General features: G+C 41.1%; 49 protein-coding genes and 1 tRNA gene (1 of these 50 running past the window's edge). 26 read left to right on the top strand and 24 right to left on the bottom strand.

Annotation, left to right across the window (positions count from 1 at the left end):
• From B3E00_RS04165 to B3E00_RS04130, 8 genes are all read left to right on the top strand, one after another.
• Nucleotides 1–717 carry the 3' portion of a formylglycine-generating enzyme family protein gene (locus B3E00_RS04165; RefSeq protein ID WP_293884499.1) on the top strand. Its footprint begins 252 nt before the window's first position, so the window shows 717 of its 969 coding nt (coding positions 253–969); its start codon lies beyond the left edge, outside the window; the stop codon is at nt 715–717.
• A gap of 27 nt (nt 718–744) precedes the next feature.
• Nucleotides 745–2,058, top strand: coding sequence for a Gfo/Idh/MocA family oxidoreductase (locus B3E00_RS04160; RefSeq protein ID WP_209581036.1), 1,314 nt, complete (start codon nt 745–747; stop codon nt 2,056–2,058).
• 12 nt (nt 2,059–2,070) lie between these two features.
• Nucleotides 2,071–3,093: an FAD:protein FMN transferase gene (locus tag B3E00_RS04155; RefSeq protein ID WP_293884500.1), complete on the top strand. Its 1,023-nt coding sequence runs from the start codon at nt 2,071–2,073 to the stop codon at nt 3,091–3,093.
• A 16-nt stretch (nt 3,094–3,109) separates the two neighbouring features.
• The gene (locus tag B3E00_RS04150; protein ID WP_209581031.1) at nt 3,110–4,033 is read left to right on the top strand and encodes a hydroxypyruvate isomerase family protein; all 924 of its coding nucleotides are present in this window, start codon (nt 3,110–3,112) and stop codon (nt 4,031–4,033) included.
• A gap of 95 nt (nt 4,034–4,128) precedes the next feature.
• Nucleotides 4,129–5,367, top strand: a complete 1,239-nt coding sequence (locus tag B3E00_RS04145) for a nucleoside permease (protein ID WP_209581274.1) — start codon at nt 4,129–4,131, stop codon at nt 5,365–5,367.
• Nucleotides 5,368–5,409: 42 nt separating this feature from the next.
• Nucleotides 5,410–7,095 carry a GMC oxidoreductase gene (locus tag B3E00_RS04140; RefSeq protein ID WP_293884502.1) on the top strand — a complete coding sequence of 562 codons (1,686 nt, stop codon included), beginning with the start codon at nt 5,410–5,412 and terminating at the stop codon, nt 7,093–7,095.
• 19 nt (nt 7,096–7,114) lie between these two features.
• Nucleotides 7,115–8,548 (top strand): Gfo/Idh/MocA family protein, encoded by a 1,434-nt coding sequence (locus B3E00_RS04135; protein ID WP_293884503.1) that lies wholly within the window; start codon nt 7,115–7,117, stop codon nt 8,546–8,548.
• A gap of 19 nt (nt 8,549–8,567) precedes the next feature.
• Entirely contained in the window at nt 8,568–9,197 is a 630-nt protein-coding gene (locus B3E00_RS04130; protein ID WP_209581024.1) for a gluconate 2-dehydrogenase subunit 3 family protein, read from the top strand.
• 46 nt (nt 9,198–9,243) lie between these two features.
• On the opposite strand, the gene B3E00_RS04125 is transcribed toward B3E00_RS04130, so the two are convergent.
• On the bottom strand, nt 9,244–9,969 hold the full coding sequence (locus tag B3E00_RS04125) for an acyl-[acyl-carrier-protein] thioesterase (RefSeq protein ID WP_293937094.1): 726 nt from the start codon (nt 9,967–9,969) through the stop codon (nt 9,244–9,246).
• A 278-nt stretch (nt 9,970–10,247) separates the two neighbouring features.
• Between B3E00_RS04125 and B3E00_RS04120 the strand changes: the two genes are divergently transcribed.
• The gene (locus B3E00_RS04120; protein ID WP_293884505.1) at nt 10,248–10,514 is read left to right on the top strand and encodes a hypothetical protein; all 267 of its coding nucleotides are present in this window, start codon (nt 10,248–10,250) and stop codon (nt 10,512–10,514) included.
• 123 nt (nt 10,515–10,637) lie between these two features.
• Here the strand turns inward: B3E00_RS04120 and B3E00_RS04115 are convergent, their stop codons facing one another.
• From B3E00_RS04115 to panB, 6 genes are all read right to left on the bottom strand, one after another.
• Complete coding sequence (locus B3E00_RS04115; RefSeq protein ID WP_293884506.1) at nt 10,638–11,939, bottom strand: TolC family protein; 1,302 nt, start codon at nt 11,937–11,939, stop codon at nt 10,638–10,640.
• A 6-nt stretch (nt 11,940–11,945) separates the two neighbouring features.
• Entirely contained in the window at nt 11,946–15,029 is a 3,084-nt protein-coding gene (locus B3E00_RS04110) for an efflux RND transporter permease subunit (RefSeq protein ID WP_293884507.1), read from the bottom strand.
• 6 nt (nt 15,030–15,035) lie between these two features.
• A complete protein-coding gene (locus B3E00_RS04105) occupies nt 15,036–16,097 on the bottom strand; it encodes an efflux RND transporter periplasmic adaptor subunit (RefSeq protein ID WP_293937091.1) in 1,062 nt (353 codons plus the stop codon).
• Between the two features lie 185 nt (nt 16,098–16,282).
• Nucleotides 16,283–16,435: a 30S ribosomal protein THX gene (locus tag B3E00_RS04100; protein WP_209581011.1), complete on the bottom strand. Its 153-nt coding sequence runs from the start codon at nt 16,433–16,435 to the stop codon at nt 16,283–16,285.
• 80 nt (nt 16,436–16,515) lie between these two features.
• Nucleotides 16,516–17,073 (bottom strand): hypothetical protein, encoded by a 558-nt coding sequence (locus B3E00_RS04095; RefSeq protein WP_293884509.1) that lies wholly within the window; start codon nt 17,071–17,073, stop codon nt 16,516–16,518.
• 54 nt (nt 17,074–17,127) lie between these two features.
• Entirely contained in the window at nt 17,128–17,943 is an 816-nt protein-coding gene (panB, locus tag B3E00_RS04090; protein ID WP_293884510.1) for a 3-methyl-2-oxobutanoate hydroxymethyltransferase, read from the bottom strand.
• An 83-nt stretch (nt 17,944–18,026) separates the two neighbouring features.
• Between panB and B3E00_RS04085 the strand changes: the two genes are divergently transcribed.
• Genes B3E00_RS04085 through B3E00_RS04060 form a run of 6 tightly spaced genes read left to right on the top strand, consistent with a single transcriptional unit; the run spans nt 18,027 to nt 24,253 of the window.
• On the top strand, nt 18,027–18,770 hold the full coding sequence (locus B3E00_RS04085; RefSeq protein ID WP_293884511.1) for an RluA family pseudouridine synthase: 744 nt from the start codon (nt 18,027–18,029) through the stop codon (nt 18,768–18,770).
• Between the two features lie 15 nt (nt 18,771–18,785).
• Complete coding sequence (locus B3E00_RS04080; RefSeq protein ID WP_293937088.1) at nt 18,786–19,376, top strand: TlpA family protein disulfide reductase; 591 nt, start codon at nt 18,786–18,788, stop codon at nt 19,374–19,376.
• 24 nt (nt 19,377–19,400) lie between these two features.
• Nucleotides 19,401–20,237, top strand: a complete 837-nt coding sequence (gene pyrF / locus B3E00_RS04075) for an orotidine-5'-phosphate decarboxylase (RefSeq protein WP_293937086.1) — start codon at nt 19,401–19,403, stop codon at nt 20,235–20,237.
• Between the two features lie 42 nt (nt 20,238–20,279).
• On the top strand, nt 20,280–21,830 hold the full coding sequence (gene guaA / locus B3E00_RS04070) for a glutamine-hydrolyzing GMP synthase (RefSeq protein WP_293884514.1): 1,551 nt from the start codon (nt 20,280–20,282) through the stop codon (nt 21,828–21,830).
• Nucleotides 21,787–23,070, top strand: a complete 1,284-nt coding sequence (locus B3E00_RS04065; RefSeq protein WP_293884515.1) for an ABC transporter substrate-binding protein — start codon at nt 21,787–21,789, stop codon at nt 23,068–23,070. The genes guaA and B3E00_RS04065 overlap by 44 nt, the downstream gene beginning before the upstream one ends.
• A gap of 7 nt (nt 23,071–23,077) precedes the next feature.
• Nucleotides 23,078–24,253: an RsmB/NOP family class I SAM-dependent RNA methyltransferase gene (locus tag B3E00_RS04060; protein ID WP_293937085.1), complete on the top strand. Its 1,176-nt coding sequence runs from the start codon at nt 23,078–23,080 to the stop codon at nt 24,251–24,253.
• Nucleotides 24,254–24,342: 89 nt separating this feature from the next.
• Here B3E00_RS04060 and B3E00_RS04055 read toward each other — a convergent pair whose 3' ends face one another.
• Nucleotides 24,343–24,816, bottom strand: coding sequence for a universal stress protein (locus B3E00_RS04055; RefSeq protein ID WP_293888038.1), 474 nt, complete (start codon nt 24,814–24,816; stop codon nt 24,343–24,345).
• A gap of 72 nt (nt 24,817–24,888) precedes the next feature.
• Between B3E00_RS04055 and B3E00_RS04050 the strand changes: the two genes are divergently transcribed.
• Nucleotides 24,889–25,662, top strand: a complete 774-nt coding sequence (locus tag B3E00_RS04050; RefSeq protein WP_293884518.1) for a C40 family peptidase — start codon at nt 24,889–24,891, stop codon at nt 25,660–25,662.
• A 60-nt stretch (nt 25,663–25,722) separates the two neighbouring features.
• Here B3E00_RS04050 and B3E00_RS04045 read toward each other — a convergent pair whose 3' ends face one another.
• The 6 genes from B3E00_RS04045 to B3E00_RS04020 form a co-directional block, all read right to left on the bottom strand.
• Complete coding sequence (locus B3E00_RS04045) at nt 25,723–26,361, bottom strand: outer membrane beta-barrel protein (RefSeq protein ID WP_293884519.1); 639 nt, start codon at nt 26,359–26,361, stop codon at nt 25,723–25,725.
• 309 nt (nt 26,362–26,670) lie between these two features.
• A complete protein-coding gene (gene dnaJ, locus B3E00_RS04040) occupies nt 26,671–27,825 on the bottom strand; it encodes a molecular chaperone DnaJ (protein WP_209580978.1) in 1,155 nt (384 codons plus the stop codon).
• A 10-nt stretch (nt 27,826–27,835) separates the two neighbouring features.
• Entirely contained in the window at nt 27,836–28,387 is a 552-nt protein-coding gene (locus B3E00_RS04035; RefSeq protein WP_209580974.1) for a nucleotide exchange factor GrpE, read from the bottom strand.
• A 152-nt stretch (nt 28,388–28,539) separates the two neighbouring features.
• Nucleotides 28,540–29,220 carry a cell division ATP-binding protein FtsE gene (locus B3E00_RS04030; protein WP_293937082.1) on the bottom strand — a complete coding sequence of 227 codons (681 nt, stop codon included), beginning with the start codon at nt 29,218–29,220 and terminating at the stop codon, nt 28,540–28,542.
• Nucleotides 29,221–29,225: 5 nt separating this feature from the next.
• A complete protein-coding gene (locus B3E00_RS04025) occupies nt 29,226–29,429 on the bottom strand; it encodes a fructose-6-phosphate aldolase (RefSeq protein WP_209580968.1) in 204 nt (67 codons plus the stop codon).
• Between the two features lie 55 nt (nt 29,430–29,484).
• Entirely contained in the window at nt 29,485–30,498 is a 1,014-nt protein-coding gene (locus B3E00_RS04020; protein WP_293937079.1) for an acyl-CoA reductase, read from the bottom strand.
• 156 nt (nt 30,499–30,654) lie between these two features.
• Here B3E00_RS04020 and B3E00_RS04015 point away from each other — a divergent pair, with 156 nt between their 5' ends.
• Nucleotides 30,655–31,005: a 4Fe-4S dicluster domain-containing protein gene (locus B3E00_RS04015; protein WP_209580961.1), complete on the top strand. Its 351-nt coding sequence runs from the start codon at nt 30,655–30,657 to the stop codon at nt 31,003–31,005.
• 176 nt (nt 31,006–31,181) lie between these two features.
• Nucleotides 31,182–32,618 (top strand): dicarboxylate/amino acid:cation symporter, encoded by a 1,437-nt coding sequence (locus B3E00_RS04010; RefSeq protein WP_209580958.1) that lies wholly within the window; start codon nt 31,182–31,184, stop codon nt 32,616–32,618.
• Between the two features lie 78 nt (nt 32,619–32,696).
• On the opposite strand, the gene B3E00_RS04005 is transcribed toward B3E00_RS04010, so the two are convergent.
• The 8 genes from B3E00_RS04005 to B3E00_RS03970 form a co-directional block, all read right to left on the bottom strand.
• Complete coding sequence (locus tag B3E00_RS04005; RefSeq protein ID WP_293888039.1) at nt 32,697–33,083, bottom strand: YchJ family protein; 387 nt, start codon at nt 33,081–33,083, stop codon at nt 32,697–32,699.
• An 11-nt stretch (nt 33,084–33,094) separates the two neighbouring features.
• Nucleotides 33,095–33,907, bottom strand: a complete 813-nt coding sequence (gene metQ, locus B3E00_RS04000; RefSeq protein ID WP_209580954.1) for a methionine ABC transporter substrate-binding lipoprotein MetQ — start codon at nt 33,905–33,907, stop codon at nt 33,095–33,097.
• Nucleotides 33,908–33,922: 15 nt separating this feature from the next.
• Entirely contained in the window at nt 33,923–34,576 is a 654-nt protein-coding gene (metI, locus tag B3E00_RS03995) for a methionine ABC transporter permease MetI (protein ID WP_293888040.1), read from the bottom strand.
• Complete coding sequence (locus tag B3E00_RS03990) at nt 34,569–35,588, bottom strand: methionine ABC transporter ATP-binding protein (RefSeq protein ID WP_293884522.1); 1,020 nt, start codon at nt 35,586–35,588, stop codon at nt 34,569–34,571. Before B3E00_RS03990 ends, metI begins: the two co-directional genes overlap by 8 nt.
• Nucleotides 35,589–35,690: 102 nt before the next feature.
• Nucleotides 35,691–36,551: a fumarylacetoacetate hydrolase family protein gene (locus B3E00_RS03985; RefSeq protein WP_293884523.1), complete on the bottom strand. Its 861-nt coding sequence runs from the start codon at nt 36,549–36,551 to the stop codon at nt 35,691–35,693.
• A 58-nt stretch (nt 36,552–36,609) separates the two neighbouring features.
• On the bottom strand, nt 36,610–37,542 hold the full coding sequence (locus tag B3E00_RS03980; protein ID WP_293884524.1) for a TIGR01777 family oxidoreductase: 933 nt from the start codon (nt 37,540–37,542) through the stop codon (nt 36,610–36,612).
• Nucleotides 37,543–37,763: 221 nt separating this feature from the next.
• A complete protein-coding gene (locus B3E00_RS03975) occupies nt 37,764–38,630 on the bottom strand; it encodes a hypothetical protein (RefSeq protein WP_293937077.1) in 867 nt (288 codons plus the stop codon).
• Between the two features lie 138 nt (nt 38,631–38,768).
• Complete coding sequence (locus tag B3E00_RS03970; RefSeq protein WP_293888044.1) at nt 38,769–39,428, bottom strand: DUF6266 family protein; 660 nt, start codon at nt 39,426–39,428, stop codon at nt 38,769–38,771.
• A gap of 660 nt (nt 39,429–40,088) precedes the next feature.
• Here B3E00_RS03970 and B3E00_RS03965 point away from each other — a divergent pair.
• From B3E00_RS03965 to B3E00_RS03950, 4 genes are all read left to right on the top strand, one after another.
• Nucleotides 40,089–43,142, top strand: coding sequence for a SusC/RagA family TonB-linked outer membrane protein (locus B3E00_RS03965; protein WP_293937074.1), 3,054 nt, complete (start codon nt 40,089–40,091; stop codon nt 43,140–43,142).
• A gap of 69 nt (nt 43,143–43,211) precedes the next feature.
• Nucleotides 43,212–44,681, top strand: coding sequence for a RagB/SusD family nutrient uptake outer membrane protein (locus tag B3E00_RS03960; protein WP_293937071.1), 1,470 nt, complete (start codon nt 43,212–43,214; stop codon nt 44,679–44,681).
• A 23-nt stretch (nt 44,682–44,704) separates the two neighbouring features.
• A complete protein-coding gene (locus tag B3E00_RS03955) occupies nt 44,705–46,297 on the top strand; it encodes an arylsulfatase (protein ID WP_293937068.1) in 1,593 nt (530 codons plus the stop codon).
• A 17-nt stretch (nt 46,298–46,314) separates the two neighbouring features.
• On the top strand, nt 46,315–47,931 hold the full coding sequence (locus B3E00_RS03950) for an arylsulfatase (RefSeq protein WP_293884530.1): 1,617 nt from the start codon (nt 46,315–46,317) through the stop codon (nt 47,929–47,931).
• Nucleotides 47,932–47,986: 55 nt separating this feature from the next.
• Here the strand turns inward: B3E00_RS03950 and B3E00_RS03945 are convergent.
• Nucleotides 47,987–48,073 (bottom strand) — tRNA-Ser (locus B3E00_RS03945).
• Nucleotides 48,074–48,200: 127 nt separating this feature from the next.
• Entirely contained in the window at nt 48,201–50,318 is a 2,118-nt protein-coding gene (locus B3E00_RS03940) for an HD family phosphohydrolase (RefSeq protein WP_293884531.1), read from the bottom strand.
• A gap of 150 nt (nt 50,319–50,468) precedes the next feature.
• Between B3E00_RS03940 and rpe the strand changes: the two genes are divergently transcribed.
• The 4 genes from rpe (at nt 50,469) to B3E00_RS03920 (ending at nt 57,623) form a co-directional block, all read left to right on the top strand.
• A complete protein-coding gene (gene rpe / locus B3E00_RS03935) occupies nt 50,469–51,149 on the top strand; it encodes a ribulose-phosphate 3-epimerase (RefSeq protein ID WP_209579149.1) in 681 nt (226 codons plus the stop codon).
• Nucleotides 51,150–51,506: 357 nt separating this feature from the next.
• Nucleotides 51,507–54,269, top strand: a complete 2,763-nt coding sequence (locus B3E00_RS03930) for a bifunctional aconitate hydratase 2/2-methylisocitrate dehydratase (protein WP_293888050.1) — start codon at nt 51,507–51,509, stop codon at nt 54,267–54,269.
• Nucleotides 54,270–54,317: 48 nt separating this feature from the next.
• Entirely contained in the window at nt 54,318–56,585 is a 2,268-nt protein-coding gene (locus B3E00_RS03925; RefSeq protein ID WP_293888051.1) for an aconitate hydratase, read from the top strand.
• A gap of 165 nt (nt 56,586–56,750) precedes the next feature.
• Nucleotides 56,751–57,623, top strand: coding sequence for a hypothetical protein (locus B3E00_RS03920; RefSeq protein ID WP_293884532.1), 873 nt, complete (start codon nt 56,751–56,753; stop codon nt 57,621–57,623).
• The last annotated feature ends 48 nt before the right edge of the window (nt 57,624–57,671 follow it).

Genomic DNA, 57,671 nt, shown 5'->3' with positions numbered 1-57,671 from the left:
TTTCTCTATAAAGACTATGAGATTGCAAAGAGCAAGGACGGACAAGTAACCAAAGAAATCGATGCTGTTACCCGACCGACCAAACCGTATTTGGATATGACTTTTGGTTTTGGGAAAGAAGGACATCCAGCCTTGGCAATGACCCATTACAATGCTATCCAATTCTGTAAATGGCTATATGTGCGCACCGGGGTGTTTTATCGTTTGCCCACAGAGGCGGAGTGGGAGTATGCTGCCAGAGCAGGTTCCAAGACAGCGTATTTTTTCGGTGATCAAGCAACACAACTAGCAGATTACGCTTGGTTTAAAGAAAATGCGGAAGAGAAAACGCATGTTGTCGGACAAAAGAAGCCGAACCCCTGGGGTCTTTATGATATTTATGGCAATGTAGCCGAGTGGACTTACGACCAATATAAAGCCGATAGCTACAGCGAAGGTACGGGAAAGGTGTTGACCAACCCGGTAGTGGTACCAACTACCCTCTATCCACACGTTGTCCGTGGTGGTGCATTCGATAGCGCGGCTGATGACCTTCGTTCGGCGGCTCGGGGAGCATCAGATCCAGTATGGAAGCAACTGGACCCGCAAGTACCAAAAAGTAACTGGTGGTTTCCAGAAGCACCTTTCGTCGGACTAAGATTGGTAAGACCAGCTACTCCGCCTAGCCATGAAGAGATTATGGCGTATTATGATAAAAAACCAATTAAAGATTTTTAAAAATAAAATAATCAATATAAAACTGTTATGGAGAATCTAGAAAGAAGAGATTTTATTAAAACTTCTGCTGTAGTAGCCGGTGGCGCAATGTTGAGCTCGTTACCGCTATCGGGCGCATATGCTGCAGGTTCAGATGTCATTAAAGTTGCCTTAGTCGGCTGTGGGGGCCGGGGAACAGGAGCTACTTTCGATGCACTGAGCTCGGGAATGAACATTAAGGTTGTAGCTTTGGCCGATGCCTTTAAAGATAATTTAGATAGTACATATAATACTCTCAAAGAAAAATGGCAAGATAAGATCGATGTGAGCGACAACCATAAATTTGTCGGATTCGACGCTTATAAAGATGCGATTCAATTGGCAGATGTTGTTATCTTAGCCACGCCGCCAGGATTTAGACCGGCACATTTCGAAGAGGCAATCCGCCAGGGTAAGCATGTTTTCATGGAAAAGCCCGTCGCCGTTGACATCCCGGGAGTGCAACAGGTGTTGCGGGCAGCGGCAGAAGCGAAGCGCAAAAAACTGAATGTTGTTGTGGGGTTGCAACGCCGTTATCAAACAAATTACCGGGAGGCTATCAAACGTATCCAAGAAGGTGCCATCGGTGATGTTACATCGGGACAAGTGTATTGGAACTCGGGTGGTGTATGGGTGCGTCCACGCAAACCGGAACAGACAGAAATGGAATATCAAATGCGTAACTGGTATTATTTCAACTGGTTGTGCGGTGACCATATTGTTGAACAGCATGTGCACAATATTGATATTGCCAACTGGGTAAAAGGAGCTTATCCGGTATCGATTCAAGGCACAGGAAGTAGGGCCCATCGTACCGGTAAAGAGTATGGCGAAATATACGACAATTTTGCATTAGAGTTGACCTATGCGGATAACAGTGTTGTCTACAGCCAGTGTAGACACTTTGAAGGAATTCATAACCGGGTTGACGAACAATTCCAGGCAACCAAAGGACGGGCTTATCTCTCTGCAGGTGGACAGGCTGTATTGTACGACTGGAAAGGAAAAGAAATCTATCGGCATGATGCTAAAGGGAATCCAAACCCCTACCAACAAGAACATAAAGAACTTTTTGCGGCCATTTCTAAAGGCGAATATAAATTTGATAATGCTGAATACGGTGCTTACAGTACATTGACAGGTATTATCGGACGTATTGCTTGTTATACAGGTAAAGTAATCAAGTGGGACGAAGCATTGAAATCGACCATTAAATTGGGCCCGGATGTACTCGCATGGGATGCAAAACCAAAATTGCTGCCAGATGCAGAAGGCTTTTATCCGGTAGCAGTGCCTGGCCAAAATACAAACCTCTATATTTAAGCTTTTGGGCTGATGAGATTAAAGTGGTATGTGTGTCTCCTATTTTTTAGTATCGTTTGTCGCATGCATGTACAGGCGCAAACCCCATTGCCTGAATTACACAAAATTAGGCTGGAAGGTCCCGCGCAGGGGACACAATACCATATCACTTATTTTGCTTCCGACAGTCTTTTGAGACGGTCGGAAGTTGATAGTATATTGACGGCGATCGATTTGTCGATGTCAATATATCGCAAGGACTCGAAAATATCCCAGTTCAATACCGATTCGGTGAGGTCTATTGTCATGGATAACCACATGGCCAAGGTGATAAAAGCTTCCTTTAAGTATCATAAATTATCACATGGTCAATTTGATATTACGATTGCCCCTTTGGTCAACCTTTGGGGTTTTGGTGCCTATAAGAGTCCGGCAGCTCCAGATTCGGCGACGGTATTGAAAGTGAAGGAATTTGTTGGCATGCAGTATCTAAAGGTCCGTGGCAGCCATCTGATAAAAAAGAAAGAAGGAATTAAAATTGATGTCAATGGTATTGCACAGGGCTATACGGTAGATGTTTTGGCGGACTATCTTGAGCGAAAGGGAATTGTGAATTATATCGTTGAGGTCGGTGGTGAAATCAGGACTTCGGGTACGCCGCCTGGGGGGCAGGGGTTTTCCATTGGCATTGTCCAGCCAGATGATGATGGTGGTGAAGAATTGATTACTGCTGTGGCGCAGCTAAAAAAAGGAGCGCTGACCACAGCTGGTAGTTTCGAAAAGTATATCCAATATAAAGGGAAAAAATTGGGACACCATATCGATCCCGTTTCAGGTTTTCCATATCAGAGCGATATCCTAAGTGTCAGCGTCTATGCAAAAACTGCTATGGAAGCAGATGCACTGGATAATTATTTTATGGGCATGGAACCCGATAAAGTGATGACAGAAGCCAAAAAAATGAAAGGTGTGGCAGTATTTGTCATTTTTAAAAATAAAAATCAATCCATTCAAGCGATTTATTCGGAGGGATTTGGTAAATTATTTAAAAATTAATCAATTATAAAATAAAATGAAGAGATCGGATTTTATTAAAGGTAGTCTTTTGGCCGCTGGAGCCGGACTAGCTGGTCAGACTTTTGCGTCAACAAATCAACATACAGCTAATATGATGGATAAAGGTAAGACATTCAACCTAAATTACGCGCCCCACCAAGGGATGTTCAAAAATTATGCAGGTGATAATTTTCTGGATGAAATTCGTTATATGTATGATTTGGGCTTTCGTGGTATAGAAGATAATGGCTTTTTAGGGAGAACTTTGGATGAGCAGAAAAAGATCGGTGATCTTTTGGCTAAGTTAGGCATGACCATGGGGGTATTTGTGGTGGACGGCGGACAAAACTGGATGCCATCATTGGCGACCGGCAAACAAGAGTATTTGGACAAGTTCGTCGAAACATGCAAGAAATCTGTGGAAGCTGCCAAGCGTTGCAATGCAAAATGGCTAACGGTAGTGCCAGGATTTTATGAACGTAGACTTCCCTGGGGCAATCAGTTTAGCAATATCCTAACAGCGATGCGAAAAGGCGCCGAGATCTTTGAGCCGCATGGTTTGGTGATGGTATTGGAAACATTAAGTGATACACCAGATTTGTTTTTGCAGCAAACACATGAGACGTACGCCTTATGTAAGGCCGTGAACAGCCCATCCTGTAAAATTTTATATGATATCTATCATATGCAGCGTACCGAAGGGGATTTAATTGCCAACATGAATCGTTGTTGGGACGAAATTGCCTACATTCAGATCGGCGATAACCCTGGAAGAAAAGAGCCAACTACAGGTGAAATTAATTACAAGAACGTATTCAAACATATTCACGGTAAGGGATATAAGGGAATTATGGGGATGGAACATGGTATCTCCAAACCGGGTAAAGAAGGCGAGGATCGCTTGGTGGCAGCGTATCGCGAGGTGGATAGCTTTTTGTAATATTTTAATAGTGTACTATTGACAATTAGATTTAATTTCTTAAATTGAGCTGGTAAAACCAATTAGTAGTATTGTAAAACACCATTTTTTTTATGATTTCATCAACAATTAAATTTAAACTATCTTTTATGATGTTCCTCGAATTTTTTATTTGGGGGGGATGGTTTGTCACATTAGGTACTTTCTTGAGCAAGAATTTGAACGCTACAGAATTTGAAAAAGCTAATGTATTTTCAACGCAATCATTGGGTGCGATTATCGCTCCTTTTATTGTCGGAATGATTGCCGACCGCTATTTTAATGCGGAGCGTATTTTGGGTGTTTTGCACTTGGTTGGTGCCGTATTGATGTATCAGATGTATGGTGCTGCAGATATGTCAACATTTTATCCGTATGTATTGGCTTATATGATTCTTTATATGCCAACATTAGCATTGACAAGTTCAGTTTCGTTTAGGCAACTGACCAATCCAGAAAAACAATTTTCAGGTATACGCATCTGGGGCACAATTGGCTGGATCGTTGCAGGTTTAGTTATCAGTTATTTTTGGGATGCAAAAGCTTCTGAAGGGGCATTGAAAAACACCTTTTTATTATCTGGTGTTGCTTCTTTAGTTCTTGGTGTATTCTCGTTTGCTCTGCCTAAGACTCCGCCAGTTAAATTGGATGAGGGCGAAAAACCTTCGTTTGCATCAATCATTGGCCTGGATGCGATTAAATTGTTGAAAGACAAGAACTTTTTGATCTTTTTCGTTTCTTCGGTATTGATCTGTATTCCATTGGCATTTTATTACTCCAATGCTAACCCTTTTCTTTCTGAGATCGGGTTAGAAAATGCAACTGGTAAAATGACTATTGGTCAAGCATCGGAAGTATTGTTCTTATTGGCCTTACCAATCTTCTTTACAAGATTTGGCTTTAAGAAAACAATCCTGGTAGGGATGCTGGCTTGGGTAATTCGCTACCTTTTATTTGCTTATGGCAATGCGGGCGAGTTATCGTTCATGTTGTTGATCGGTATCGCACTACACGGTATCTGTTATGACTTTTTCTTTGTTTCAGGACAGATTTATACAGATAGCAAAGCTGGTGTTAAATACAAATCGGCTGCTCAGGGCTTAATTACTTTGGCAACTTACGGTGTTGGACAGTTGATCGGTTTCTGGGTTGCGGGCTATGTCGGAGACAAGTACAAAGATTTGAAGGCAACAGACCTGGCGGCATTCTGGAATCATACCTGGGTCGTACCAGCAATTATCGCAGCGGTGGTATTCTTTATCTTTCTAGCCCTTTTCAAGGACGAAAAGATCGATAGTACAAATGCTGCACACTAAACAGAAAAATAACTATTTAAAAAACAAATAATTAGAAGAGAGATGGCAACAAATACTTATGACGCAATTGTAATCGGTTCGGGGATAAGTGGTGGATGGGCTGCGAAAGAATTGACAGAGAAAGGGCTGAAAACAATTATGCTTGAGCGTGGTCGTAACATCGAACACATCAAAGATTATACTGCGCCAAATAAAAATCCATGGGAATGGCCTCATGCTGGCGGTCGTACGCAAAAAATGATCGAAGAGTATCCAGTTTTGCGTAGAGATTATCCATTGAACGAGAAAAACCTGGATTTTTGGGTAAATGAAAAGGAAAGCCCTTATACAGAAGTCAAACGTTTTGATTGGTACCGTGGGTATCATGTCGGCGGTAGATCGCTTATGTGGGGAAGACAATCTTATCGTTTAGGCGATTTGGATTTCGAAGCTAACTTAAAAGATGGTCACGGTGTGGACTGGCCGATTCGTTATAATGAAATTGCCCCTTGGTATAGTTATGCTGAAAAATTTGCCGGTATCTCGGGTAATCGTGACGGTGTGCCGTCTTTGCCAGATGGAGATTATATGCCTGCAATGGCGATGAATATTGTTGAAAAAGACTTGGCGGAGCGTTTGAAAAAACAATACGGTGGTCAACGTCATTTCATCATGGGTAGAACGGCCAATATTACCGTTCCGCATCACGACCGTGTAAATTGTCAATATCAGAACCAATGCTGGTTGGGTTGTAATTTTGGTGCTTATTTCAGTACACAATCCGCAACTTTACCCGCAGCGAAAAAAACAAATAACCTGACATTACGTCCTTTTTCCATCGTAACCAAAATTATCTACGATAAAAATACGAAAAAGGCAAAAGGTGTAGAAATTGTCGATGCTGAAACAAATCAAACCTATGAATTTTTCGCAAAGGTCATCTTTGTTTGTGCATCTGCATTGAACTCAACGTGGGTATTGATGAATTCTGCTACGGATGTTTGGGAAGGCGGTCTGGGTAGCAGCAGTGGTGAATTGGGGCACAACCTGATGGATCACCATTTCCGTTGTGGTGCCGGAGGTAAGATTGATGGTTATTTGGATAGCTACGTGTACGGCCGCAGACCAACAGGTTTGTATGTGCCTCGTTTTGTAAACGTAGAAGGTGATACCAAAAAGCGTGATTATGTTCGTGGCTTTGGATACCAGGGTGCCGCAGGTCGCGGACGTTGGTCTGGTGCTGTTGCAGAAATGGAAGTTGGCGGTGCATGGAAAGATGCAATCTGCGAACCAGGTGACTGGACCGTAGGTTTTACCGCTTTCGGAGAAACCTTGCCTTATCACGAAAATAAAGTTACACTTGATAAGACCAAAAAAGATAAATGGGGATTACCTGTATTATCATTTGACGCGGAGATCAAGGATAATGAATTAAAGATGCGTGGTGACATGCAGAATGAAATGAAAGAAATGTTGGAAAACATTGGTGTGAAAGATATCTATACCTACGATAATGTATATGGCTTCGGTCAAGGTATCCACGAAATGGGAACCGCCCGTATGGGACGTGATCCAAAGACTTCGGTCTTAAATGGTAATAACCAGGTGTGGGATGCTTTGAACGTATTTGTGACTGATGGTGCTTGTATGACATCTGCAGGTTGTGTCAATCCTTCATTAACGTACATGGCGCTTACTGCGCGTGCAGTTGACTTTGCAGTGAGCGAATTGAAAAAAGGTAACATCTAATAGCTAAAGATTGATAACAATGGAAAATAACGCAAATAAGACGAGTAGAAGAGGTTTTATAAAGAGCGCAGCAACAGCTGCTGCGGCTTTTATGATCGTCCCTCGCCATGTATTGGGCGGAAATGGCTTTACAGCTCCAAGCGACAAATTACAAGTAGCAGGTATCGGTGTTGGAGGGAAAGGTTTTAGTGACATCAATGCGTTTCATGATTCAGGAAAAGCAGATTTGGCTTTCTTGTGTGATGTGGACGACCGTCGTGCAGCCGGTGCATTAAAACGTTACCCTAAAGCAAAATATTATAAAGACTATCGCGAGATGTTGGATAAGGAGCACAAACGTATTGAAGCTGTTTCTGTTTCGACTCCAGATCATCAACATGCAATTCAGGCGCTTGCCGCTATGCAATTAGGTAAGCACGTGTACGTTCAAAAACCGCTGACACACGATGTTTGGGAAGCCAGAGCATTGACGCATGCCGCTAAGAAATATAAAGTAGTGACCCAAATGGGAAATCAGGGGGCATCGAATGATGGACCACGTTTTGTGCGTGAATGGTACGAAGCTGGTCTTATTGGTGATGTACATACTGTATATTGTTGGACAGACCGTCCGGTATGGCCTTCAGGTATTGCTTGGCCTACAGGTAAAGCTGATATTCCGAAAGAATTGGATTGGGATCTTTGGTTAGGTACTGCACCTTACAAAGAATATGTCGACAAACTGGTGCCTTTCAACTGGCGGGGCTGGTGGGATTATGGTACAGGAGCGTTAGGAGATATGGGCTGTCACTTGTTGGAAGTTCCTTTCAGTACGTTAGGGCTGACATATGTACAAGATGTACAAGCAACTGTAGGTTCTGTATATGTAGACGAATTCAAACGTGGATATTTCCCTGAAAGCTGTCCGCCATCAAGCCACGCGACATTAACATTCCCGAAAACACCGCGTACTAATGGCCCTGTCACGTTACACTGGATGGATGGTGGTATTCAGCCTGCCCGTCCGGATGAATTAGGTCCAAACGAAATTTTTGGTGATGGTGGTAACGGAATCTTACTTGTGGGTACAAAGGGAAAAATCCTTGCTGATACTTATGGACAGAATGCACGTTTATTACCAACTTCAAGAAAAGAGCAAATTGCCCAAAAGTATGCTCGTGTACCGGGACAAGAAAGTGGACACTATGCACAATGGGTAGAAGCTTGTCAGGCTGGATACGGTAAGAAAGAGGTGAGTTCGCCATTTGAAATCGCCGGTCCGTTGACAGAAGCTTTATTGATGGCTAATTTGGCAATTAGAGGAGCTGATTTACGTATCGATGGCAAATATCCTGGACGTAACCTGAAATTGTTGTGGGATAACAATAATATGCGCGTTACAAACTTTGATCATGTCAATCAGTATGTAAAACGTAATTACAGACAAGGTTGGGAAATGAAATATAATTTCTAAAATTAAGATATTTAGTAGTATGAATAGAAGAGAAGCATTACAACGAGTTGCCTTAATTTTAGGAGGTACCGTTATTGGCGCTAATTTATTTTTGGAAGGTTGTACACGTTCGGCAACGAAAGATGTACAAGCATTATTTGAAGCTAAAACGACCGATTTATTAGGCGACCTAGCTGAAGCAATCTTACCAGCTACCGCTACCCCGGGAGCGAAAGAAGCAGGAGTAGGAAGTTTTATTCCTGTCATGGTACGTGATTGTTATACAGAGAAGCAGCAAAAAGCGTTTTTAGATGGTTTGGGCAGTTTGGACGATAAGTCGAAAGAAGTGAAAGGGAAACCATTCCTGGAACTTTCGGCGGAAGATAGAACGGCGGTTGCGGCGGCTTTGGATAAAGAAGCGAACGAGTTTAACAAAAAACAGGCTGAAGATCAGAAAGATATTCGGGAGAAAAATAGAGAGAAACAGAATGAATTGTACAATTATGTGGATAATGATCCACCTCATTGGTTCACCATGTTTAAACAGCTCACGTTGACTGGTTTCTTTAACTCTGAACTGGGCTGTACGAAGGCACTGCGCTATGTGAAGATTCCCGGAAAATTTGATGGTAACCTTCCCTACAAAAAAGGAGACAAAGCATTTGCTTAACAAAGCTTGCAATAGTAAAGATAAAAAGGAGGCCATGGTCTCCTTTTTATTTTGTCTCGATTGCCAGGGCAAAATGGATCCGCTGCTGTTTAGTAACGGTCATGAAATATCCCTGATCGGTAGAATCACCATTGATTTCTACAGTATCATTATAGCGCAGTTCACGAAGATAGTTCATCTCCAGCGATTTGATCTGATTAGTTAACACGAGCTCCATAGGCAACCTGTCCATACACCAGTCGAGATATTTGACATTGTTGGCGTGGTTGACAATATCCAGATCGGAAAGTTTTACGATATATTCATCCCTATTTTTGACCGTGCTGGAAATATCGAGTTTAGAAAACGGCCGCTGAGTAGCCGGACGGTCTGGGTATGTCGCAAAATCTCCAGTCGAAATTGCGAGCGTTTCGGAACTTCTTTTCACCGTATTGATGACAGCCCAGTAACTGCTTGCTGTCACATAGAGCTGCCCATTCACTGTAATTTCAAAATTTCTGGTCGAGCGCGCGCCTTCTAATTCTTGTACCCAGGTCTTCACCTTGACAATATCCATCCATTTGGGTAATCTCGCAATCTCAATTCGTATACGGCTTAGTACCCACGTTTGGTTATGTTTGGCCATTTCTTTAAATCCAAACCCCGCTACATTGGCATGCTCTCCAGCGGTGAGCTGCAAAATATTAGACAAATCGGAGAAGCGGATGCGACCATTGGAGTAGCACTGCGTGAAATTAATTTCCCACTCTCTTTCGAAAACAGAACGTTCCATATAGCATATATTTTCGGCAAAAATAGATAATATGAATGATTTATGCCATCCTCACACTATGAAATGACACTATATTCAGATAACGCGCACTCGCCCCAAGGTGCAAACGTTTTTTTATTGTAAAATAAATGATAGTTTTCTATTATAGTATTGATTTTTATAAGTGGAATTGGTAGATTTAAATAAGCCAATGGCAGAAAGGAATAAAATAAGATTGGCTTTTGCGCGTTATCAATAGTGAACGCAAAGAATATTTTTACACATTAAATGCTCGTATTATGGTTGGACAACTAATAGCTAAAGAGGAAATTCCTCAGTTTAAATTTATCCCGGCGATTGAAGATAAAACAGCTACCTTTATGGATAAATTGAAAGGCGCACTTCGGTTGGGAAATGAGTTTAAATCCAAAACCGAAATTGCCTTTCAGACAGATTCCGGACCAAAGCGTATCGAAACCACTGTGTGGTCTTTAACCGATAGATATATTCAGATTAAGAGTGGCGTTTTAATACCATTAAAGTCTATTATAGCAATTGATTATTAAGCAATAAAACGAGAGGCTCCTAATTTAAGGAGCCTCTCGTTTTATACGATTACATCTTGCCTGTTGGCAAAAAAAGAGTTTATTGTCTTTTCTTCAAAAGGGAGCTTTTGTAAACCGTAATTTTTAGTACGATTCACCGGTCAATTCTTTTAGTCGTATCTCCGAGACTTTAGCATCGTATTGTGCAGTATAACTCCGCGTCATTGCATTGATGTAATTTAACTGCGCTGTTCTTACTTCCAACGTTGTTATGGTACCGATCCGGAATTTATCCATGGTGATGTTTAAATTTTCTTTTGCCAGTTCCTCATTTTTCCGTTCTACATTGGCCAGTTCGATGTTGGTAATGTAGGTTTGAAACAAAGTCCTTACCTGAGCCTGTATATCTTGTTTTTGCTGTTTTATCTGTATTTCAGAACTTTTGATCTGAAATTTGGCGATACGTTCGTTTCTGTTTTGCAAAAAGCCATTGAAGATGTTAAGGGATGCTGATACACCGTAGGTGAGACCTCTATTTTTGTTTTCTGTAGAGAAACCAAGTGAGGAGTGAGATTCGTTCCAATTATACCCACTATTTAAACCAATTTTAGGGTAACGTTCGGCTTTCACTGCCTTTAGGTTGAGTTCGGCGACACGATTGTTGATGATGGCAAGCTGAATTTGAGGATTTTGTTGATCAGCAATTTCGATGAGATTACCCAGTTTAAGATCCGTATCCAGTTTCATTTCATCTTCAACTTCAAAGTCTAGGCTCAAATCTCTAGTCATCAATTGGTTGAGGTAAGTTTTGGTGTTTTTAAAGCTTTCGAGTTGCCTGAGTAGGTTTGTCTGATCGGTATTCAGGTCGACTTTGGCATTCAGCAGATCGAGCTTGGAACCTTTTCCGATCTGTAGGCGATTTTCGGCCAGAGTAACCCGATATTGAGAAAGTGTAATGGTTGTATCTAAAGCGTCAATCAATCGTTTTTGCTGTACAAGATTATAATAGGTGGCCATGACTTCACTGAGTTGTGTAATGACCTCATATCTAATCTCCGCCTCACCCTGACGCTGTATCTCTTTAAATCGATCCCTACGCGCAAACATACCCAATCCGTCAAATATCGTCCAGTTTAAGTTAACGCCATACGACATATTGTCATTTTTAGCATTGGAAACCTGCTGTACTTGTCCATCGGCCCTAACCTGTCGTGAATTCTGAACCGAATTGCTTCTGTTAAATGTGCCGGTTACTGCGGGAAGCATACCAGCGCTTCCCAAACTGGTATTCTCGATATCAATGTTGTTGTCATTTTTAGCCAAAAGAATATTGAAGTTATTGCTCAACGTTGTTTTTAGCGCATCTTCCAAGGTCAATATCTCTTGGGCACGAGCTTGAAACATGATGGAGCAAAGCCATATTAGTAGGGTGAAATTTCTCTTCATGTTTAATTATTCGTAGCTTTTAATGTTATCAAATTCTGGTCTATGCTTTTTTTGTCGTGACCACATATAGTAGATGGCCGGGATGATGAATAAGGTCAGAATAAGCGAAAATATGGTACCCCCGACGATTACTACCCCCATTCCAATTCTGCTGGTCGAAGCAGCACCGAGCGACATCGCAATTGGCAATGCACCGAGTGCGATGGCCAAACTGGTCATTAAAATTGGTCTAAGGCGCGATTCGGCTGCATGCATGATTGCCTCAAATTTTTCCATTCCTTCTTCTCGCATCTGGTTGGCAAATTCGACAATCAGAATACCATTTTTGGTGACGAGGCCGATTAGCATGATTGTCCCAATTTGACTGAATATATTCCAGGTTTGGTCAAATAACCACAAACTGATCAGGGCGCCGGCTACAGCCATCGGTACCGTAAGGATAATGATAAATGGGTCGAGAAAGCTTTCAAATTGAGCCGCTAGGATCAGGTAGATAAGCAACAAAGCAAGGCCGAAGGCAAATAGGGTATTGGAGCTACTCTCAACAAAATCACGCGATTCACCGCTAAGATCGGTCGTAAAGCTCTGATCGAGTACTTTTTCCTTTATACGGTCCATTGCAGCAATGCCGTCGCTCATACTCATACCAGGAGCCAAGCCGGCGGAAACGGTCGCGGACATATAACGGTTGTTATGATAGAGTTGGGGCGGACTGCTTTCTTCTTTCACACTTACAACGTTGTCCAATTGGATGAGCTGCCCCATGTTATTGCGAACATAGATGGAAGAAAGATCCGTTGGAGTCGCCCGACGGTCATTCTCAACCTGGCCAATTACTTGATATTGTTTACCATCGCGCATAAAATAGGCAAATCGTTGACCGCTTAGCAACAGTTGTAAGGATTGAGATACATCCAGTACAGATACGCCAAGGCTCAGCGCTTTTAGACGGTCAATTTCGACATGAAGTTCTGGTTTGTTGAACTTTAGGTTGATATCCGTTGTCGAGAATGTTGGATCACTGTTCACCTCAGTCATAAATTGAGGTATTTTTTCCTGCAGCTTTTCGAAATTCTGCGCCTGAATAATATACTGAACGGGTAATCCGCCTCTTCGGTTCATGGATATCGTTGGCGTCTGTGAAACATTGACGCGAACGGCATCGTATTGTTTGGTCCACTTGGTCAGTTCTTTAGCGATATCGTCCTGCGATTTCTGACGTTCACTTGGGTCAACCAACGTCATCCGGATACGTCCGGAGTTGACCGATGCGGCGCCAAATCCCGGCGAAGTGATGTTAAGACTGATCTTATTCTCCGGGATCGAATCATACACCAGTTTATCAAGTTCCTGCATATAGCGATCCATATATTCATAGGTGGCACCCTCTGGACCTGTTACATTGACAGAAATATTACTTCGGTCATCATAAGGTGCAGTTTCCTTTTTAATGGACGAAAAAAGGATTCCAATAATCACAAAGCAGATGATCAGGATCGGAAAGCTGATCCATTTAAATTTCATGAATTTGTCAAGGGCATTGGCATACCCCTTGTTCATCTTGACAAACATGGGTTCGGTCCAATTATAAAATTTCGTCTTCTTGTGTCCACCACCCTTGATCAAATAGGCATTGAGCATAGGGGTGAGGGTCAGGGAAACAAATGCAGAAACCAGTACGGCCGAAGCGATAACGACTCCAAATTCACGAAATAAACGCCCCACAAAGCCCTGAAGAAATATAACAGGTAAGAATACGGCTGCAAGTGTGATTGAAATCGAGATAACAGCAAAGAAGATTTCCTTCGAGCCCTTCAAAGCAGCCTCTATAGGAGACATACCTTCTTCCACTTTCTTAAATATATTTTCCGTCACTACAATCCCATCGTCGACGACAAGACCTGTCGCGAGTACAATGGCGAGCAACGTCAGTACATTAATCGAAAATCCAAAAATGTACATAATAAAAAAGGTTGCAATCAATGAGACGGGAATATCCAGAAGAGGCCGCAATGCGATACCCCAGTCGCGGAAGAAAAAGTAAATAATCAAGGTAACCAAGATAATTGAAATTAGCAGTGTCTCGGCGACTTCCTCAACAGATTTTTTAATAAATGTGGTGTTGTCAGAAGCAATGTTAAGGATAATATCTTGGGGTAGATCTTCCTTGATCTGATCGAGCATTTTATAAAAATTATTGGCGATATCGAGGTAGTTTGTACCGGGTTGAGGAATAATCGCTATACCAACCAATTGCTTCCCATTGCTGACCATTTTTGTTTCCAGGTTTTCGGCATCTATTTCTGCCCGGCCAATGTCGATGAATTTGACAATACGGCTGCTATCGGATTTCAGAATGATATCATTAAACTCTTCGGGTGTAGAAAGATTTCCTACTGTCTTTACGGTGAGCTCCGTGGTGTTTCCGACAATTTTTCCAGAGGGCAATTCAACGTTTTGGTTATTCAGAGCCGTGCGGATATCAGAAGCCGTAATGCCATACGCAGCCATACGGTCGGGGTTGAGCCATAATCGCATGGCGTAGCGTTTTTGACCATAAATTTGGGTACTGCTGACACCTGGAATCGTCTGTAGTCTTTCCGAGATCACATTTTCTGCGTAGTCGCTCAGCGAAAGTTTATCGCGCGTTTCACTTTGTAGCGTCAACGTGATGATAGGATCGGAATCAGCGTCAGCCTTGGAAACAACGGGTGGGGCATCAATATCCTGAGGTAAACTTCGGATGGCCTGAGAGACCTTATCACGGACATCATTTGCCGCCTCTTCAAGATTTTTTTGCAGACCAAATTCGATGGTAATATTACTGGACCCCTGGTTACTGGAGGAGGATATATTCCGGATACCATCGATCGAATTGATAGCCTTTTCTAAGGGCTCGGTAATCTGAGATTCAATGATATCTGGATTTGCACCCGCATAGTTTGTTCTAACAGAAACAATAGCGGGGTCAATGGAGGGGTATTCGCGGACGCCCAAAAAGCTAAAACCAATGTAGCCAAATAATATAATGGTGATATTGACAACAATAGTTAAAACCGGGCGTTTAATAAAAATAGCAGATAAATTCATGCACAGTTAGTTAGCTAATGATACCTTAACTTTTGATCCATCTTTTAACGACAGGACACCTGTGGTTAGAACGGTGTCACCGGCACTGATCCCAGATAAAATGACAATATCTTTGTCGGTACGTGCGCCTGTTTCAACCTTCACTTCTTTGGCTAGGCCATGCTGTAATACAAACACTTTTTTTCCGTCCTGAACAGGTACGATGGCTTCAGTTGGAATGGATATCGCATCGTTTTCTACCTCGATTGGAACGCTAACGTTAACAAATGATCCTACTTTCAACTTTCCCTGCTCATTACTTGCGCGGGCTCTCACCGTGAGCGTTCTGGTGTTAAGTGATACTTGAGGTTCTATAGCGTAGATGTTTGCTTTCATGACGGTTGGGTCATTAGCAACACTAAACTCGATCGGCATATTCACTTTAACGATACTGCTGTATTTTTCGGGAACTGCGAAGGTGATTTTTACCAAGTTGTCCTTGACCAGATTTGTGATCAGCGTGGTGGGCGAGACAATGGCTCCAACAGAAATATTACGTAATCCAATCATCCCACTAAATGGTGCCCTGATGGTGGTCTTTGATATTTGTGCCTGGATCAACTGGATCTGTGCGGCTGAAGTTTTTAAGGCCGCACTGGCAATATCAAACTCCTCCTGACTGATAGCGCCTTTTTGCAACAGCAATTTGGCCCGGCGTTCATTTTCTGCATTGAGCTGATTGGTCGTTTGGGATTGTCTTAATTGCGCCTGCAGTTCTATATCATCAATCTTGATCAAAGGTTCGCCCTGCCTGACCCGCTGTCCTTCTGCAAAATATATTTTGGTAATTCGACCACTGACTTCACTTCTGACTTCGACCTGCTCTTCTGCATCGATGCTTCCCGAAAGATTGATCGATCTATCGGCGACAGAAGATTTGGCAATGATTGCCTGTGCCGGCACTGGCACATCTTTTTTCTCCTTCGGCTTATCGGTTCCCTCTTTATCTTTTTTAGCAGTAAGCAGAAAGTATCCACCTCCAAAAACAGCGCAGGCCAAAAGAAGGTAAATGATCGATTTTTTATTCATATGGTATAGTATCTTATGTACTTTTTACATTTAACTGGTAAATATAGGTTTATTATAATGCCGATACGGGTTGTCAAAAGGATTTTACAATACACACAAAACTCAGGCAAGAAACTGCACTGTGCGTTTACTGGGAGCGAAGGGAGATAAAAAAAGCTAGAAATTCATTTCTAGCTTTGCGTCTACTATTTTTTTGATTTTGTTTTTTGTTCAATTTCTTTTGGCTCCGCATTATCTACTTTTGGCTTGATTGCTGCTCTTGACAAATGTGGTCTTCTTTTTCCAAAAGAACCATTCGATATTTTTCCTCTTCTGGTTTTGATGTCACCTTTTCCCATAGTGTAAAATATTTTGGTTTTAAAAATTATATATAACCTAAATATAGGGATTTGTTTTTAAAGATTCAACTGTTTTATCTTCAAATAATGGGAAAAATGCGTTTTTGAACATCAATTTTGAAATTTTGGGTAATGGTATCGAAAAATAAATTATTGACTGGTTTATTTTCAGCAACCAAATAGGGGATTTCCAATATGTTATTTTTTAATTTGATACGGTAATAGCCATATAATAATCCTTTGGTCGTCTGAATGGATTCGATTTTCTGCACGGCCTCGATATCCTTAAAAAGGTTAAAGCTATAATTTTCTCCTTTTAATTGTTCAATAAAAACTTCATCAGTTTTGGCATTATACCATATTTGCTGGCTTTTTACCTTACTAAAATGATTGTTGAATAAAAATAGATAACCCAAAAGAAAGATTGCAATTGGAAGTAAGAACAGTACAATTTTTATCTTTATGAAAAGCAATACGACAATCAGCACGAGGATAACCCCCATAATGACATTGGAAATGGTTTTTTTTAGATTCGCCTGAATGACTGCGGGTGAAGCCTCAATCAATTGAAAGCCTGTTTTTAAGTCCTTAGATACATCGGTGGCAAACCCAAAAAAATTAAATTTTTTGCGTATCATCAGATAAGCAATTAGAATGATAAGTCCAATGATCAGAAACCGCATATTGTATACCTAGTATTGTTCGTCTTCGTTTGGGTATTTTACTGCTTTCACCTCAGAGACGTAATTGCTTACTGCGGTGATAATTTGCTCATGCAAGTTAGCAAAATGACGCATAAATTTAGGTTTAAAATCTGCATTAATGCCCAGCATATCGTTAATGACAAGTACCTGCCCATCGCAATCCGGTCCAGCACCGATACCTACCGTAGGAATTGTCAATGTTTCGGTCACTGTCTTGGCCAATTTAGCAGGTATCTTTTCCAAAACAATGGCAAAACAGCCGGCGTCCTGTAAAGCAAGTGCATCTTCGATTAGTTTAGCTGCTTCTTGCTCTTCCTTTGCACGGACACCAAAATTGCCAAATTTGTTGATAGATTGGGGAGTGAGGCCCAGGTGACCGCATACGGGAATGCCTCCGGCAATGATTTTTTTAATGTTTTCTATGATTTCAATACCACCTTCCAGCTTCAGTGCATGTGCACCAGATTCCTTCATCATACGGACGGCTGCGTTATAGGCCGCATTGGCAGATCCCTGATAGGATCCGAACGGTAAGTCTGCCAGTACCATGGCGCGCTGCGTACCCCTTGCAACAGACGCCGCATGGTAAATCATATGATCAAGGGTAATAGGCAAGGTAGTTTCGTATCCAGCAAATACATTGGCGGCAGAATCTCCAATCAAAATAACATCAACACCAGCCTGATCGACCATTTTAGCCATGGAATAATCGTAGCTGGTCAGCATAGAAATCTTTTCCTGACGGTCTTTCATGGCTTGTAGCATGGCGGTGCTAACGCGTTTCATTTCTTTGTTTACAGACATCTTAACTTTTATTTTGTGTCCAAAAGTAAGCTTTTTATCATACATTGACCAATATTCTGCCTGGTGTTTTGTATTTTTGCCAAATGATACAAAATGAGAATCGTCTATTTAAATTTCCCAAATTTTCAGACTTAATCATCCATGAGGATGAAAATTTGATTGTTATCAATAAGCCACCGTTTGTAGCTTCTTTGGATGAGCGCGAGGGTGGAGAGGTTAATATCCTTCGATTGGCGAAAAAATACCATCCGGATGCGCAGGTGTGCCACCGTTTGGATAAAGAGACTTCGGGTATTTTATTAATTGCCAAAAACCCAGAGACGTATCGTACAATTTCGATCGCATTTGAAAAAAGAAGAGTGAATAAGACCTACCATGCGATCATAGGCGGTACGCATACTTTTCAGGATTTGCTGGTTGATTTACCGATCTTGAATCAAGGCAATAAAAATGTATCTATTGACCGTGCCAATGGCAAAGCAGCAGAAACTATTTTCAATTCGATCAAATATTACAAGAATTATACATTAGTAGAGTGTAAGCCCATTACGGGACGGATGCATCAAATCCGTATTCACCTCGCGACACAACATGCAGCAATTGTTGGCGACGATATGTATCGCGGCAAACCGGTCTATTTATCCCAAATCAAAAAACGAGGCTATACGTTGTCGAAAGATGAAGAAGAACAGCCTATCATGAAGCGTTTTGCGCTACATGCCAAACATATCGAATTCGAACTGAATGGAGTTAAAATGGTTTTCGATGCGCCCTATCCAAAGGATTTTGCGACATTATTGAAACTGTTAGATAAGTTTGATTCGTAAATAGCCCAGTTACACATGAATCCGAAGACAAAAAAAATAGTCGGAAACGTTGTATTTGTACTGCTTATTGGCTTGTTGATTTGGCCTACAAGTAGAAGTTATTTTCAGCAAGCCCTAATGAAAATAGGCTTCTTTAAACTAAAATTAGAAGTTCCGCCGGACGCTAGAAAATCTTTTGCGACTTCGCCCAAGATAGGCACTGAGGTATCTTTTATAAACCAGCAAGGCGAGCCTGTAAAAGTGGCTGATCTCAGAGGAAAGGTGATTTTTATCAATTTCTGGGCAACTTGGTGTGCCCCTTGCCGGGCCGAAATGCCCTCGATCAAAAAACTTTATAATACGTATAAGGATAACGCCCATGTCGTGTTTTTGATTGTTGAGGTGGAGGGTGATCGAGCGAAGGCCGAAGCGTTTATTAAGGGAGAGGGTTTGAGCTTACCAGTAAGCTTTCCGAACAGTGATATTCCAAAGGAGTGGCTTTCTGGGCCTATTCCAACAACGCTCATATTGGATAAGGAAGGAAATCTTGCCGCAAGGCATGAAGGACTGGCTGACTATTCCACTCCAGAGGTGACCACATTTATTCAAGATTTAATCAATAAATAATTTTTTAAGATCTCTAAAATAAGCATGACAAGAGCAGAACTTATTCATCAAATAAAAGCGAAACGCTCATTTCTATGTGTCGGACTGGACACAGACCTTGCCAAAATCCCTGATCATCTTTTAGACGATGAGGATCCGATCTATAGCTTTAACAAAGCTATAATAGAAGCAACAGCTGATCTTTGTGTAGCCTACAAACCGAATATAGCATTTTATGAATGTTATGGAATAAAAGGTTGGCAATCGCTTCAAAGAACCTGGGCCGCCTTGCCAAAGGACTGTTTTAGTATTGCTGACGCAAAAAGAGGGGATATCGGTAATACATCCGGGCGTTACGCAATGGCATTTTTTGATGAAAAGGCTTCTGGTCTCGGATTCGATAGTATCACCATTGCCCCGTATATGGGCAAGGACTCGGTAACGCCGTTTTTGGATTTTAAAGACAAATGGGCTATCGTACTTGCTTTGACATCAAATGAGGGTAGCTTAGACTTTCAGAATTTTGAGAATAAAGAAGGGCTGCAATTGTTCGAACAAGTGATTGACAAAGTCAACACCTGGGGCACGCCAGAAAATCTCATGTATGTGGTAGGAGCAACCCGAGGAGAAGGGTTTATCAAAATTAGGGAGCATGCGCCAGATCATTTTTTATTGGTTCCGGGAGTGGGTGCTCAGGGGGGCTCGCTCGAAGATGTTTGTAAATTTGGTATGAACAAAGATTGTGGACTTTTGGTAAACAGCACAAGGGGCATTATCTATGCTTCGAAAGGGACTGATTTCGCTGAAAGAGCACGGCAGGAAGCCTTAATTCTTCAAAAAGAAATGGAAGTAGAGCTGTTAAAAGCGGGTATTATTTCCTGATTTGACATTTAATAATTCATTCGTAATACTTACCTTTGCAGCATGCCAGAAAAAATTATAATTCTAGACTTCGGGTCTCAATACACACAGTTGATCGCAAGACGTGTCAGAGAGCTAAATGTGTATTGTGAGATACACCCGTTCAATAAATTGCCAGAGTTTGACGACACCGTAAAAGGTGTTATCTTTTCGGGCAGCCCTTATTCTGTTAGACAAGAAGATGCGCCACAAATTGATTTTGTCGCTATTCAGGATCGTTTCCCACTCTTAGGCGTATGTTACGGAGCCCAATACATTGCTCAAAAATCAGGCGGTGAAGTGTTACCTTCTGAAATTCGTGAATATGGTCGTGCAAATCTGCAGTTTGTCAATAGTGAGAATGAATTATTGGCAGGCATACCCACGCAGTCACAGGTATGGATGTCTCATGGCGATACCATTAAAGAAGTACCTGCAAATTTTGAAATTATAGCGAGTACCGATAAAGTTCGCGTAGCAGCGTATCAAGTGAAAGGTACCCGTACTTACGGTATACAATTTCATCCAGAAGTAACCCATAGTACAGACGGTGCTATCGTATTAAAAAACTTTGTTGTCAATATCTGTGGTTGTGCACAGGAATGGACACCAGACGCTTTTGTAGAAACAACAGTATCTTCTTTGAAAGAGCAACTAGGTGATGATCATGTTATTATGGCTTTATCTGGCGGGGTAGATTCGACAGTTGCAGCGGTGTTATTGCATCAGGCAATCGGAAAGAAACTCCATTGTATCTTTGTGGATCATGGTTTGCTTCGTAAGGACGAATATGAGCAAGTATTGGATTCTTACAAAAATATGGGCTTAAATATCAAAGGAATCAATGCGAAAGATTTATTTTATGGTCGATTAGCTGGAGTTTCCGAGCCAGAAGAAAAACGCAAGATCATTGGTAATTCGTTTATTGATGTCTTCGATGAAGCAGCAAAAGATATTCAAAAGGAATTGCCTGAAGGCATTGAAGCGAAGTGGTTAGGGCAAGGGACAATTTATCCGGATATCATCGAATCAGTTTCAGTGAAAGGGCCTTCGGCGACTATCAAATCACACCATAACGTTGGGGGCTTACCTGATTTCATGAAACTGAAAGTTGTGGAACCACTTAAGACTTTGTTTAAAGATGAAGTAAGAAGAGTAGGAAAAGCATTGGAAGTTGATCAGGCAATTTTAGGCAGACATCCATTTCCTGGTCCGGGCTTGGCAATTCGTATTCTGGGTGATATTACACCCGAGCGTGTACGTATTGTGCAGGAGGCTGATGCGATATTCATCAATAATCTGAAAGAAGCCGGTTGGTATGACAAAGTATGGCAGGCAGGCACAATTTTCTTGCCCGTGCGCTCAGTAGGCGTAATGGGTGATGAGCGCACTTACGAGCACGTCGTTAGCTTACGCGCGGTGGGTTCGCTAGATGGAATGACTGCGGATTGGATACATTTACCATATGATCTGTTGGCAAAAATTTCAAATGAAATTATCAACCATGTGAAAGGAATAAACAGAGTTGTATATGATATCAGTTCAAAACCACCCGCTACAATTGAGTGGGAATAAAATATGGGTTGCGGCGCTTGTAGCGTTATGCCTTGCAAGCTGTACAACCAAAAAAAGCACAGTATTGCGTTCGCCGTCCTCTGGTCATGGCGAACAGCAAACTGCTGTTACTAAACCTCCTGTTGACAAAGAAAGTACCATTACCAAGATGGGCGATACCCAACGTGTCAATGGCTATGCTGTGAAAAATAATCGCATCGCACTGCTGTTGCCGTTCGAGTTAAGTAATATTGCAGGTACAGTTAAGAAGGAAGACGTGGAGCGCTCTTCCTTGGCGCTGGATTTTTATCAGGGATTTCAGTTAGGCCTTGACAAAATTGCGAAGGAAGGTGCCTTGTTCGATTTGCAGGTGATTGATTCTAGAGACAATGTTGCGTATAATGCAACACTGGGTACAGCGGTCAATGTCAAAGATGCTGTGCTCGTGGTGGGACCCGTATATCCGCGTGAGATTAAGAGCTTTGGGCAGACCTTTGCAAACAAGAACGTTCTACAGGTTTCTCCATTAGCAGCAACCATGGCTTCTGAATTTAGCCTCCCCAATTTGGTTTCGATAACACCATCTATTCGTACACACGCCGAAACATTGGCGAAGTATGTTGCAGAGCAATATTATAATGGGGATCAGATTGTTATTTATGATGCTGGGGATGATGACAGCAAACAGTTTTTGATCAATTTTGCAAACGAGATTACCAAAGCTAACCCGCAGGCTAAAGTAAAAACGGTTATGAGCATCAATGAGCTTAATAACAGTCTTGTGTTGGCAGGCACCAATCATATCATTTCAGGGACTGCCAATAAAAATTTAGTAAAGGGCCTTTTGGATGCTATGGATGAACGCTTTCTGAATCCAGGTAATCAGTTTAAATTATATGGACACCCCAACATGGCCAAGCTTTCGTTTGAGAATTTCGAAAACATGGATTTTTACGCATTGACCATTACTTCTTCCAACTTGGTCGATGAGACGGATGGAGATACCAAAAAGTTTATTGGAAATTACAAGGCTGCTTATAAAGTTGATCCGTCCGAGTTTTCTTACAAAGGGTATGACGCGGCATTGTATTTTGGTCGATTGATACATCAATATGGAGTGGATTATGTCAGCCGAATGACGCAGGAAAAGTTTTCGGGATTGAATAGCGATTACAGATTTGAATTTTACCCAAAATGGGGCTATGCAAACAGATCGTTGGGGATGTTGGTCTATCACGATAAAAAATTTGAAAGAAAATAATCTTTGAATGGCTGAATTCAGTGAAAAACGTGTTCATCAGCAAATACGTAATTTTGAGCGAGCAATGGATGGTTTTGAAGCTGATCAACCATTTTCACGTTATTTAACAACTTTTTTTAAGCTAAATAGACAAATGGGATCTTCAGACCGAAAGGCCGTCTCCCGTTTGTGCTATAATTATTTCCGTCTAGGGACTGCAGCTCCGCAGTTATCACAACAACGTAGGTTGGTAGTCGCCGAATTTCTATGCGAGCAGGAAAGCCCCTTGGTGGCGGTTCTTGAACCTGCTTACGCCGATAAACTCCATCTTTCAATCCGTGACAAAATTACATTTTTGGAGTCCGAAGGCTTTTTTAAATTGGAAGACCTATTTCCTTTTACGGAGCATATTTCTGAAAAAGTGAATTTAACTGCCTTTTTGGAAAGTCAGTGTATTCAGCCCTATTTATATATTCGGGTAAAACGAGGAAAGACAAATTTCGTGCGCGCCATTTTAGATGGTAGTCAGATTCCCTATACCACTATCGGCGAGCAGACCATTGCCTTAAATAATGGTACTTCCTTACAGCGATTTGATGCCTTAGATGGCATTATTGAAGTACAAGATCTTTCCTCGCAACGTACGTTAGCCTATATGGAGCCAGGAGAAAATGAATCCTGGTGGGATACATGTGCAGCTTCAGGTGGCAAATCTCTTTTATTGATGGATGCTTGTCCCACGGTAAATTTGTTGGTGTCGGATATTCGTATGAGCATTCTTCGGAATCTCGATGAGCGTTTTGACCGTGCCGGAATAAAGCATTACCGAAAGAAAATACTCGATCTTACCAAGAATACCTTTTCAATTCTTGGGAGCGAACGATTTGATGGAGTATTATTGGACGCACCGTGTAGTGGATCGGGGACTTGGGGGCGTACACCAGAAATGATTCGGCATTTTAGGGCTGATAAGATTGGCGAATTCAATGCACTACAAAAAAATATTGCAAGTAATGTAGTAGGACATGTTAAAGTGGGAAAGCCTTTGATTTATATAACCTGCTCCATTTTTAAAGCGGAAAATGAAGATGTTGTCAATTACATTGTGGATAATTTTGGTTTTGAAATAGCACGCATGGATTATCTGGAAGGGTATACCGAAAAGGCCGATAGCATGTTTGTGGCGCGTTTGATAAAAACGTAATTTCTGATCGTAGAAAGCGTATAGGCTATTTTTTCCGTTTGGAAAAAATAGCCTTTTTCATTACTATAAATGTTTTTTTGTTGTATTCGTCAGTCACATTTACTGGGGATCACCAGCACCGGGCAGGTGGATTTACGAATAACCGATTCAGAGACAGAACCAGATATAAAATGATCAAAACCGGTCCGCCCGTTAGACCCCATGATAATCAGATCGGCAGACCATTCGTGCGATGCAGCCAGAATTTCTTCTTTAATAGATCCTATTCGATTAAACAAATAGACCTCACCAGCACCAGTAAACTCGCGGCTTATCTTCTCAAGATACTTTTGCGCATTGTCCTGTTCCATTTCCGAAACCTCCGGAACGATGATAGGCTGCTGCCCCAATAAGGGATCTGCGCCAAAATTGGCAGGAGAAGTAGGGGGGATAACGGTGACAAGTGCTACGGAGGCTCCAAATACTTGGGCCATTTCTTTCGCATAATGTATTGCCTTTTCAGCGCATGGCTCGTCGTCAACAGCGACTAATATCCTTTTGAATTTTGAATTTGTATTCTCCATATCTGCTATTATTAATTTATCTTCGTCATATAATATATAATCATAGATTGGACGATTTTGTTTTATTAGCATATGAAATATGGTATTTGTATACTTGCTCTCGTACCGTTACGTCTAGAACAGGCACATCGTAGCGAGATGGTTTCTCAGGTTTTGTTTGGAGAGCTTTTTGAAATTGTGGACGAGCAGGCGGATTGGACATCCATACGCTTATTGGAAACGGATTATTTGGGTTGGATTCAAAACGGGCAGTTTCAAAAATTAGAGGACTCAGATAAGGAGCAATATTTTTTAGGAAGACGAACTGTGGTTGGAAGAGAGGGAGGGGTACTTTTGGGCGAGGCAACCCAACTGCAGCTCTGTCATGGGACCACGCTGTATCTAAATGAAGAGAACCGGACTAATCTGCCACTATTGGACTTGACTTATCAGGGAAGCATAAGTTTATTTTCGAAGGAATTAGTCGAAAGTGAGCTCCAGCAACTCGCTTTGAGTTACAAAGATGTACCGTATTTGTGGGGCGGCCGTTCGGAGTGGGGGATTGACTGTTCGGGTTTCTCGCAATTGATCTACAGCTGCTTTGGACTTTATTTGCCCCGCGATGCTTATCAGCAAGCGGAAAAAGGGGAGACCGTCGACTTTATTTCAGAAATAAAGGTAGGTGATTTGGCGTTTTTTGACAATGCGCAAGGCCGGATTACTCACGTTGGTATTATGCTGGATCGCGATACCATTATCCATGCTTCTGCAAAAGTCCGTGTGGACCGCATGGATTCAGAGGGTATTTTTAATGCGGAACTGAATCGCTATACACACAAACTCCGAATTGTTAAACGGTATAACTAACATAGCAAAGGGCGATAAAATATTTTATCGCCCTTCCTTTTTCTATTTTTTTCGTTGAGACTAGAATTTGAATGTCAAACCAAATTTAGCAGTATCGAAGAAGTTGTTAAAGCTATTGATGTTTGCATTAAATTCATTAGATGATTTAGCACCATCAACATCAACTTTTGATGTTCTGAATGACAATAAGTCAGTTAAACCAAAATTGATTGCAATTTTAGGCGTTACAAAGTAGTTGATACCCAAACCTGCGTTCGCACCGAAACCTTTTGTTTTAGCGATATCACTTGTGGTAGTTCCATTATTGATTTTTCCATCTTCTTGCGCATAACCAGCACCAAGTTGTGCATATGTTTTGAATCGTGAACCTAACTCAAGAAAGTAGTAACGTCCAAATGCACCTATACCGAATTGGTTGTTTTTTACATAGGATTCATTCGACTGATCTACGTTTTTTGTAGCTTTTTCATTACCAACGTTTACATCTAAACCAACAGCAATCTTGTCAGAAACAAAGTAACCAACAGAAGGGTTGAAATTAAATGAATTTGTTTTTGTTTGATTAGTTTTGTCGTTTGAAGTATTAGCGGATAAGTTACCTTCAACAATAACATCGCTCTTTTTGAAACCGAATTCTTGTGCTTGTGAAGCCAATGTCAAACCAGCTACAGCTGCTAATGTAAGTAAAATTTTTTTCATGTCTTTTTTATTTAAAAGTTGTTTAAATGTGCCAGTAATTACTTTCTGACTTTTTAAATTTGTTAGTCAAATATCGAAATCATATTTTATTTTTTTGTCATTGGATTGTCTAGATATTTGATATAATCGTAAATTATAGTGGATCAACACCTTAAAATTTAATATAATTTTATTTTTACAGATTCTATTTAACGATAATGATATTGGGCTGACTTTTTGTTATTTAATGTCAATTTTAAGTAAGAATAGAAAAAAAAGCCATTTGTCAATATTTGACAAATGGCTTTTTTATGATTATCTAACTGGATGTTACTCGAAATATTCTTTGATTCGCTCGAAGAATGACTTTTCACTTTTGCCAGGTTGAGGCTTAAAGTTCGGTGATTCTTTCAATTTATTCAACAGTTCTTTTTCTTCGATAGATACAGCTTTTGGTGTCCATATATTAACATATACAAGCTGGTCTCCCTTGTGGTAAGAATTAACCTCAGGAATACCTTTTCCTTTTAACCGTAAAATTTTGCCGCCTTGTGTGCCGGGTTCAATTTTGATTTTCGCTTTTCCGTCTATTGTCGGAACTTCCACGCTGGTACCTAATGTAGCATCTACAAAATTAATATAAAGATCATAGATGACATTTAGTCCGTCGCGTTTTAAACTTTCGTGTGCAACTTCTTCGATCAATATAATTAAATCTCCTGGTACACCACCACGCGGAGCCGCATTTCCCTTTCCGCTCATGGATAGTTGCATGCCTTCACTCACCCCTGCCGGAATATTGATGGAGATTGTTTCCTCGCCACGTTCAAGTCCTTCACCTCTACACGTTGTACATTTTGCTGTGATTTCTACGCCTTCACCATTACACGTAGGGCAAGTGCTTGTTGTTTGCATTTGTCCTAAGATCGTATTGGTAACTCTTCTGACTGAGCCCGATCCACCACAGGTTTTACAGGTATGGAAAGAAGATTTATCTTTAGCACCCGATCCGTCACAGGTATGACAGACGACTTGCTTGTTGACTTTTACCTTTTTCTCAACGCCTTTGGCAATTTCTTCAAGCGTTAACTTAACTTTTATGCGTAAGTTGCTTCCTCTTGCTACGCGGCGTCCGCCACGCTGGCCACCGCCACCGCCAAAGAAACTTTCAAAGGGATGTCCTCCACCAAAGATATCACCAAATTGACTGAATATGTCTTCCATATTCATGCCGCCGCCACCGCCGAAACCACCGCTGGCAGAATTACCAGCATGTCCAAATTGGTCATAACGTTGACGTTTCTGTGGATTGCTCAAGATATCGTATGCCTCAGCAGCTTCCTTAAACTTTTCCTCAGCCTCATGGTCACCAGGATTTTTGTCCGGATGGTACTTTATCGCTAGTTTGCGATACGCTGATTTAATCTCCTTCTCGTCCGCTGATCGCGAGACACCAAGTATATCGTAATAATCTCTTTTTGACATCGTCTTAATATTATTGACCTATAACTACTTTTGCGTGACGGATAACTTTGTCACCTAAGTAGTAACCTTTTTCGATCACGTCCACCACTTTATTTTTTAATTCTTCTGTAGCGGCAGGTATTGCTGTAATAGCTTCTTGTAATTCAGGATCGAAATCTTGGTTTTTAACGTCCATTTCCTTTAATCCTAATTGCGATAATGTTTGTCTGAATTTATTGTTAACAATATCCATTCCTGTTTTTACCGATTCAACATCAGTTGCAGTTTCCATGGCTGTTAATGCTCTGTCAAAATCATCCAATGTAGGCAACAACTTGCTGATGACATCTTTTCCAGCTGATTGAATCAATTCAACACGTTCTTTACTTGTACGTTTTCTATAATTGTCAAATTCGGCAGATAGACGAATGTACTTATCCTTTGCCTCTGCCAATTCTGCAGCCAGTTTATCTTCAGTAGACAGTTCTTCTGCTAGATTATCAGCAGGTAGTTCTTGTTGTTCAGAAGAATTTGTTTCTACTGGATCTTGGCTTTCATCGTAATAATTATCTTGCTCATTCATATCTTCAATGCTAAAATTAGATTCAAAAATTTACTCTATGCTTCGTTTGTCAAAGTTTTTGCCAAACAATAAAATTCCGACAGCTTGTCAGATTTTATTAAAAAAGCCTAACAATTTGTCGGAATCGGTATTTTTATATGTCAGTTTTCCGTCTAGATACTGACATTGTCCTGTAATATACCATCGCCGGTTTTGATGATACGAGAAGGCATATTGCGGATAATGGTATAATCGTGTGTGGCCATCAATATGGCTGTTCCTGAGCTGGCAATGTCTCTTAGCAACAAGACAATTTCCTCTGATGTAGCAGGGTCCAGATTACCTGTAGGCTCATCTGCCAAAATAATTTCTGGATTATTTAATAAGGCACGGGCAATCACAATACGTTGCTGTTCACCGCCAGAAAGTTCATGTGGCATCTTCTTTAATTTGGAGCGAAGTCCAACTTTTTCCAATACGTCCAATATACGGCTATCGATCATTTTCTTCTCTTTCCAACCTGTTGCTTTAAGGGCAAATTCGAGGTTTTTCTCGATACTTCTATCCGATAAAAGGTGGAAGTCCTGAAACACGATTCCCAGTTTTCTACGCAGGTAAGGAACATCATTTTCATGCAGTTTTTTTAAATCAAAACCAGCGATCATGCCCTCTCCATTACCAATGTATAAGTCGCCGTAAATTATCTTTAACAAACTACTCTTTCCACTGCCGGACTGACCGATAAGGTAGATAAACTCGCCTTTGCCGATATTTAAATTTACATTGGACAATACCAAATGTTTCTGTTGGAAGATGTCAACGTTTTTTAATGTAATAACTTTATTTTCAATCATGGAAGCTAAAATTCTAATTTTTTAATTTGTCCAAAAGGCATTTCTCTGACCAGTTGCATGATATACGCTGCCTTTTCTCCTAATCCGATCTTATCAAGTGATTTGTCCGGGCGGTCGACTCTAAAATATGCAAGCAAGGTGAAGGCATCATCTCTTAGTTGTACATAATCAGGGATTTTGGCGACACCTTTTACTTTAATGATATACATAGATTCAAAGTTAGTATTTTTAATGCAATTTCTTTACTACGAATTTAAAGGAAGCTTAACGGTTGGCAAATAGAAAATCAAGCGTATTCACACCGTCAGCGTAATCATCCAGCGATGGACTTTGGCTTTCGCCAAAATGAAAAACGGGAGACGGCACTTCTAATGGCAGTTTGGATACAATACATTGGATGTTTTCTTGCGCTAATATCAGTTTATTTTCGACTTCAGCAACTGTTTCGTAAGTTTCATAATAAACCACAGCAAGGGGAGAAGCTGTTTTCTCGTCTTCTTTGAGCAATAAAAATCCGTTATCAAAATGCTTATCGCCATTGATCAGATAGATGGATTTGTTGTAGTCGTAATTGTTGGTATATTTAAAATGCGCTGTCACATTGTTGAATATCGCTATACCCTCAAAAAACTGCGCTATTGGATAATTTTTTGGTGTAAATATTTTGGATATAGAGCGGCAACCCAGTCCAAAGTAATCGAAAATATCATGCCCAAGAGCTTCCAGCTGGCTAGGAGATTCCGCGCCCCCCAGTACAGCAACGCTATTTCGATTGCGGCGGATGATATGCGGCTTGGCACCAAAGTAGTAATCGAAATAGCGGGCACTATTGTTAGATCCCGTTGCGATGACCAGGTCGAAATCTTTTAATCGGTCAACAATTTCAAAAGCATCGCCAAAATACGGGTCAATTTTATCCAGCAGACCCAGTACATAGGCCGTCAGTCCCGCGTCGTCAGAGGATACTTTTATCTTGGCTTTAAAGCCACTGATCAGAACAGCGAGGATATCATGGAATCCGACTAAAGGTATATTGCCAGCAAGAATTAATCCTACAGTTTTTGCCGAATGCGTATCTGGGTATGGCGCCAACCAATGCGTAAGTTTCTCTATGGTAAGATTTTCTGCAATTGCCTGTAGCGCGCGTTCAACATTTTGTGGGGTATACCAGGGGTTTTTATGTTGGGCAGATTGGATTATCTGACTGGATTCTTCAGATGGCAGTTGAAGCTGTTCGCCTAATTTTACAAATGCATTTATTCGTTGTTCCTTTGTCAAAATATTAAAATTTTAAAAGATGAATACACAAATTTGTGTTATATTTGTGCTGTTAACATTAATCAACGTGAATCAACTAGCCTTATTGTACAATTCGACTTTGTTTCATATTGATAATGCAAAAATAGTTTATTTATCATAATTGTGAGGTTATAAATGGCGATTAAAATTACAGACGAATGCATTAACTGTGGTGCTTGCGAACCGGAATGCCCAAATAATGCAATATACGATGCTGGTGTAACTTGGAAATTCTCAGATGGGACGGCTTTGGACGGGATTATTGATTTTGGCGACGGCGTTACACTCGATGCCAATGAGTCTCAGGAAGCAATCTCAAATGAAGTCTATTATATTGTTTCGGATAAATGTACAGAATGTGTAGGTTTCCATGATGAGCCTCAATGTGCAGCGGTTTGCCCTGTAGATTGTTGTGTGGACGACGAAGATGTGCGTGAGTCTAACGACGAGCTTTTAGCGAAAAAATCTTGGTTACACGCGGAATAAGTTTATTGCTCCGTAAAAAATATTGGGCAGGAGAAGAAATTTTCCTGCCTTTTTTTGTGGCCTCGAATTTAGAGAAATCGATATTTTGTTGCGAAACATGGCTATTTGGAATAATAATATTTGCAAAAGCATAGTATTTTTTTATTTTTGTTCTTTTGACCATTAAAATCTTTTAAATGTTAAAAACCAAAATAGGGTTGATGACCCTAATCACAGTTACATTAGCTTGTATCATTGCTGTATTATACGAATTTGATGTTGTAGGCTTTTCGCATGAATTTCTAATGGCTGTCCGTTGGATAGTTGCTACCGTTCTGGTTGTCAATGCGCTTTTTAAGAAAAATTTGACCACCTGGATTTTGACCTGTATGATTATCGGGATCTTCGTTGGGTTGGATTTTCCAAATCTGGCAATTTCCCTGCAACCTTTAAGTAAAGGATTTATCAAATTGGTCAAGACAATTGTTGGACCGATTCTCTTTGCTACCCTTGTTTATGGAATTGCAGGGCATTCCGATTTGAAGCAAGTGGGACGTATGGCATGGAAATCTATGCTGTATTTCTTCTGTGCTACAACATGCGCTATTTTTATCGGTTTAGGCGCTATTAATCTGACTCGGGCAGGCGTGGGGGTTGATGTTGCCCATATGCCGCATGAAGAACTTCCTGCTCCCAAAGAAAGCATGGATGAGCATATCCTTAAAACACTTCCTGACCATGTGCATCCCGTTTATAAATTTACTTCTTTTATACGTGACCTATTTCCGGAAAACATTGTAAAATCTGTTGCTGATAATCAGGTTTTGCAGATTGTAGTCTTTTCGGTTTTATTCGGTATCGGATTGGCGATGGTGGATGAAAAGAAGCGTAAACCTTTGGTAGATTTTACCGAGAGCATGTCTGAAGCGATGTTTAAATTTACAAACATCATTATGTATTTTGCCCCAATAGGGGTTGGTGCAGCTATGGCTTATACCGTAGGGCATCTTGGTGTCGACATCTTGAAGAATCTCTTCATGTTATTGGCTACGCTGTATTTCGCTTTGCTCTGCTTTTTATGTCTCGTACTTCTCCCTGTCGCACTTTACCTGAAAATCCCTGTCAAAAGGTTTATCAATGCAATTAAGGAACCTGTTTCGATTGCATTTGCGACAACGAGTTCAGATGCAGCGTTACCGAAAGCAATGAGTGCGATGGAAAAATTTGGTGTCCCACGTAAAATTGTGTCATTTGTCATTCCTACTGGATATAGCTTTAATCTGGATGGTACATCTCTTTACCTCTCATTAGCAGCAATTTTTGTGGCCCAGGCTGCAGGTATACATTTGTCATTTGGCCATCAACTGATGATTGCCTTTACATTGATGATCACATCAAAAGGCGTTGCCGCTGTTCCAAGAGCTTCATTAATTATTTTGATTGCTACAGCTGATCAGTTTGGATTGCCTACATTTGTTATAGCTGCAATTTTGGGTATTGATGAATTGATGGACATGGCCCGCACATCGGTAAATGTTGTGGGAAACTGTCTTGCAACGGTTGTTGTCGCTAAATGGGAAGGAGAGTTTGATGAAGAAGCTCCTTATCGTGAAGATACAGAAGAACTGGTCTAGAAAAGTATAGGGACTGGTAAAATAATTAGTCTACCACTAAAAAGGCAGTTTTAACCGAGGTTAAAACTGCCTTTTTTATTATTTTACTGTTCCCTCTACATAGTACCAGAGGTCACCTTGTTTTTTGAAGGTAGACTTTTCATGGTGAATCTGCACGTGCATCTGTGCATCCAGATAATGCGCTTCGAACTCGACGGTATGGAGCGTAGATTTAAGAATATTAAGCTGCATCCATTTGTTCTCCATTGCCCATTGTCCGATGGCCTGTTTATTTTGAAACCTCCTTGTCGAGGGATCAAATGTATGGTATAAAAAATCGATTTCCTTTTTTACAAAGGCACTATAACGTGCGCGCATTAACGCCTCTGCTGTACTGGCTTTGGCATGGAAACGATGTACTTGTCGGCAGCATTCACCATAGGTAATACCCGTGCCACAGGGGCATAAATCGGCTGATTCTATCACTTTTCTAAATTTTACCAGCCTTTAATCGCACCATTTTTGAAGACTTTTTTAGCAGTTGCTTCTACTTCCGGCGATTGATACGCCTGAATAAACTGTTGCACCTTCTCATCGTTTTTATTGTCTGCGCGGGCAACAATCAGATTCACATAAGGAGATTCTTTGTCTTCTGTAAACAAACCTTGTTTTTCTGGATCCAGTCCAGCTTGAGCGGCAAAACTATTGTTGATGATGGCAATGGTCACTTGCGGATCATCAAGAACGCGAGGCAGCTGCGGAGCTTCCATTTCGATGATTTTAATCTGTTTGGGGTTGCTCACGATATCGGTTACTTTAGGCTGTATACCTACATTTTCTTTTAGACCGATAATGCCTTCTCGTTGGAGAAGCAACAGTGAGCGTCCGCCATTGGTAGGATCATTAGGGATAGCTATAACGGCACCAGGCTGTAAAGCAGTGATCGTTTTTATTTTGTTTGAATAGGCAACAATGGGAAATACAAAGGTGTTTCCAACGATGGTTAATTTAGTGAAACCGCGTTGTTTCGATTGCTCCTGTAAGTAGGGCTGATGCTGGAATACGTTCACATCGATATCGCCCTGATTTAATGCCTCATTCGGTACCACATAGTCATTGAAAGCCACCAACTCAACATCCAGATTGAACTTTTCTTTCGCAACCTTCTTAGCCGTTTCTGCAAGCTCCTTTTCTGGTCCTGACACTACACCTACTTTAAGGATATTCTCTTTCTTTTCTTTGTTATTGCATGCCACAACCGTTAGGAGACTGAGGGCTAAGATTACAAATGCATAGTTCAATTTTTTCATATCATCCAATTTATGTTATCGATGGTTTACTTTTTTTGAGATGTAATCTCCTGTGTATTGCAACAGGAATACGATTAAAATTAATAAAATTAAAACAGAATTCATGATAAAAGTATCGTATCCGACATAACCATACTGATAACCAATCTGTCCCAGTCCACCAGCACCCACGGCGCCACCCATTGCGGAGTAGCCAACAAGTGTGATTAGCGTTATTGTTGCATTGTTTACCAGCGAGGGGAGAGCCTCAGGAAGCAAAACTTTAAAAATTACCTGTTTTGCGTTTGCGCCCATTGCTCTTGCGGCCTCAATCAGGCCGTTGGGAATTTCAAGTAGGCTATTTTCCACAAGTCGTGCAATAAAAGGCGCTGCGCCTATACTCAATGGAACCAATGCTGCGGACATCCCGATTGATGTTCCTACGATATGACGTGTAAACGGAATCATCCATACAATGAGTATGATAAATGGGATAGACCTAAAAATATTCACGAGCAAGGATACAAGCTGGTGCATACCTTTGTTTTCGAGCAACTGATGTTTTCGGGTTAAGAAAAGATATATTCCAAGGGGTAGCCCTAGCAAAAAACCAAAGAAGCCCGACAGAAAAGTCATGGCTAAGGTCTCTAAAGTACCTGATAACAGCAGTGTAAATACCTGATCAGACATAGCCTAAGATTTTTGTTTGTGCATGTTTTTCTTTTAAGAAAGATAGACTGTTTGTTATATTTTCTTGTTCTCCGGATAGTTCAGCCAATATAACCCCGAATTTCAGTTCACCAATATAGTCGATTTGTGCCGAAATAATATTTGTTTTGACGTCAAATTTTTGTTCCAAGTATGCTATAAAAGAGATGGACTCTTCATTTGAAGTGAGGTAGATTTCTACCAGTGGATTCCCCGTAGTTTTCAATCGTTCCTGGAAACTCAGCGGAATTTCAACTTCAAGTGAAGATTGAATAAAATTCTTGGTGGTTATTTCTTTTGGATTGGCAAATACTGCCTCTACCGGGCCCGTTTCGATCAGTCTTCCCTGGTCTAATACTGCAACCTGATCACAGACACTTTTTATAACATCCATTTCGTGTGTGATCAGCAATATTGTCAGGTCAAGTTGCTTATTGATTTTTTTTAGCAGCTTGAGGATGGATTTTGTTGTCGCTGGATCTAGCGCACTTGTGGCTTCGTCGCAAAGAAGGATATAAGGGTCGTTGGCTAAAGCTCTTGCAATGGCAACGCGCTGCTTTTGACCGCCTGAAAGATTTGCAGGATAGCCTTCGGCCTTGTCTTCCAATCCTACCAAGCGCAATAGTTCCAGCACTTTTTGACGGATAAATTCTTTTGATTTTCCCTCCAGTTCAAGTGGAAAAGATATGTTTTCGTATACCGTTCTTGAGGATAAGAGATTGAAATGCTGAAAAATCATTCCAATTTTTCTCCTTTTCAGCATAAGACTACTGGCCGACAGCGACATCAAGTCTTCGTTTTCTATCATTACTTGACCACAATCTGGTCTTTCCAGCAGGTTGACGCAGCGGATTAATGTACTTTTTCCTGCCCCAGAGGCACCTATAACGCCGAAAATTTCCCCTTTGCCAATAGACAGGGAGACATCTTTTAAGGCATCAATACGCGCGGCTTTTACTTCAAACGATTTGGATATGTTGTTTAGTTGAATCATTGACTCTGTCAGGAGTTAAATGTTTTATTTGGACAAATGTATGATGATGCCATAAATGTACACAAATGCCACGGATAAAAAAGAACTCATTACATCCTTTTCTTATGCCGTTTTGTAGGCCGAAATCACCTGCTTTGCCGAGCCGAGTCCATCAATGCCGTATTCGATAATATCACCATCTTGAAGGAATCTTTGCGGCGATTTTCCCATTCCAGATCCTGCAGGCGATCCCGTAGAAATAATATCACCTGGAAGTAAGCTCATAAATTGACTTAAATAGGAAATCAACTTGGGAATGCGATAGATAAAATCGCTTGTATTGCCATCTTGCATAAGCTCACCATTGAGCTTAAGCCATATTCTTAAATGATCAACATCTTTTATTTCGTCTTTGGTCGCTATAAACGGACCAATAGGTGCGAAGGTGTCACATCCTTTACCTTTATCCCAGGTTCCGCCGCGTTCGATTTGAAACTCACGCTCTGTAACATCGTTGTGCAGCACGTAGCCAAATACATGATCCAGTGCCTCTTCTTCCGTCACATAGGAAGCCTTTTTTCCTATAACAATGGCAAGTTCAGTTTCCCAATCTGATTTCACAGAGGACTTCGGAAGGGTAATTCCATCAAAAGGTCCGTTGAAAGCAGATACGGATTTCATAAAGACAATAGGTTCTGAAGCTTGCTCCAATTTCGTTTCTTTCACGTGATCATCAAAATTAAGTCCCACGCACAGAATTTTGGAAGGGGCTTCTAATGGTGTTCCGATACGCTCGTCATCAGCTATCTCCTTAAGCTTGTCGCTATTCTCAATGACATAGGTTTGTAGTCTTTCCAAATTCGAGACATCCGCAAAGAAATCGCGGTTATATTGGAAATTTCCTACTGAAACATCATATCTCTTTTCGTTTAAAATGACTCCCGCCTTTTCGGAGCCCTTTGCGCCATATCTAAAAATCTTCATAAGCCGCAAATATACGGATTTTGTCCCAAAAAGGGCCCAAAGTAACAACGATTAACCATTAATCGATATGTAAATTGTCTATACAATTATTATCCAAAAGCGGATATTTAAACGGAAATTTCTCCTGAACAATCTTTTTGTTACTTACCCATGTGCCATCGAGTACCATTTCCTGTCCTTTTTTTCCCAGCATCCACCTGATCAAAAATGACGGTGTAGGAAGCTTTAGGTACAAAGGGCCATAAGTACGCCGGGCGATTCTTTTGGTAAATTCGGCAAGGGGAAGCGGTTCAGATGAGCAGGCATTGTAAATGCCTGCGAGGTTATTATTTTGTATGCCAAATAACAACATACGACAGAGATCATCCATATGGATCCAACTGAGCATCTGCTTGCCCGAACCCAATATTGGAATTGAACGAAAGGGTAGGAAGCGGCCGATCTCCTTTAACAATCCCTGGTCCTTGCTGATCACAACTCCAAAGCGGAATACAACAAGCCTTTTTCCCAACGTTTCAATAGGCTTAACACTGCCTTCCCAAAGGTTGCAAACCCAGGATAGAAAATTGCCCCCTTGGGGGTCTCCTTCTATAAAAGGCCTTTTCTGGTAAGGGTCGTCCGTTCCATACCAACCAATAGCGGAAGCTGATAGGACAGCTTTAACACGATTTGGTAGCTTTTTTAAACTTTGGTAAAGCAACTGCCCACTTTCTACACGGCTGGCAATAATTTCTTGCTGATACGCTTTTGTCCAGCGCTTGGCGTTAAGGTTTGCGCCTGCCAGATTGATGATATAGTCAGCTTCTTGAATTGATTTGACATCTACCTCCTGTTTTTTGGGATCCCAATGTACATACTTAACCTTGGCTTGCGCAGGATACGACTTGGGATTTCTGGTAAAAATAATCACATCATAGTGATTGGCAACCAATAGCTTTGTCAAATGGAGACCAATAGCTCCAGTACCACCCGTAATAACCACTTTCTCCATGAATCGAACGTTGATTTTAATAAATTAATTTGATCATTTCACTCCTCCCTTTACTACTGATACTAAATATACTGTTTTGGTTTATAAAAATCATGAATTGACGTGTAATCATCAAAAAAAGGTTTATTTCTTTACGAGATAAACCTTTATAAAACAGTTGTAAGTGTTACTAAAACGATGCAATATGTTAAAGAGTCTGAATCGTGCTGCCGCATAAAATACTAGTTGGATGTCGGAACCTTTTGAAAACTTGTACCACCCCATTGGAACTCTTCCTGCTTTTTTGTGATTTTAAAATTTGGATTTTTTGCATTTTCGTCCAAAGCTTCCCCTTCTTCGATGTACTTATAGATAATCTGATTGTTTTTGCCATGTTCGGAAGGAAATAGCATCTTTTCATCGTAATAATAAATACCCGCATCAGCGACCGAATACCGACTCGGTAGATCGATAAGTTGCTTTCCTGTCCAGGCCATATAGTAATATTCCGATGGTATGCCGCAGGCTTCACCCAAGAACTCCATACGCAGAATTTGCTTGACGTTTTGCAGACCCATTGCCGGAAGCAATTTACTTTGAGCGAAGGTTTGCCCAGAGTAAGTGAAAGGATAGGTATGTTCTGCTAGAAAGTCTCCATTTGCATCGAGAATTTTGACACCTGTTGAGAAATGATTCTGTTCGTCGCTAATTTCGGTTAAACGTTCAAAACCGTATATGTATTGCGAGCCATCTGAGGCACTTTGTTTTCCAAGCGCCAAGAGCCCCAGCCAAATAAAGCCAGTTTTTTTGATGCCATCTTTAGTATAGGTTATTTCATGCCAAGGGGCATAAAAATTTTTTATGGTATTTCCTTTAAATGGTGGGCTAGTGATCGTAACGACATTTCCTACAGATAGCGAATCTACCATGGCAGCTTTAAGATTAGGTTGCTTGCGTACGTAAGCTTTTGCCACAAAGACGGTGGCCTGCTGACCAGCCCGAACATTCCATAAGTTGAAGTTATCGTCGAATTTTAAATTTTCCTGCGCTTCTGTGTAAAGTGGCTCTACAAATAGTATAACTAAACAGTATCCAATTAATTTTCTCATATTTCACCGTTCTTTATTGCAAAAATAGACCAATTGGTCCTAAACTTGATCACTGGTTTCAGGTATTTTTTAGCAGTCGTAGGACCAATTTTTATCTATTCAACAACTTCAGCTATGCTATCGTTCTATTAACTCTTCTCAAACTTTTATACTACCCAAGTGCAAACTATCTGTATTACCTTCGCCATAGCTTTCTAAAAAGAAGATAAACATTTCATAGGTCACTTCGTTTTTATTTTTCTTGATCTTAATGTTTTGTTTTCCAGAAGATAAGGTGCTCTCTAAGTCATTGGTTAACATCTGAAAGGGCACTCCTTCATCTGCCGCACTATACAAAACTAAGAAGGAGTTGTAGTGCTGGGTTTTAAATTTTTCTTCCAGATAAGTGTCATATTCCCAAGTAACTTCAAGCACTTGATTTTCCAGATCATATTCGATGCTATAAGAACTGATGGGATTTGGACTTCCTTTCGCGATCATAAACTTCTGCCAGTCAATCGCAAAGCCATCATCTTGGCGAATAAGAGCTTCTTTCAAATTATACGACATCGCGGCGTCGTATGGCCTTTTAGGAGCGCTATATGTCTTATACCCCAATTTGATGATCGGATTGAGCATAATGATATGTGATCTCACCATTTTGAAACGTGTTCTATAAAGCAACTGACCAGCACTGGGCTTTCGCTTTTTTACGCGAGGAAGAGAGCGTACATAATTTCCTGCTTTAGTCAAAACAAATACAACAGAACCTGCCTTTCCGGAGACCGTTCCATTAACGCCATTTTTAATGATTGCCATAATTGCTTATAAGGTTATAAACATTTAAGATAAGCATTAAAGCTGGAATAACCTAATCCCAATCTATCCCAATAGACAATATTAATTCATTTTTTAGCCAATGATCAGTCACTACTTAGTCACTGCTGGCTGAATAATGACTGAGTAATCACTGGACGAGCACTGAACAAGCACTGTCTAAACGGCAAATTTGGCTACAAGTTGATGATGTTTTGCTGGCGTTAGATATTAACGGATTAAAAGTTCGGATGAACTATATCTTTGTAACAAAAATCTTGTCAAATCATAGCTGATAGTTGTGTAGCTGCTTTGTTGATAAAAATGAATTCACTTTTTTATAAATAAACTACTAAGTATATAGATATTATTGTAAATAGTTTTATATTTGGGTAGTCGTTAACGATTGGCGTTGGCAACGATTACAAAATTATCTCATTAAATATTTTACAAGTATGAAAAACGACTACTTTTTCTATCGAGAGAGCAACCAAAAATGCTTCATTGCATCTAATTTTTATCTATTTATTTGTCGAATGCGCATGTGCTGAAAAGCACGACCTTCCTGCTGCTTATTGTCCAATAAGCATTCCATCTTATTTATAACAAGAGTACCAATGGCGTTGGCACTTGTTTGCATTTTCACATTAAATAGAATTTACGATGAAAAAACACAGAGTACTTTGGTATTCTCTTTTAGTTGTGCTTTTTCTGTACGCATTTGGAAGTGTACAGGCACAAGAACCCAAACCAATTATTAATGCATCGTTAATCGGTAAAGTTATCGATGCGAAAACCCATGAACCTCTTACGGGCGTTACGGTACAATTGGAAGCTGTAACACATCGTGTACAAACGGATAACCGAGGTAATTTCCAGTTTGTGACAGGACAGAAGCTCCCTTTTACGTTAATAGTCAGTTTTGTAGGCTATGAGAAAAAACAGGTAGTTGTCAATTCTTCACCGACTGTAATAGCGCTATCGCCCGTCTCAACAGACTTAGGTGAGGTTGTGGTTGTAGGGTACGGAACCCAGAAACGTCGTGATCTCACCGGGGCTGTGGCGACCTTGCCTGAGAAGCTTCTCAGACAGCCCGTATCCTCGCTTGATCAGGCATTGAAGGGAGGAATTTCGGGCGTTCAGGTTACACAAACTTCGGGACAACCCGGCGGAGGTGTGAGTGTTCGCATTCGTGGCGGAGCATCCATCCAGGGGGGAAATGAACCCCTCTATGTTATTGACGGATTTCCAATATACAATCAAACAGAAAGTACAGGAATAGGGAGCGGCACACCAGTAAACCCATTAGCAAGCCTCAGCCCAACAGATATTGAAAGTATTGAAGTGTTAAAAGATGCTGCTGCAACTGCAATCTATGGATCCAGAGGTGCCAATGGGGTGATTTTGGTAACAACAAAAAAAGGTAGAGCAGGACAGGTACAATTAAACTATGAGGGGAGTTTTGGAGCACAAAACGTATTAAAACAAATCGAGGTACTGAATGCTCACGATTTTGCAATCTTAAGAAATGAGGCCTTGTACGATGCAAATCCCAACCTCGGAGCTTTTCAATACCGCAGTCAAACTGAAATCGATCAGCTAGGTGCTGGTACAAATTGGCAAAAAGAGGCTTTTCAAACTGGAAAGATTTATAATCAGCAGTTTTCTTTATTGGGTGGAGCTGAAAAGGTGAAATACTATTTAGGCGCAAATTATTTTGATCAGCAGGGTGTCATTGTCAACACGAATTTCAAGCGTGTAGGATTTAGATCAAATATCGACGCAAATCCTTTCGACCGGTTACAGGTTGGTGCAAATTTATCCATCAACAAAACTTATGCGCAAATAGCGCCGACAGGAATTGTCAATGCTTTGCTTATGATGCCTTCGACGGCAACTGTGTATGATGCCAACGGTGCCTATACATTACGAAATCCTTTTGAAAACATCTTTGCCAACCCAATAGCTACCTTGAAAGAAACGACAAATTCATCCAATGGACTACGGATACTGGGAACTTCTTTTGGACAATATCGTATTTTAAATGGTCTACAAGCGAAGGTATTGGTTGGCGTTGACCTAAATGGCCGAAATGATAAGTTTTATTTGCCATCCTATATCTATGAGGGGGCAGGTTCAAAGGGGAAAGCAAGCTTAGGGAATTGGGATGGAACCTCATGGCTGAATGAAAACACATTAAACTATTCGGCGAACACAGGAAAACATACGTTCAATGCTTTACTTGGATTTACTCAGCAAGAATCCAAAAATGCGATCTTCAACGCTGGAGCGGAAAATTTTGTGACCGACGACTTACTGTTCAATAACCTGCAGAGTGGATCCTCCATTGTACGTCCTTCTTCTGACAACTACGCATGGGTATTGCACTCTTATCTTGCCAGGGTAAATTACAATTACGCAAATAAATATTATGTTTCGGCAAGTCTCCGTCGTGATGGTAGTTCCCGCTTTGGGGCAGACAACAAATGGGGAAATTTTCCGTCGATAGCACTTTCTTGGCGCGCTGGCAATGAGTCTTTTTTTAAGGAAGCATTTCCTGGAGTAGATGATTTTAAGATTCGTACGAGTTTTGGAACCACGGGTAATCAGGAAATCGGGCAATATCAATCATTATCTACCTTATATAGCCTAAATTATCTGTTTGGAAACAACGTGGTCACTGGTTTTGCCCCGCAACGTATTCCCAACAAAAACCTCGGTTGGGAAAGCACTGTACAATATGATGGCGGGTTTGATATCAGTTTACTTAACAACCGTCTTCAATTTACAGTTGATTATTATTATAAAAAGACAAAGGATCTCCTGCTTAATGTGGAAATACCTTGGACCTCCGGTTATGCCTCTTCCCTTCAGAATTTTGGGTCTGTATCAAATAAAGGATTTGAATTGGGGTCGAAATCGAGGAACATCGAGGGATTGTTCAGCTGGAGCACAGATGTAAACTTTTCCCTAAATCGCAACACCGTACTGAAGATTGGTGACGGCGCCAGTTCTTATATTTCTGGAAATTATAGCATTAAAGCTGGAGAGCCTTTAGGCACCTTCTATGGCAATGTTACCGATGGTATTCTGCAGTCGGGAGAGGAGGGTACTAAAGGTAAGTTTACAGGGAATGCGAGTCCTAAAGCGGGTGACCGTCTTTACAAAGATATCGATGGTGACGGACAATTTACGACTGCAAATGATAGAACGATTCTAGGTAATGCACAGCCGGATTTTATTTTCGGATTGACCAATAGTATGTCCTATAAGGGTTTTGATCTTTCGTTTCTCATCCAAGGCACTGTCGGGAATGATCTTCTGAATATTAATAGGCAGAATTTGGAGATGTTTACCGGTCAACAGAATGCATCAATTGATGCATTGGAGCGCTGGACTCCCTCAAACCCGAGTCATTCTTATCCCCGGGCGAAGTTGGATCCAGCTCCTGTATTTTCGGACCAGTTTGTAGAAAGCGGCTCTTTTGTTCGGCTAAAATCATTGCATTTTGGGTACAGTTTTCCTAAAGAGTGGCTTCAGGACGCTAAAATAAAGGGACTCAATCTCTATCTAACAGCTCAAAATCTTTTAACCTGGACCAAATATAAAGGTTTTGATCCGGAGGTTACCTCAGGGAGCAATGTACAGATAGGTACCGATCTGGGCATTTACCCTGCATCTAGGTCTTTTTCTGCTGGAGTTTCATTGACCTTTTAATAGATCTCTAAATAGAAATAGTGAGAAGTCCTGAGTTTAGCTCATTATCAATAAAAAGCAATTTATCAAATGAAAAAAATACATGTTTTACCCACTGTCATTCTGATTCTTCTAACGGCAATTTCCTGCTCGAAATTGGACGAGGATCCCGCAAGTGCTTTGGTTTCGGAGCAATATTATCTTAATCAGGATCAAGCCATAGCTGCAGTGACAGGAACTTACAGAAAGTTATATGAAACTGGACAGTCTTTGTACAACAGCTTGCTCCAGATTGGTGTTGAAATGGCCACAGATGATTATGAAGCAGGGCCGAGGGCTAGAAATGCACATGTTAGAGCGCTGAGCAATCTAACCCATGATGGATCCAATGACCGTATGGAACAGCTCTGGAAGCAGAGCTACGATGCGATCAATGCTTCAAATGTCAATATTGCTAAAATAAGTGTGCTGTCTGCAAGTCAGATCGATCCAACTCTCCAACAGCGTCTGATCAACGAAGCGAAATTTTTGAGGGCACTCCACTACTTTAATTTAGTGCGTTGGTTTGGACCAGTTCCACTGGTAACGAGCCCAGTAGAGTCTTTATCTCCTCAAGAACTCTATGTGGCCAAAGCGACAGAGGATGCGGTGTATGGATTGATAATAGCAGATTTAAAATCTGCTTCGGCGCTGCCTAACTATAAGTCTTATTCGGAATCAGATAAAGGACGCGCCACTGCTGGAGCAGCCAAAAGTCTTTTGGCTAAAGTCTATCTGACGCGAGGGGATTGGGCCAATGCAAAATTATTAGCGAAGGAAGTTATCGATAAAGAAGGTTATGCGCTTTTCCAAGATTTTGCCGATGTCTTTAATACTGGGGAGAAAAATGGCATTGAACATATATTTTCAGCTCAATTTAAAGGCAATAGTGGCTATCAGGGGAATTCATTGGCCAGTAGATCTGCGCCAGCCGATATTCCTGGCATAAATGGGGATTATGCAGATGCGCTTCATAGCGAAGGAGGATTATATAAAAGCTTTGCAACACATGACAAACGTCTTTCTGTGACCTTTACAACGGGAATGGTGTCCCCAATAGATGGTAAATACTATGCCTTAAACAAACCGCAATTTAGTAAATATTATGATGAAACGGTTGTAGGAAATCAGGGGCAGTCTTCCAAAAATACGCCGATCATCCGTTATGCGGAGGTATTGCTAATTTTTGCAGAGGCCGAAAATGAGTTGAACGGGCCGACTTTAGAAGCGCGTAATGCGATTAATGCGGTACGTCGTCGTGCAGGAATAGACGAAGTATCCGTTACGGAAACGAAGGATGCTTTTAGAGAATTGGTTTTTGAGGAGCGCAGAAAGGAGCTTGTTTACGAATATCAACGGTGGTTTGATTTGGTTCGCAGGGGAGCTACCTATTATGTTGCTAAGCTGAAAGCTGCCGGCAAGACGAATGCATCGGCTCGCCATATTCATTTTCCGACGCCACAACGGGAACTGAATCTCAATCCTAATCTCTCGCAGCACCCCGATTGGATCAATCGATAAGGTATTAATCAAATTTTAAGTAGATGAAAACGACATATTTATTAGTTGCACTTTGCCTAACCATCTTACCAAGGATAAGCTGGGGACAGGACAATCGACCGAATATTGTATTGATTTTGGTAGATGATCTGGGTTTTTCGGATATAGAGCCCTATGGAGGAACGGACCTGCAGACCCCCAATTTGACTGCCTTGGCTAAAGAAGGAACGATATTTCAGGAATTTTATAACAATTCCATTTGTGCCCCTACGCGTGCTTCTTTATTGACGGGACAGTATGCGCATCGCGCAGGTGTAGGTTATTTTAATGTGAATCTTGGGCTGCCTGCCTATCAGGGTTTTTTAAATCGGGAGTCACGGACGCTGGCTGAGGTTTTGAAACAGGCCGGCTACTCCACTATTATATCGGGAAAATGGCATGTGGGTGATGATTACGATCAGTGGCCGGCACAGCGCGGGTTTGAGCGGTCTTTCAATTTTGTTGGCGGGGCGTCCAATTTTTATGAAGTAAATGGACCGGAGCAGGCAACAGTACCGCTCATCCGGAATAATAAACCCTTTTATTTGCCAAAGGGACGTTATTTGACAGATGAGATCACGGATCAAGCCATTGGTTTTCTGAAAGAACAGCAGAAAGATAAAAAACCATTTTTCCTGTATTTGGCATTCAATGCCCCACATTGGCCCCTGCAGGCACCAGAAGAAGAAACTCAAAAGTATAAAGGAGTCTATCGTGGGGGATGGGATAGCCTGCGTACGCAACGTTATGAAAATGCGCAGCAAAAAGGTGTGTTCCCGCTAGGGCAGGGCATTGCAAAAAAGGACTCGACCGTACAAAACTGGGATAAATTGACCTATGATGAGCAGCAGTATTGGCAACGTCGGCAACAGGTCTTTGCCGGCATGATTGATCGCATGGATCAGAGTATCGGCCGCATAAGAAAAACGTTAAAAGAGCTAAAAAAAGATAAGAATACACTAATCATTTTTTTGTCGGATAACGGTGCCCAGGGCGGGGATCGTACACGCGTGTATACGGCAAGGAATACAGAGACTGTCGGATTACCAGGTTCCTATGATGTGCAAAACAGCAATTGGTCCCAAACCGGAAACTCACCTTTGAGAAGTTACAAAGATAATCCGTATGAAGGTGGCATTGGTGCCCCCTTCATTGTGTGGTACCCAAAAGAGGTGCGGAAAAACGTGATTAAGAAGGGTGGAGGCCATCTTATTGATATCGCTCCCACCTTGTATGACTTTGCAGGTGCGACCTATCCCGAACATGTCGGCGACACGGCGATAAATACACTTCCGGGGTTGAGTTTGAGACCGCTATTGCGTTCAGATAGCAATCAGGTCGATCGGCATGTTCCGCTATTTTGGGAACGTGCAGGCAATCGTGCCGTGCGATATGGTAAATGGAAATTAGTTTCTTTATTTAAGGATGGTAACAAACCCGAATTATACAATATCGATGAAGACCGAAGCGAAAACAACAATCTTGCTAGCCGTTATCCAGCTATCGTGAAAGATCTCGAAGCAAGGTATAAAGCCTGGGCTGAAGAGAATTCCGTTGTGGATTACAAGCGTTTAAAAACAAACAATCAATTTCGATAGGACTATAAATGAAGAACATGAAAAAGATAATTTTGACATTATACCTTGTGGTTGCTACACTGTTAGGTTATGCACAACAAAGAAAGCCAAATATCATTTTGATTTTGGCCGATGATTTAGGCTATTCCGATATTGGAGCATACGGTTCGGAAATTTCTACACCCAATTTGGATCGTTTAGCCAATGAAGGGCTAAAGCTGACGCAATTTTATAACAATTCGATATGTGCGCCGACAAGGGCCTCCCTAATCACAGGGCAATATCAACACAAAGCTGGCGTTGGGTATTTTTCCAACGATCTCGGACTGCCTGCCTATCAGGGTTATATTAATTCGGAATCACTGACCATTGCCGAAGTCCTCCGGTTGAATGGTTATATCACGGCAACCTCGGGTAAATGGCACGTGTCTGGAAAAGGGAAAAGTTTGCCCTGGGAGCGCGGTTTTGATTTGGTATTTCCAAGAGTGGAAAAAAATGCAGATTCAGGCGCGCCGACTTTTCATGAACAAACCGATTCTGAAGGCTATCCCTTGGAAGGTTCATTTTCGACAGAGGTAATCAATCGTCAAGCTGAGGCGTTTTTGGATCAAATCAAAACGCAGGATAAACCTTTTTTTCTCTATTTGGCACATACAGCCCCACATTGGCCATTAGTAGCGTTGCCGCAAGATATCGCCAAATATAAAGGCCGGTATGACAGTGGGTGGGAGGTGATACGTCAAGAGCGCTTTGAACGCCAGAAACAATTAGGACTGGTATCCCAAGCGACCCAACCATCGCTTGTTGATGCGGATATTTACGATTGGTCACGATTATCATTTGATCAAAAAAAGCTGTGGGCAAAAAAAATGGAAGTGTTTGCGGCTATGGTCGACAGATTGGATCAGACTATAGGAAAATTGTTAGATAAGCTAAAAGACAACGGACAATTGGACAATACACTGATTGTTTTCTTGTCAGACAACGGTGCGCCGGCCGAAGATCTTGTTCGCTGGTATCATGGCGCCCGGATAAATAAAGGACCGGTTGGGACACTGGGTTCTTATGAATCGCAGAGTAAAAATTGGTCATATGCCTCCAATACACCTTTTAAAGCATTTAAAGATTATACCTATGAAGGTGGGATTAATACCCCATTTATAGCTTGGTTTCCTGGTAAAATCGCGAAAGGCGTCAAGCAGGGGACTGGTCACGTCATTGATCTGGCACCAACTTTTTACGATTTGGTTGGTGCGGTATATCCAAAAGAATACGAGGGGCATAAGGCGAATGCTTTACCAGGAAAGAGTTTGCTTCAGGTTTTGTTCCAAAATCAAGATACCGTTCGGCGACAAGAAGGTTTATTTTGGGAGCGCGCTGGTAATCGAGCTGCACGTATTGGAAAATGGAAACTTGTATCGAGCTGGCCGTCCTATAAATGGGAACTTTATGATCTTGCGCAGGATCCTACTGAACGGAACGATGTTGCCGGACAGCATCACGACGTCGTGTCTCATTTGTCTACTGCTTATTTCCAGTGGGCGAAAGAAAACGGTGTTGTGGATTTTGCAGAATTGGAAGCTAAGGAACCCAAAAGTATGAAGGATTTTAGGGAAAGTAAAGTGCAGGAAATCCCGGTGCCGCGCAATTTCTAACTGCTTAAATGTAAAAAAGCTTTCTGATTTATCAGAAAGCTTTTTTTGTCTTTTGCGGAGAGGGCGGGATTCGAACCCGCGGTACCGTTTCCAGTACGACAGTTTAGCAAACTGTTCCTTTCGGCCACTCAGGCACCTCTCCTCGTTTTGACATTGCAAACATAAAGCAATTATTTGATTCTGCAAAGTCTAAATAATAAAAAAAATGCAAAAAAAATGTAACGTTGCAATAAGCGTTTGACAGTCAATTTGTTGTTTGGCAATTAAAATTATATTGTTTTTTTGCTTAAATCGTAATCCACCCGAACATGATAGATACTTTTGAGCATCGCCTTAAAAATAACCGCAGATTCGGTGATATCTTTTAAGGTAATGTTACTATTGTTGAACTGTCCACGCATCAATTTGTGTTCAATAATCTTATCCACAAGATTATTGATGGACTCTTCGGATGGCTCTTTTAATGCGCGGGACGCAGCTTCAACGGAGTCTGCCATCATGAGCACTGCTGTTTCCTTTGAAAAAGGAATGGGGCCTGGATAGGTAAATAACGACTCGTCCACCAATTTATCCGGATTGTTCTTCACGAAAAGGTTATAGAAATAATCTACACGGGTAGTGCCATGGTGCGTGCGGATAAAATCAAGGATAACGTCTGGCAATTGATGTTTTTTAGCAATATCGACACCCTTTATGACGTGCGAAATAATAATCTGTGCGCTTTGTTCAGGGGATAGCTCGTCGTGAGGATTCTTTTCTGTCTTTTGATTCTCGATGAAAAATTGAGGGTTAGTCAATTTGCCGATATCATGATAGAGTGCTCCGGCACGTACCAGTAGTGGATTTCCACCAATTTTATAAATTGCCGCTTCCGCAAGATTAGCTACCTGTAAGGAATGCTGAAAGGTCCCCGGGGCTTTGAAAGAAAGTTCTCTTAGCAATTTGGAATTACTGTTAGTAAGCTCCATGAGGGTAAGGTCAGACACGATACCAAACAATTTTTCAAAGGCATAAATCATGGGGTAGGCAAGGAGCGTAATCAATACGCTGACGAAGAATGGAAGGAGGTCGGACCAATAGATCGTGTCAATGGAACCATTTCTGGTCACCACCAATCCAATATAGGCAATCCAGTAGGTTCCCAGAATGATTGCCGATGAAATAAACAATTGCTCTCTTTTAACCAATGTTTTGATACTGTAGATCGCAACTATACCCGCCATAAATTGTAGAAAAACAAATTCAAAGCTATTTGGGACGAATAATCCTGCTAATAGCACCATCAATAGATGGATATTGAGCGCCACACGTGTGTCAAATAAAATACGAATGATAATGGGGACCGCACAAAACGGTATATAGTAAAGGTTGGGTATTTTGATTTTAATGGCCCAGGATAAAACGGCAAGCATACCGATGATGACGATCATGATAATGACGAGCAATCTGTTGTTAAAATAGATGTCTTTTCGAAACAGAAAAAGGAACACCATCAAAATAGAAAGCGCCAGTGAAATGATCAAAAATTGACCTAAAGTCACATAATTTTGGTTGCCACTGATCTTGCCTTCGTCTTCGTATACCTTACGTAACGATTCAAGCTTTTGGTAGGTTTCATTGGAAATTATTTTATCTTTTTCGGCTATCAGTTCCCCTTTTTGGACAACGCCACGCGTAGCTGAAATGTTGGCAATCGCGTTTTGTTCCAAGGCCTCTGTCTGCTGATCATTATAAATGTAGTTAATGGTAATATAGTTTTTTAGTGTCTCCACCAGCCAGCTCTTTTGTTTTATTTTGGTCAGTTTGGGCATAATGTCGTCCATATAACTGTAGGAGCTCTCGATCGTATAGCAGTCGGCCGTATTTTTTTGGCTGGCGACTTTGTCTTGAATGAGCGTAAAATTATAATGCTTAGAGGCTGGGGATTTGTCGTTACTACGGTTTTGAAATCTATTGTTCAACGATAGGATACCTTTGCTATAGAGATGATTGAGGATGGCGTTTCCGGCATTTCTATAATCCGCTATATTTTCATGTGTCGTATCTAATTTGCTGCTCTGCCACTTTTCGGCCAGATCGGTGTTGAATTGATCAATTTGCTCTTTGCTGGTGGTTGTATTGGCATTGTAGATAGGCTGAATGGTATTTAAGATACTTTTCTTGTCCGCATTCAATTCTTCTTGCGTTTTTAATATGGCAAAATTGTAGGGCGATATTAGATTTTCGTGATTCCATACTTTACCTTTTTGAAATTCATAGCGGAAACGGGGTTGTTTGGGAAGAAATATACAGATCAAAAAGATGGTAATAAGTATTAATCCAATTTTGCGGACAAGGTTTTCCGTTGTATTTAATTCTCTTCTGTATTTTATTTTTAGTCTTCCCACTGCGAGCTTTATTTTTATATGCTGTAAATATACAAATGTAGTTATAATTTATTTTCTGCAGCTTCTGCCAATTTTCGTTTATGGGCATTAAATAGGGTAAAGGCTGTGATGAACAAAAAATACTTGTTATCTTTGCAGAAAAAATACAACATGTCAACAAAATCACATCTCATTGCACCATCCGTTCTTGCTGCAGACTTTGCAAAATTATACGATGATATCATCATGGTAAACAACAGCGACGCAGATTGGTTTCATATTGATATTATGGACGGCGTTTTCGTTCCTAATATCTCTTTTGGATTTCCAGTTATGCAGGCTATTGCAAAACATGCAACTAAACCGTTGGATGTACATTTGATGATTGTTGATCCAGATCGTTATTTGCAAGTATGTAAAGATTCAGGCGCAGCAATTATTACTGTGCATTACGAGGCCTGTACGCATTTGCATCGTACACTGGCTGCTATTAAAGAGTTGGGGTGTAAAGCTGGGGTTGCATTGAATCCACACACTCCGGTGGCTCTTCTGAAAGATGTGCTAGCGGATTTAGACTTGGTTTGCATCATGTCGGTCAATCCGGGATTTGGTGGTCAAAAATTCATTAATAACACCTATGCCAAGGTTCAGGAGTTACGAGCGATGGCTGCGGGTGTGAACGATGGCCTGTTGATTGAAATCGACGGGGGAGTAACGACTGCGAATGCAGCACAGCTATTGAAAGCTGGGGCAGATGTGCTGGTGGCCGGTTCATTTGTGTTTAATGCCACAGATCCTTTGGAAACTGTCAAAGCGCTGAAAGATATTGATATACATGTAGAAACGATATAAAAAGAATAGGTGGTTTAGTCAAATAAATCACCTATTTTTTTTGAACGTCAGGCAGTAGAAATAGCGGATAGGAAAAAAACGGGCATGATTGCGCAAATGCTGTTTAGAACAATTCCAAATTGATTTAAATAGATGTAACGCATGCGTTTAAAGCTGTATTTTCACTATTTTTGTATTTAGTCATAGGAGTTGATTTACGACAAATAAGTTAACTTCAAACATGAAGTGGAAGGGCTAAATTGTGATTTGTTCGGGAAACCGATAGATGGCTTATTAGCTTAATTATATTACAGTCAAGGTGGTTTAGCAAGACATCGTGTCTTTTTGGCTACCCTTAAAATAGAAAGATAGATATCTATGAGTATTTACAACGATTACGTACAAGAGGTTGTAGAACGAGAAGGCCAGGGTTTACATCCTAAGCCAATTGATGGAGCAGAATTACTAAGTGAAGTAATTGCTCAGATTAAGGATTTAAACAACGATAATAGAGCAGATTCTTTACGATTGTTTATTTATAATACACTGCCGGGCACTACCCCTGCTGCTGGCGTTAAAGCTCAATTTTTGAAGGAAATTATTTTAGGCGAATCTGTTGTTGCTGAAATTACACCTGACTTTGCTTTTGAGCTATTGTCTCATATGAAGGGTGGGCCTTCTATTGCGGTGTTATTAGATTTAGCTTTGGGTGACGATGTAGTGATTGCAAAGCAAGCTGCAGAAGTGCTTAAAACACAAGTTTTCTTATATGATGCTGATACAGCTCGTTTGAAAGATGCTTATCAGCAAGGTAACGAAGTCGCTAAAGATATTTTGGAAAGCTATGCAAAAGCGGAGTTTTTCACGAAGCTACCTGAGGTGCCGGAAGAAATTGAAGTGGTTACTTTTATTGCGGGTGAGGGTGATATTTCAACAGATTTATTATCCCCGGGAAATCAGGCGCACTCACGTTCGGATCGTGAATTACATGGTAAATGTATGATCACACCTGAAGCGCAGCAGCACATTCGTGAATTGCAGGCGCAACATCCAGGTAAAAGTGTTATGCTGATTGCTGAGAAAGGAACAATGGGTGTAGGTTCCTCTCGTATGTCGGGAGTAAATAATGTGGCACTTTGGACCGGTAAACAAGCAAGTCCTTATGTTCCTTTTGTCAATATTGCGCCGATTGTAGGTGGTACGAATGGTATTTCGCCAATTTTCTTGACAACGGTAGATGTGACCGGTGGTATTGGTATCGACTTGAAAAACTGGGTGAAGAAAGTGGATGAGCAGGGTAATGTTGTGCGTAACGAGAAAAACGAACCCATTCTTGAAGAAGCTTACTCTGTTGCGACAGGCACTGTTTTAACCATTAATACAAAGACGAAGAAATTATATCATGGCGAGCGTGAGCTGATCGATATTTCGAAAGCTTTGACTCCACAGAAAATGGAATTTATTAAAGCCGGTGGCTCTTATGCGATTGTTTTTGGTAAAAAGATCCAAACATTTGCTGCAGAGACCTTGGGCATTCAAGCGCCTACCGTATTTGCTCCTTCAAAAGAGATTACTATTGAAGGGCAAGGCTTGACAGCAGTAGAGAAAATCTTCAACAAAAATGCGGTCGGTGTTACACCTGGTAAGGTCTTACACGCAGGTTCTGATGTTCGTGTTAAAGTAAACATTGTTGGTTCTCAAGATACAACTGGTTTGATGACCGCACAGGAATTGGAAGCTATGGCTGCTACGGTCATTTCGCCAACAGTGGATGGTGCTTATCAATCGGGTTGTCATACCGCATCTGTATGGGATAAAAAAGCGCAAGCAAATATTCCAAAACTGATGAAATTTATGAATGACTTTGGATTAATCACTGCGCGTGACCCACAGGGCGTATATCATTCCATGACTGATGTTATTCATAAAGTTTTAAACGATATCACTATCGACGAATGGGCCATCATTATTGGTGGGGACTCCCATACGCGGATGTCCAAAGGTGTAGCTTTTGGTGCTGACTCTGGCACGGTTGCATTAGCGCTGGCTACAGGGGAGGCTTCGATGCCAATTCCTGAGTCGGTAAAAGTTACCTTTAAAGGAAGTATGAAAGAACATATGGATTTCCGTGATGTTGTTCACGCTACCCAAGCGCAGATGCTGCAGCAATTTGCTGGAGAAAACGTCTTCCAAGGTAGGATTATAGAGGTTCACATTGGTACGCTTTTGGCTGATCAGGCGTTTACATTTACAGACTGGACAGCAGAAATGAAAGCGAAAGCTTCCATTTGTATCTCGCAAGATGATACCTTAATCGAATCGTTGGAGATCGCAAAAAAACGTATTCAGATTATGATCGATAAAGGCATGGAAAACAAAAACAATGTTTTGCAGGGCTTAATTGACAAGGCTAACAAACGTATTGAGGAAATTAAATCTGGCGCTAAGCCTGCTTTAACTCCGGATACAAATGCGAAATATTATGCTGAAGTTGTTATTGATCTGGATATCATTGAAGAACCGATGATCGCTGACCCAGATGTGAATAATGCAGACGTTTCCAAACGTTATACACACGATACGATTCGCGACCTTTCTTACTACGGTGGAAACAAAAAAGTAGATTTAGGTTTCGTCGGTTCGTGTATGGTTCACAAAGACGATTTGAAGATCGTTTCTAAAATGTTGAAGAACATTGAAAAACAAAAAGGCGCAGTTACTTTTGAGGCTCCTTTGGTCGTCGCAGCCCCCACTTATAATATTATTGATGAGTTGAAAGCAGAGGGCGACTGGGAATTCCTGCAAAAATACTCTGGATTTGAATTTAGCGATGCACTACCTAAAAGTACTGCACGTACAGAATATGAGAATATTATGTATCTAGAGCGCCCGGGTTGTAACCTCTGTATGGGTAATCAGGAGAAAGCCGCAAAAGGGGATACGGTCATGGCGACTTCAACACGTTTATTCCAAGGTCGTGTCGTGGAGGACAGAGACGGTAAGAAAGGAGAGTCTTTGCTGGCATCGACTCCTGTAGTTGTGTTATCAGCTATCTTGGGTCGTATTCCGAACATTGACGAATATAAAGCTGCTGTCGAAGGAATTAACTTGACAAAATTTGCACCTATTCCGACAAAATAGTAATAATTAGTGTTTAGTAACTTAATTAAACAAATAAATTAGAGAGATATGGCTTTTGATATTGATATGATTAAAAAGGTCTATAGCCGTTATGACGAGCGCATTGCTGCTGCTCGTCAGGTGGTTAATAAACCTTTGACTTTATCTGAGAAAATATTGTATGCACACCTTTGGGATGGCAATGCTACTGAAGATTATAAGCGTGGCGTTTCTTATGTTGACTTCGCTCCTGATCGCGTCGCTATGCAGGACGCTACGGCTCAGATGGCGTTATTGCAATTTATGCAAGCTGGACGTCCCAAAGTTGCAGTTCCTTCTACCGTTCACTGTGATCACTTGATTCAGGCAAAGGAAGGGGCAGATAAGGATTTGGCCCGTGCTAAAAATGAAAGCTCTGAAGTATTTAACTTTTTGAGTTCTGTTTCTAATAAGTATGGTATCGGTTTTTGGAAACCCGGAGCAGGTATTATTCATCAGGTTGTTTTGGAAAACTATGCTTTTCCGGGCGGAATGATGATCGGTACAGACTCACATACGGTTAATGCCGGTGGTTTGGGTATGGTTGCTATTGGTGTAGGCGGTGCTGATGCCTGTGATGTGATGGCTGGACTACCTTGGGAGCTGAAATTCCCGAAATTAATCGGTGTTAAATTGACTGGTAAGTTAAGCGGATGGGCTGCTGCCAAAGATGTTATCCTTAAAGTTGCTGGTATCTTGACCGTAAAAGGTGGAACTGGAGCGATTGTGGAATATTTTGGCGAGGGAGCAGAGTCGCTATCTTGTACAGGTAAGGGAACCATTTGTAACATGGGTGCTGAAATTGGTGCGACAACTTCGACTTTCGGTTATGACGAATCCATGGAGCGCTACCTACGTGCTACGGGACGTGCCGAAGTCGCTGACGCGGCAAATGCGATTAAACAACATTTGACAGCGGATGCTGAAGTTTATGCTAATCCAGAACAGTATTTTGATCAGCTCATCGAAATTAATCTATCCGAATTAGAGCCATCGCTCAACGGTCCTTTTACACCAGACTTGTATACGCCAGTGTCTCGGATGCGTGAAGAGGCTGAAAGAAATGGCTGGCCTTTAAAAGTGGAATGGGGATTGATCGGTTCATGTACAAACTCATCCTATGAAGATTTGTCACGTGCCGCCTCTATAGCAAAACAAGCGGTTGATAAAGGTTTGATTACTAAAGCTGAATTTGGTATAAATCCGGGGTCAGAACAAGTTCGTTTTACAGCTGATCGTGATGGTTTGCTGAAAACATTTGAAGACCTGAATGCAACGATATTTACGAATGCTTGTGGTCCATGTATTGGTATGTGGGATCGTGTAGGGGCTGATAAACAAGAGAAAAATACCATCGTTCACTCATTCAATCGTAACTTTGCGAAACGTGCAGATGGTAATCCTAATACCTATGCATTTGTGGCTTCTCCTGAACTGGTAGCGGCAATTGCAATTTCTGGCGATCTGGGCTTCAACCCAGTGACGGATACGTTGACGAATAATAAAGGTGAGCAGGTGAAATTGGATCCACCGGTAGGGGACGAATTACCTACCAGAGGATTCGCCGTAGATGATCCAGGTTACCAAGCACCGGCTGCTGACGGTAGTTCCGTTGTCGTTGATGTGGCGCCTACGTCCGACCGCCTCCAATTATTGCAGCCTTTTGCGGCATGGGAAGGCACTGATTTGAAGGGTTTGAAATTATTGATTAAAGCGAAGGGGAAATGTACGACAGACCATATTTCGATGGCTGGCCCTTGGTTGAAATACCGTGGACATTTGGATAACATTTCAAATAATATGTTGATCGGTGCGGTGAATTTCTTCAATGAGAAAACAGATAATGTTAAAAATCAATTGACAGGCGAGTATGGCCCTGTGCCAGCAACACAACGTGACTATAAAGCACATGGTATTGGTTCAGTTGTCGTTGGCGACGAAAACTATGGGGAAGGTTCATCCCGTGAGCATGCTGCAATGGAGCCTCGTCATTTGGGTGTTCGTGCGGTATTGGTTAAGTCTTTCGCCCGTATTCATGAGACAAATTTGAAAAAGCAAGGAATGTTGGGATTGACTTTTGCAAATAAGGACGATTATGATAAAATTCAGGAAAACGATACCATCGATATTATCGGTTTAACTGAATTTGCTCCAGGTAAGCCCTTAACGCTGGTATTGCACCACGATGATGGAACACAAGAGAAGATCTTGGCAAACCATACGTATAATGCACAACAGATTGAGTGGTTTAAAGCTGGTGGCGCCTTAAATATAATTCGCAAAAATCAAGCACAATAGTGTTGATTAGCATACAAAAAAAGCCGCTTTCGTGTAAAGCGGCTTTTTTATTTTGTTTTGGAATGACATTTCTGTGATCTTCGTCATATTTTACTAATTCTCATTGAATTTATTTGCTTATAAAATAGAATGCCGGTACTTTTGCCCAACGTTTTTAGCACTGATATGAGAAAAATATTTTTAACAATTGGAGCGCTTGCATTGAGCGTTTCGGCTTTATTTGCACAAGAAAATCCCGAAATAGGAAAGAGTATTTTCAAACCAAAAAATTTGAGAACCGAAAGTAATAAAGGGAAATTCTTTTTCTTTTGGGGGTATAACTTCTCTTCCTATGCAAAATCTGATATTCATTTCACAGGTCCCAATTATGATTTTATTCTTCACGATGTAAAAGCTGCCGATCGCCCAACTAAATTTGGTTCGACTTATTTTGATCCAAGTCGGTTGACGATCCCGCAATTCAACCTTCATTTTGGTTATTATATCAAAGATAATTATTCCATTTCATTGGGCTGGGACCACATGAAATATGTCGTCGATATACCTCAACAGGTAAAAATTTCAGGTTTTATTGGTGAAGAGATTTCTAATCCAGGTATCCCGACTGGAAACCGTGCCGGTCAATATAATGGTGAATTGATTACGGTAGATTCCGCTATGCTAACATTTGAACACACCGACGGTTATAATTTTGCTTCGGTGGGCTTGGAGCGTTACGATGATATCATCAACAATCGAAAGGGCCAACAGGTGCTGACAATGGAATCTGGTGTAGATGTAGGCTTACTAATCCCGCGTTCGGATGTTCATCTTTTTGGTGAGGGAGCAAACCACTTTTGGAACATTGCTGGTTATGGCGCTTCGGCAAAAGTTGGTCTGCACTATCGTTTTTACAAAGGGCTGTATCTTCAAGGAAATTTTAAAACTGGATGGACTGATCTAACCAACATTCGTACAACTGGAAGAAGAGGGGTAGACAAGGCGTCGCAACAGATCTGGTTTTTTGAAAACTACTGGGCTTTAGGCTTTAGGTTTTAAAACCATGTAAAAAAACAGGCTACTTTAAAGGAGGGCACTGAAAAAGTC

The sequence above is a fragment of the Sphingobacterium sp. UBA5996 genome, from assembly GCF_002429765.1.
In the GTDB taxonomy this organism is placed as follows: domain Bacteria; phylum Bacteroidota; class Bacteroidia; order Sphingobacteriales; family Sphingobacteriaceae; genus Sphingobacterium.
The sequence above is the reverse complement of the archived record's forward strand: the minus strand, read 5'-3'. Positions and strand labels throughout refer to the sequence as shown.

Excerpts from the sequence above, each read along its gene's own strand:
- B3E00_RS04160 (WP_209581036.1), top strand. The coding sequence starts at position 745 with ATGGAGAATCTAGAAAGAAGAGATTTTATTAAAACTTCTGCTGTAGTA.
- B3E00_RS04155 (WP_293884500.1), top strand. The coding sequence starts at position 2,071 with ATGAGATTAAAGTGGTATGTGTGTCTCCTATTTTTTAGTATCGTTTGT.
- B3E00_RS04150 (WP_209581031.1), top strand. The coding sequence starts at position 3,110 with ATGAAGAGATCGGATTTTATTAAAGGTAGTCTTTTGGCCGCTGGAGCC.
- B3E00_RS04140 (WP_293884502.1), top strand. The coding sequence starts at position 5,410 with ATGGCAACAAATACTTATGACGCAATTGTAATCGGTTCGGGGATAAGT.
- B3E00_RS04135 (WP_293884503.1), top strand. The coding sequence starts at position 7,115 with ATGGAAAATAACGCAAATAAGACGAGTAGAAGAGGTTTTATAAAGAGC.
- B3E00_RS04130 (WP_209581024.1), top strand. The coding sequence starts at position 8,568 with ATGAATAGAAGAGAAGCATTACAACGAGTTGCCTTAATTTTAGGAGGT.
- B3E00_RS04125 (WP_293937094.1), bottom strand. The coding sequence starts at position 9,969 with ATGGAACGTTCTGTTTTCGAAAGAGAGTGGGAAATTAATTTCACGCAG.
- B3E00_RS04120 (WP_293884505.1), top strand. The coding sequence starts at position 10,248 with ATGGTTGGACAACTAATAGCTAAAGAGGAAATTCCTCAGTTTAAATTT.
- B3E00_RS04115 (WP_293884506.1), bottom strand. The coding sequence starts at position 11,939 with ATGAAGAGAAATTTCACCCTACTAATATGGCTTTGCTCCATCATGTTT.
- B3E00_RS04110 (WP_293884507.1), bottom strand. The coding sequence starts at position 15,029 with ATGAATTTATCTGCTATTTTTATTAAACGCCCGGTTTTAACTATTGTT.
- B3E00_RS04105 (WP_293937091.1), bottom strand. The coding sequence starts at position 16,097 with ATGAATAAAAAATCGATCATTTACCTTCTTTTGGCCTGCGCTGTTTTT.
- B3E00_RS04100 (WP_209581011.1), bottom strand. The coding sequence starts at position 16,435 with ATGGGAAAAGGTGACATCAAAACCAGAAGAGGAAAAATATCGAATGGT.
- B3E00_RS04095 (WP_293884509.1), bottom strand. The coding sequence starts at position 17,073 with ATGATACGCAAAAAATTTAATTTTTTTGGGTTTGCCACCGATGTATCT.
- panB (WP_293884510.1), bottom strand. The coding sequence starts at position 17,943 with ATGTCTGTAAACAAAGAAATGAAACGCGTTAGCACCGCCATGCTACAA.
- B3E00_RS04085 (WP_293884511.1), top strand. The coding sequence starts at position 18,027 with ATGATACAAAATGAGAATCGTCTATTTAAATTTCCCAAATTTTCAGAC.
- B3E00_RS04080 (WP_293937088.1), top strand. The coding sequence starts at position 18,786 with ATGAATCCGAAGACAAAAAAAATAGTCGGAAACGTTGTATTTGTACTG.
- pyrF (WP_293937086.1), top strand. The coding sequence starts at position 19,401 with ATGACAAGAGCAGAACTTATTCATCAAATAAAAGCGAAACGCTCATTT.
- guaA (WP_293884514.1), top strand. The coding sequence starts at position 20,280 with ATGCCAGAAAAAATTATAATTCTAGACTTCGGGTCTCAATACACACAG.
- B3E00_RS04065 (WP_293884515.1), top strand. The coding sequence starts at position 21,787 with ATGATATCAGTTCAAAACCACCCGCTACAATTGAGTGGGAATAAAATA.
- B3E00_RS04060 (WP_293937085.1), top strand. The coding sequence starts at position 23,078 with ATGGCTGAATTCAGTGAAAAACGTGTTCATCAGCAAATACGTAATTTT.
- B3E00_RS04055 (WP_293888038.1), bottom strand. The coding sequence starts at position 24,816 with ATGGAGAATACAAATTCAAAATTCAAAAGGATATTAGTCGCTGTTGAC.
- B3E00_RS04050 (WP_293884518.1), top strand. The coding sequence starts at position 24,889 with ATGAAATATGGTATTTGTATACTTGCTCTCGTACCGTTACGTCTAGAA.
- B3E00_RS04045 (WP_293884519.1), bottom strand. The coding sequence starts at position 26,361 with ATGAAAAAAATTTTACTTACATTAGCAGCTGTAGCTGGTTTGACATTG.
- dnaJ (WP_209580978.1), bottom strand. The coding sequence starts at position 27,825 with ATGTCAAAAAGAGATTATTACGATATACTTGGTGTCTCGCGATCAGCG.
- B3E00_RS04035 (WP_209580974.1), bottom strand. The coding sequence starts at position 28,387 with ATGAATGAGCAAGATAATTATTACGATGAAAGCCAAGATCCAGTAGAA.
- B3E00_RS04030 (WP_293937082.1), bottom strand. The coding sequence starts at position 29,220 with ATGATTGAAAATAAAGTTATTACATTAAAAAACGTTGACATCTTCCAA.
- B3E00_RS04025 (WP_209580968.1), bottom strand. The coding sequence starts at position 29,429 with ATGTATATCATTAAAGTAAAAGGTGTCGCCAAAATCCCTGATTATGTA.
- B3E00_RS04015 (WP_209580961.1), top strand. The coding sequence starts at position 30,655 with ATGGCGATTAAAATTACAGACGAATGCATTAACTGTGGTGCTTGCGAA.
- B3E00_RS04010 (WP_209580958.1), top strand. The coding sequence starts at position 31,182 with ATGTTAAAAACCAAAATAGGGTTGATGACCCTAATCACAGTTACATTA.
- metQ (WP_209580954.1), bottom strand. The coding sequence starts at position 33,907 with ATGAAAAAATTGAACTATGCATTTGTAATCTTAGCCCTCAGTCTCCTA.
- metI (WP_293888040.1), bottom strand. The coding sequence starts at position 34,576 with ATGTCTGATCAGGTATTTACACTGCTGTTATCAGGTACTTTAGAGACC.
- B3E00_RS03990 (WP_293884522.1), bottom strand. The coding sequence starts at position 35,588 with ATGATTCAACTAAACAACATATCCAAATCGTTTGAAGTAAAAGCCGCG.
- B3E00_RS03985 (WP_293884523.1), bottom strand. The coding sequence starts at position 36,551 with ATGAAGATTTTTAGATATGGCGCAAAGGGCTCCGAAAAGGCGGGAGTC.
- B3E00_RS03980 (WP_293884524.1), bottom strand. The coding sequence starts at position 37,542 with ATGGAGAAAGTGGTTATTACGGGTGGTACTGGAGCTATTGGTCTCCAT.
- B3E00_RS03975 (WP_293937077.1), bottom strand. The coding sequence starts at position 38,630 with ATGAGAAAATTAATTGGATACTGTTTAGTTATACTATTTGTAGAGCCA.
- B3E00_RS03970 (WP_293888044.1), bottom strand. The coding sequence starts at position 39,428 with ATGGCAATCATTAAAAATGGCGTTAATGGAACGGTCTCCGGAAAGGCA.
- B3E00_RS03965 (WP_293937074.1), top strand. The coding sequence starts at position 40,089 with ATGAAAAAACACAGAGTACTTTGGTATTCTCTTTTAGTTGTGCTTTTT.
- B3E00_RS03960 (WP_293937071.1), top strand. The coding sequence starts at position 43,212 with ATGAAAAAAATACATGTTTTACCCACTGTCATTCTGATTCTTCTAACG.
- B3E00_RS03955 (WP_293937068.1), top strand. The coding sequence starts at position 44,705 with ATGAAAACGACATATTTATTAGTTGCACTTTGCCTAACCATCTTACCA.
- B3E00_RS03950 (WP_293884530.1), top strand. The coding sequence starts at position 46,315 with ATGAAAAAGATAATTTTGACATTATACCTTGTGGTTGCTACACTGTTA.
- rpe (WP_209579149.1), top strand. The coding sequence starts at position 50,469 with ATGTCAACAAAATCACATCTCATTGCACCATCCGTTCTTGCTGCAGAC.
- B3E00_RS03930 (WP_293888050.1), top strand. The coding sequence starts at position 51,507 with ATGAGTATTTACAACGATTACGTACAAGAGGTTGTAGAACGAGAAGGC.
- B3E00_RS03925 (WP_293888051.1), top strand. The coding sequence starts at position 54,318 with ATGGCTTTTGATATTGATATGATTAAAAAGGTCTATAGCCGTTATGAC.
- B3E00_RS03920 (WP_293884532.1), top strand. The coding sequence starts at position 56,751 with ATGAGAAAAATATTTTTAACAATTGGAGCGCTTGCATTGAGCGTTTCG.